Genomic DNA, 57,016 nt, shown 5'->3' with positions numbered 1-57,016 from the left:
GGCGCATCGTCCAGGGGCGACCGGTGTACATCGTCGGGTACACGCCCCGGGTGAACGGGTACGCCCCCGGCTCGCCCAGCTGCTCGGCCGGGTCCCAGCCGGTCAGGGCGTCGGCTCCGTAGACCGGTTCGATGGGCAGCCCGGATTCTCCGAGCCGCGGCCCTCGAGGTGTCGGGGTCATGTGCGTGATTCTTTCCTTCGGTCAGGCAAGGGTCGGAGCGAGCTCGCGGAGCCAGGCGCAGACGCTTTCGCTGTGCTCTCCGAGGCGCGGCGGCGTGAGGTGTCGCTGTCGGTCGCCATCGCCGAGGATCGCGTCCTGTAGGTGTCGTCCGGTCGGCAGCATCGTGATGACGACCTGGGCCTTGGCCACGGCGTCTGCGACGGAGCCGGCGGTGACGACTCCGGCCTGCCGAGCCGCCGCGGCAGCGTCCGAGGAGAGGTCGTGGCCACGAGGTTCGTGGCCGTGGGGCAGCCCATGTTGCCAAGACCGATGAACCCGGCAATGGCCATCCCACTACCTCCTGGTGCCGTGGAGTACGTACGGCGTCCAAGATCCGGCTTGCGTACCTGCTCGGGCAAGAGGCACTTTGACACAGCCACTGTGCAAACATGCACACGTACGGTGGGGCTGGATTTACTAGGACGCCCAACTATATAGTCGCGGCGAAACCCCGCGGCGCAGGGAAGCCGGCGTGATCCGCCGCTGTGACCTGGGAGTAAGCCGTCGAGCAGGACGTCACTGACGAGCAGCCTGTCAAGCGGACGACACTCGCTGACCGAGCGTCAGAATACCGGCCGCGGGATGTTCCATGTTGTCCCCAAGGATGGAGCTGACACGCATGGCGTAGGTGCGCAGTCACAATCCCGTCCGGTCCGCGCGAAGGGCCGTGCTCCACCACGGGGTTCAGCTGCGCTCGGCCGTCGCGTTCTGGCGGCCCTCAGCCATACGCGATCTCGCGCAACCCCGCATCCGTACGCCATGGCGTACGGATGCGGCGGCCCGGCGCGCCGTCCGGACCACCTGACGAGAGCTGGCACCCTCATGATCCATACCCAAGAACGCGCTTCTGTAGGCGAGTTGACCCACTTCTCCGGCGGCAGGCCCACCCCGGGCACCTCCGGTGCCTTTGGCGAGGTCCACGACCCCGACACCGGCGAGGTCCAGACCCGCGTTCCCCTCGCGAGCCGGGCCGAGACCGAGGAAGCGATCAACGATGCCGAGCGGGCACAGCATGAGTGGGGCCAGTGGAACCTTCAGCGCCGCGCCCGGGTACTGCTGCGGTTCCTGCAACTCGCCCAGCAGGAGAAGGACTCGCTTGCCCGGCTGCTGTCCGCCGAGCACAGCAAGACGGTCGCCGACGCGCACGGCGACCTCCAACCCGGTCTGGAAGCAGTCGAGTGTGAAGCAGGCATCCCGCACCTGCTCAAGGGTGAGTTCACCGACAACGCTGGCACCGGCATCGACTTCTGCATGCGAACGAAGACGGTCACCTCGCGTCGGCCCGCCGGCCTGAGGGAAGGCGCGAAGTTCACGATCCCGACGACGGGGTGAGCGCGATGACCTCCACCCTGCTCACCGAGGACCAGCAGGCCCTCGTCGAGACCACTCTCGACTTCGCCCAGGACCACCTCACCCCGCACGCCCTCGACTGGGACCGGGACAAGCACTTCCCCGTCGACGTCCTGCGCAAGGCCGCAGGGCTCGGCCTCGGCGGCATCTACGTCCGCGAGGAATCCGGGGGCTCCGGTCTCACCCGGGCCGACGGCGTCCTCGTCTTCGAAGCTCTCGCCTCGGGTTGTCCGTCCATCGCGGGTTATCTCTCCATCCACAACATGGTCGCCTGGATGATTGACCACTACGGCGACGCCTGCCAGCGCGAGCGTTGGCTGCCCCGCCTGTGTGCCATGGAGGACCTGTCCAGCTACTGCCTGACCGAGCCGGGCGCCGGCTCGGACGCGGCGGCCCTCACCACCCGGGCCACCCGTGATGGCGACCACTGGGTCCTCACCGGCGTCAAGCAGTTCATCTCCGGCGCCGGGACCTCCCAGCTGTACGTGGTGATGGCGCGCACCGGCAACGATGGCGCGGACGGCGTCTCCGCCTTCGTCGTCGACGAGGACGACCCCGGCCTTTCCTTCGGCCCCAACGAGCGGAAGATGGGCTGGAACGCTCAGTCCACCCGGCAGGTCGTGCTGGATGCCGTACGTGTCCCGGCTGATCGGCTGCTTGGCCGGGAGGGCCAGGGCTTCCGGATCGCGATGAACGGGCTCAACGGCGGCCGCCTCGGCATAGCCGCCTGCTCCCTGGGCGGTGCCCGCAGCGCCCTCGACCGCAGCCTCGCCCACCTAGCCGACCGGGAGGCCTTCGGTCAGCGTCTGCTCGACGCCCAGGCACTGCGCTTCGGCCTCGCCGACATGGCGACGGAACTCGCCGCGGCCCGCGCCCTGGTCCAGCAGGCCGCCCAGGCACTGGACCGGGGCCACCCGCAGGCGCCGTACCTGTGCGCCATGGCCAAGAGGTTCGCCACCGACATCGGGTACGCGGTCGCCGACCGGGCGCTCCAACTGCACGGCGGATACGGCTACCTCAACGAGTACGGCATCGAGAAGATCGTCCGCGATCTTCGCGTCCACCGGATCCTGGAAGGAACCAACGAGATCATGCGCGTCATCGTGGCCCGCGGCCTCACGGAGGCGTTCGGATGACCGACAGCGAAGAGGCGGTCCGGCTCCACACCGCTGGACGCGTCGCCCACCTCACCCTCAACCGCCCCCGCGCCCTCAACGCCCTGAACCACGCGATGGTCCGCCAGGTCGACGAAGCCCTCACCGCCTGGGAGCAAGACCCCGCGGTCGAGACGGTCGTCATCACCGGCGCGGGGGAACGCGGCCTGTGCGCGGGCGGCGACATCCGAGCCATCCACGACGACGTCCGGGACGGCGACGGCAGCACCTCAGCCGCGTTCTGGCGCGACGAATATCGCCTTAACGCCCGCATCGCGCGCTACACCAAGCCCTACGTCGCCGTTATGGACGGCATCGTGATGGGCGGCGGAGTCGGTGTCTCCGCACACGGTAGCGTCCGTGTCGTCACTGAACGGTCCCGGATCGCCATGCCCGAGACCGGTATCGGTTTCGTACCGGACGTCGGCGGCACCTATCTGCTCGCCCTCGCGTCGGGGGAACTCGGCACGCATCTCGCCTTGACAGGCGCCGTCATCGGTGCCGGCGACGCCCTGCTCTGCGGCCTCGCCGACCACTTCGTCCCCTCCTTCGCCCTACCGCGCTTTGTCGCCGACCTCGCCGACCTGCCCGTGCGGGACGCCGTGGCCCGCCATGTGCGGCCCGCGCCGCAGGGGGAGCTGGCCGGGCGGCGGGAGTGGATCGACGCCTGCTACTCGGCCGGCTCGCTAGAGGAGATCGTCCAGCGGCTGCTCGCCCACCCCGACCCCGCCGCCAAGGAGGCCGCCGAGAGTCTGCTCGCCAAGTCGCCCACCGCGCTGAAGGTCACCCTGGCCGCCCTGCGCCGCGCCCGTCGGCTCGGCCTACTGGAGCGGGTCCTCGACCAGGAGTATCGGGTCTCCTGTGTCGCCCTGACCGCTCCCGACCTGGTGGAGGGCATCCGCGCCCAGGTCATCGACAAGGACCACAACCCGCGCTGGTCGCCCGCCACCCTCGCAGAGGTCACCGAGGCCGACGTCGAACGCTTCTTCACCCCTCTCGGCGAGCGCGAACTGGGGCTGGCCGCCGGATCCGTCGCGGAAGTGGCCTAGACGGTATGTAGGTGCCGGTCGTGGGCCCGGGCCTCACTCACAAGTTGTCGTGGGTTTCCGGCCGGGCGCAGCCTGGCCGGTAGTGCCTACATTTGCGGGAGGCCCGGTGTTTTCTGAGCGTACGAGCGTCGGGTCGGATGTGCATGCCCGCAGCGTGGTGGCGTGCGCGATCGACACAGTGACCGGGGAGTTGATCTGCTGTCGGCTCACGCCGCAGCATGTTGACGTCCTCGGGTGGATCAGTTGCCTGCCCAGTCCAGTCGCGGTGGCCTACGAAGCCGGGCCGACCAGGTTCGGCCTGGCCGTGGCGCTTTCGGTGGCGGGGATACACTGCGAGGTACTCGCGCCCTCAAGGCTGCAACGTCCGGCCGATGAGCGGGTGAAAACCGATGCGCGCGACGCTCTGCACTTGGCGAAGCTGCTGCGCCTGGGCGAGTTCACCGCGGTGCAGGTGCCGTCGGCGGCCGAAGAAGCCACCCGGGATCTGGTGCGGCGCGCGAGGATGTGCGCGGGGATCTGATGCGTGCCCGCCATCAGGTGAGCAAACTGCTGCTGCGCCAAGGGCTCGTGTGGAGCGGCGGGGTCACGTGGAGGCCGGCTCACCACGCGTGGCTCGGCGCGCAACGCTTCGACGACGTGGCGATGAAGGCCGCCTACGACAGTGCGTACGAGGCGGTGGTCCTGGCCGAAGGGCGTCGGGCCCGTCTCGATAAAGCGATCGCCGCGATGGCCGCCGACTCACCGTGGTCTGCGGTGGTCGCCCGGCTCGGGTGCCTGCGCGGAACCGACGCTCTCGCCGGCTTTGCCCTGGCCGTGGAAATCGGCGACTGGGAGCGGTTCACCGGAGCGAGCATTGGCGCCTACCTCGGGCTGGTACCGAGTGATGAGCTGCCCCGAGTTTCGCGATCCGATCACCGGTTTGATCTATGCCCTGAAGTGGCTCGCCAGGGCTTTCTCAGTCGAGTACTCGGTTATCTTGCGCTGCCGAGGCAACCACGTCCGGGCGTACTCCTCTATCGTCTGCTGCCCCAGTTCCCGTCGCGCCTCCGCCACCGAGGGAGACGTCTTCTTCCGGTCGGCGTACAGCTCCGTCAGCCGTTCGACCGCCGCGTCCTGAGTCCGATACCCGGTCTCCTCTCGCTGTTTTCCCCGCGCGTCGCGAAACCGGATGGTGCAGGCGTGCGGGCAACGGCTGGGCCTGGCGCAGCCACAGGGCTCGAAGAAGGAGCCCATGCCGCGGGCGAGCCGACGAGCCAAGGAGCGACACCTTCCGGAGGACGAGCGGACCAGCGAAGGCCGGCTCTGCTGTCACGTCCCGCGGTCAGCAGGGCGGAGACCTCCGACTCGCCACATGCTGGCTACTTGCTGACCTGGGGCTCAGCAATCATGCCTCTGACCTGCACTGATGCCCATCTTTTAGATCTTCGGAAACAACGTCGAGGACCGCATGGGGCACCTGCGGTACCTGCTGTTCTACCTGGTCTGCGGGTACGCGGCCGCCTACGGCTCCGCGCTGCTCAACTCCGGCTCCGGGGCCCCGCTGATCGGCGCCTCCGGAGCGATCGCCGGGGTGCTGGGCGCGTATCTGGTGCTGTATCCGAGGGCCCGGATCTGGGTCCTCGTCCCCTTCCTGATCTTCCTGCCGCTGCGGCTGCCGGCCTGGATCGTGCTCGGCATGTGGTTCGTGCTGCAGGCGGTCTACTCGTCCGGCGCGGGCGTCACCGGCGCCGGAACCGTGGCGTACGCGGCCCACGTGGTCGGCTTCGTCGTGGGCATGCTGATCGCCTGGCCCCTCAAGCCGGGCACTCCCCCACCGTCCGAACCGGGCCGCGTCCGCTTCGGACGGCAGGCGCGACGGGGCTGGTAGGGCCACGCGCCGGCGCAGCCGGACAGCTTGAGCTCCTCGCGCTCGGTCGAGGTCAGCTCGCTCGGCCGGCCTTGCCCGCAGTCGGCCTTCGCCTGCTTCGCCCAGTCCCGCAGGTCCTCAGGCCCTCAGGGCTGACCCCGGGGTCCCGGGCGACCTCGGTGACCGTCTTGCCGGAGGCCGGCGCCAACTCGACCGCGTCACGCTTGAACTCGTCCGCGTACCGCTTGCTGTGGTTGCTCTTGCTCAACCTGAGCTAATTCCCCTGGAACCGCTCCGCCCCGGTGTCCACGTGTCCAGGTCAACGGGAACCTCAAGGAAAACTCGGGGAACCTCGGAAGGGCTCATCCGCAATGTGGCCGACAGGGCTGAGGCCCTGCCGATGCAATGGACGGCACGTGCTTTCAGAAAGGAAAGGTTCGCTTCGTGTCACGGGTGGTGACCCATTGCAGCTCGGTGAAGTCCTCCACCATGAACCCGACGCCGAAACGTCCCCAACCGCTGTCCTTGGTTCCGCCGAAGGGCATCTGGGGCTCGTCGTTCACGGGCTGGTCATTGACGTGGACGATACCGGCGTTGATCCTGCGGGCGACCTCAAGGCCCTGGACGGAATCAGCAGCGAGGACGGCCGCGGTGAGTCCGAAGCCGGAAGCGTTGGCGCGCTCGACGGCCTCGTCGCGGTCCTCGACCACGGTGAGGGCCACAAGGGGACCGAAGGTCTCGTCGAAGGCCAGCTCGATGTCGTCGGGTACGTCGGTCAGCACGGTCGCTGGATAGCAAGGCGGCTGGGCCGTTCCCCCGGCGAGGACGCGGGCACCCGCTGCCACGGCTTCTTCGACCCTGCGGCTGAGCGTCGACAGGGCCCACTGGTTGATCACCGGGCCGATCACGGTCCGTGGATCGAGAGGATCACCGAGAGGCAGGCTCGCGACCTTGGCGGCGAAGCGCTCGCTGAAGTCGTCGGCGATCGAGCGCTCGACATAGATCCGTCGCGCACACATGCAGACCTGGCCCTGGTGGACGAACGCGCCGAACGCGGCGGCATCGACCGCGTAGTCGAGGTCCACCCCGTCGAGAACGATCAGGGGATTCTGTCCCCCGAGCTGGAGAAGGACACGCTTGAGGTGTCTGCCCGCCGCTTCCGCCAGCCGCCTGCCCGTCGCGGTCGAGCCCGTGAAACTCAGCCTTCGCACCAGCGGGTTCGCGATCAGCTCGTCGCCGACCAGTGAGGCCTCCCCGGGGGCGTGCGTCACGACGTTGAGCACCCCCGGCGGCAACCCGGCCTCGGTGAAGATCTCCGCCCACAGGGCACCGCACGCGGGCGCCTCCTGCGACGGCTTGAGCACGACGGTGTTACCCAGTGCCAGGGGACCGGCGATCGCGCGGCCGGTCAGCGCCAGGGCCGCGTTCCACGGGGCGATGGCACCGACGACACCTACGGGACGCCGAACCGCCATCGCATGGGTACCCGGCTGGTCCGACGGCAGGACTTGTCCGACAGAGGCGTACGGCAGAGCGGCGGACTGCCTCAACAGGGAGAGCGTGAAGTCCAGTTGGATGTCGCCGAAGTAGCGGCTGCAGCCCGTTTCCCGCGCGAGCAGCGCCATGATCTCGGCGCGTCGGCGTTCCACGATGTCCGCCGCCCTGAGGAAGACTGACTGACGCTCGTGGGGCAACGACTGTGACCACGCGGCGAACGACTGATGGGCCGACTCGATCGCAGCACGTGCGTCGTCCTGGTCGCCGGCGGCGACGACGGCCACCACCTCGCCGGACCAGGGATTTCGGCTTTCGTATGTGCGCCCGTTGCGCGAGTCGACCCACTCACCGGCAATGTGCTGGCGAACAACTGGGGCCGCCGCGGTCTTCACTGATGCTCCTCGTCCGAGGTCCGGTCGCGCAGGTCGTGGCCGCAGGGCTGGGAGGCCACGGCACGTGTGCACCTTACGCGTTCCACTTGCAGGAATCGTATTCCGGGAGGTGGAACGTCCGTCATTCCAGGCAGCCCATGCGACGTGAGATGTCCTGAGCGGCGTGGCGAAGCGGCGCTTCCAGACGTGCCACGACCGCCTCGGCCGTGGCGTTCCAGGCGCTCAAGTGGACGGCGACCCCGAGTGCCGCGCAGACGTTGCCGCGGTGATCCCGCACCGGGACGGCGATCGACCGCAGCCCGGCGGTGAGTTCCTGGTCGTTGACGGCGAGGCCACTGTCGGCGATCTCCGCCAGTTCCAGGAGCAGTTGCTCCCGGGCGGTGATGGTCTTCGGTCCACGCCGCGCGAGGTCGGTCCGGTCCAGGATCGCGCGCACGGACACCGGGTCCCGGTGGGCGAGCAGCACCTTGCCCATCGAGGTGCAGTACGCGGGCAGCCGGGTCCCGATCTGGATGTTGAGCTCGATCCGGAAGCCGGCCCGGACCGGACGACGGCGGTCGACATAGACGATGTCCGCGCCGTCGAGGACAGTCAGGCTGACCGTGTGGTTGGTCTCGTCGGCCAGGGCCTGGATGCTTCCGGCGGCGACGCGCGCGACGTCCAGCGTCCCCACGGCCGCGATGCCGAGGTGCATCGCCGCAGGCCCCAGGAGGTACTTGCGGCTGCCTTCCTCCTGCTCGAGGTAGCGCAGGGCGACGAGGCTCGCGACGTAGCGGTGGCACGTGCTCTTGCTCAACCCGGTCGCCCTGGCCAGCTCGACGAGTCCGAGAGGCCGACGGCCGTCGGAGAGCGCGGTCAGGATCGCGAGGCCCCGTTCGAGCGCCTGCGCGCCCGTGCCTGGTGAGTCGGTCGACCGCGGGTCCGGAGTCATGCGCGGAGCATAGTTGGAACGCAGTTCCCCTGAATGGAACTTCGCGTTGACGTATGTCACACCTCACAGCACGATGCGCCGCAAAGTGATGCCCGTCATATTCGTGGCGGCACGAACTTCCTCAGCCAGGAGGACTCGTCGTGACCAACTTCCCGACCAGCGGCGTCAGCAGACGCAGTCTGCTCAAGGGCGCCGGATACGGTGCCGCGGCTCTCGGTGCGGTACCGCTGCTCAGCGCATGCGGAGGACTGAAGGGCTCGAGTTCGTCCTCCTCGGACGCGCTGCGTATCGGCTACGTGAGCCCGCAGACGGGGCCTCTCGCCAGTTTCGCGTCGGCCGACAACTTCGTCGTCTCCCAGGTCCAGGCCGCGGTGGCCAAGGGGATGAAGATCGGCGGAAAGAAGCGGCGGCTGGAGATCGTCGTCAAGGACACCCAGTCGAACTCCAACCGGGCCACCGAGGTCACCCGGCAGCTGATCAACGAGGGCGTCGACCTGATCGTCGGCTCCTCGACGCCCGACACGACCAACCCCGTCGCCGACCAGTGCGAGGCCAACGGCGTTCCGAACGTGACGACCATCGCGCCGTGGGAGGCATGGTTCCACGGCCGCAAGGGCAAGTCGGGCGAGGGCTTCAAGTACACGACGCTCTTCTTCTTCGGCATGCAGCAGTTCGCGGACTGCTTCATGCCGATGTGGGACAGGGCGGGTGTCTCCAGCAAGGACGTCGCGGCTCTGTGGCCGAACGACACCGACGCCAACGCCTTCCGCAACGGCCTGAGCCCGATGATGAGGAAGAAGGGCTGGACCCCCGTCGACGGCGGCGCCTACGAGGACGGTGCGACCGACTTCACGGCGCAGATCACCAAGTTCAAGAAGTCCGGCGCCGAACTCTTCACGTGCACGCCGATCCCCCCGGACTTCCAGACCTTCTGGAAGCAGGCACAGCAGCAGGGCTTCCATCCGAAGCTCGCCACCGTGGCCAAGGTGATGCTCTTCCCCACCGAGGCGGAGGCGCTGGGCCGCCTGAGCAAGAACATCGCCACCGACATCTGGTGGAGCCCGTTCCACCCGTACGCGTCGGCCCTCGACGGCACCACCGCCAAGCAGCTCGCGGACCGCTACGCCGCCAAGACCGGCAAGCAGTGGACGCAGGCCCTGGGCTCGATCTACTCCCTGTTCGAGGTCGCCATCCAGGCGTTCAAGGACGCCGACGACCCGAAGGACAAGGACGAGGTCGCGAAGAACCTCCGCGAGATGAAGATCCGCTGCATGAGCGGCGACCTCGACTTCACCACCGGTCCCGAGCCCGGCATCGCTCTTCAGCACCCCGTCGGCGGTCAGTGGCGGCCCGGGAAGGACTTCCCCTGGGACGTCGTCATCGTGGACAACACCCCCAACCAGGCGGTTCCGCTCGGGGGCGACCTGGAGCCGACCCGCCCGTGAGCCCACAGGACGAGCTGCTCTCCCTGCGAGGGATCAGCAAGAAGTTCGGCCAGGTCGTCGTCGCCACGGACCTTGCTCTGAGCGTCCGTGGCGACGAGGCCCTCGGCATCGTCGGCCCCAACGGAGCCGGTAAGTCGTCACTGTTCTCCATGATCTCGGGCGACCTGCGGCCCGACCACGGATCGGTGTGGTTCGACGGCAAGGACGTGACCGCGCAGTCGGCGTACCGACGGACCCGCACCGGCATCGGACGCACCTACCAGGTCCCCCGCCCGTTCGAGCACCTCACGGTCTTCGAGAACGTCCTGGTCTCCGCCCACCAGGGTGGGGGACGGCGCGGACGGGACGCCTACGACCATGCGGCATCGGTGCTCGAGCTCACGGGTCTGGCCGCCGAGGCGAACACCCCGGCCGGCCGGCTCGGTCTGCTCCAGCGCAAGCGTCTGGAGCTGTCCCGCTCCCTGGGAACCGACCCCACGCTGCTGCTGCTCGACGAGGTCGCCGGTGGACTGACCGATCCCGAGGTCACGGAACTCGTCGACGTGGTGCGTCGGATCCGGGCCGCGGGGCTTGCGGTCGTGTGGATCGAGCACGTCGTGCACGCCCTGGTGAAGTCGGTGGACCGCATGATCTGCCTCGCGGGCGGACGCGTGGTCGCCGATGGCGCCCCTCTCGACGTCCTCGCGCACCCAGACGTTCGGGAGCTGTATCTCGGTGGCGGTCCCGAGAGCGCTGATGCCACCGCCGACGAGGAGAAAGCCTCACCATGACCCTGCTCAACGTCCACGGCCTGGACGTCCACCACGGACAGCTCCAGGCGATCCGTTCCCTGGACCTCACTCTTGAAGAAGGGGAGGTACTTGCCGTCATCGGCGCGAACGGCGCCGGCAAGTCCACCCTCCTTCGCGCTCTCGCGGGCGGCAACACGCCGACCGCCGGCCGCATCGTCTTCGGCGGAAGCGATGTCACCCGTCTGCCCGCCCACCGCCGTGTGGCAGCCGGGATCGCGCTGGTGCCCGAGGGCCGGAGGCTCTTCCGCTCACTCACGGTGGAGGAGAACCTGCTCACCGGCAGCTACCGAGGTCGCCCCGGGCCGTGGACGCTCCAGCGCGTCTACGAGTTGTTCCCGTGGATGGCCGACCGCCGTCGGCAGAACTCGGCCAACCTCTCGGGCGGAGAACAGCAGTCGGTCGCGATCGGGCGGGCGCTCATGTCCAACCCGAAGCTGATCCTGATCGACGAGCTCTCCCTCGGACTGGCGCCCATCATCGTCCGGCGCATCTACGACGTCCTGCCCACCATCGTCGAGAACGGCACCTCCGCACTGATCGTCGAGCAGGACGTCTCCCAGGCACTGCGGGTGTCCGACAAGGTGCAGTGCCTCCTCGAAGGCAGGTCCGTTCTCAGCGGCTCCCCCGACGAGCTCACCCCGAGCGCCATCGAGCAGGCCTACTTCGGCCTCACGACCTCCGCCGCCTCCGATGCGGCCCACGACTGAAAGGAACTGAAGTGGACTGGTTCAACGCAGTCGTTCAGGGTGTGCTGCTCGGCGGACTGTACGCACTGTTCGCGACCGGCCTGTCCGTGATGTTCGGCGTGATGCGGGTCGTCAACCTCGGACACGGAGATCTCGCTGTCGTCGCCTCGTTCATGGCGCTCGCCATGGTGAACGGCACCGGCCTTCCGCTGTGGGTCGCCATCGCCGTGATGGCACCGCTGTTCGCCGTGCTCGGCTACGTGACCCAGCGTGTGCTGCTGCGACGCAGCCTCCGGGCCGGGCCGATGTCGACACTGGTGGTCACGTTCGGGTTGTCGATCATTCTCCAGAACGTTCTCCTCGAGATCTTCTCGGCCGACACCCGCACGCTCGGCGGTGGCGCCTTCGCCACGGGATCGTTCCGCCTCACACAGGACATCTCGATCCCGTACCTTTCGCTCGCCACCTTTGTGCTGGCGGTGATCGTCATCATCGCGATCCAGATGTTCCTGTCCCGGACCGGTCTCGGGCGCATGCTCCGCGCGAGCTCGGACGATCCCGACACGGCGACTCTGGTCGGCGCCGACAGCCGCCACGTGTACGGCATCGCGACCGCCATCGCGTTCGGGACCGTCGCGCTCGCCGGCGTGATGATGGCAATGCGCTCGTCCTTCGACCCTTCCACAGGACCTTCGCGCCTGCTGTTCGCCTTCGAGGCGGTCGTGATCGGCGGCCTCGGTTCCCTGTGGGGCACGTTGCTCGGCGGCATGGTGCTGGGCCTGACCCAGTCGCTGGGCTCCCAGATCGACCCCGCACTCACCATCCTCGGCGGACACATCGTCTTCCTCGCGGTGCTGGCCCTCCGCCCGCAGGGCCTTCTTCAGGGACGGACCGTATGAGCATCACCGACGCCTTCCTTGCGCACGCCACCCATCGTGCATCCGTACGCCGGTCCAGCCGCTCCGCCTGGTTCGGTTCCGGTCTGATGGGCGTAGCGGTGCTCGTACTCGCCGTCCTGCCGTTCGCGGTGATGACCAGCGTCACCGACTCCCTCGTCAACCTGTTCGTCCTCATCGCGCTCGCGAGCATGTGGAACCTCCTCGCCGGCTTCGGCGGGCTCGTCTCGGTCGGGCAACAGGCCTACTTCGGCCTCGGCGCGTACGCCGTTCTGATGCTTGCCGAGCACGGGGTCCAGGCCTACCTCGCCATTCCGTTGGCGGCGGCGGTCGCGGCGGTCATCGCGATCCCGACCTCCTGGCTGGCGTTCCGGCTTCGCGGCGACTACTTCGCCATCGGCACCTGGGTGATCGCCGAGGTGTTCAGGCTGGTGACGACACGCATCGACGCACTCGGCGGGGCGAGCGGCAAGTCGCTCTCCACTCTGTCCGGCATCGACCCGGTCACGCGTGGGGCGATCACCTACTGGGTGGCTCTCGGCCTGGCGGTAGCGGCTGCCGTCGGCTGCTACCTCCTCCTTCGGAGCCGCCTCGGGCTCTCGCTCATGGCCGTGCGCGACGAGGAGACCGCCGCCAACGCGGTCGGCATCAACGTCCCGCGGGCCAAGCGCTGGGTCTATCTGATCTCGGCTGCCGGCTGTGGTGCCGCAGGCGGCGTCCTGCTCGTGGCATCGCTCAGTGTGAACCCCGATGCCGTCTACAACGTGCAGTGGTCCGCCTACATGATCTTCATCGTCGTCATCGGCGGCATCGGCTACATCGAGGGCCCGATCATCGGGGCGATCATCTTCTTCGCGCTCCAGCAGTCCCTGTCGGACTACGGGAGCTGGTACCTCATCATCCTCGGCGTGTGCGGCACGCTCATGGCCATCTGGGCGCCACGTGGTCTGTGGGGCCTGATCACGGCCCGGGCGCGGATCAGCTTCTTCCCGGTCGGGTACCACCTCGACCGCCGGCCCGGCGCGGGTGCGCCTCAGGAAGCCGGTGGCCGCCGTGACTGATCTGGAGCAGCTCGGTCTCGTCGAAGCGGCGGAGGCTGTCCGGAAGCGTGAGATCTCGCCGGTCGAGCTCACCGAGCACTGTCTCGCCAGGATCGAGGAGACCGAGCCGTATGTGCACGCCTATGTGACCGTGGACGCCCGACGGGCCATCGAGGAGGCTCGCGCCGCAGAGGCGGCTGTCCTGCGGGGCGCCGGGTCGGGCGCCTTGCACGGCATCCCTCTCGGGGTCAAGGACATGTTCGACACCGCCGGTCTTCGCACCACCTACGGTTCCCCGACGGCAGCGCATCACGTGCCGTCGCGTGACGCCACCGCCGTCGCGCGGCTGCGTGACGCCGGCGCGATCGTTCTCGGCAAGCACGCCACCCATGAACTCGCCTGGGGCGGCCGGACCGACAGCGCCTACTTCGGCCCGACGCACAATCCGCGCCGGCGGGGCCACATCCCGGGGGGCTCGTCGGGCGGTTCGGCGGCCTCCGTGGCCGTCGGAAGCAGCCTCGGTTCGATCGGCACCGATACCGCGGGCAGCGTGCGCATCCCAGCGGCGCTGAGTGGATGCGTGGGGTTCAAGCCGACGCGCGGCCGGGTGAGTCTGGCCGGCGTCATGCCGTTGGCGCCTTCCCTCGACCACGTCGGTGTGCTGGCGCGCACCGTGCTCGATGCCGTCGCGCTCCTCGATGTGATCTCGGGCCTGGACACCGCCGATCCGAGCACGCGTGAGCTGGTCGCCGAACGTGAGGACACCGACGTGACGGCGCTGGACGTGGCGTTCTTGTCCGGTTGGCCGGCAGAAATCGTGGATCCAGGCGTGGCGTCCGTGCTCGACGAGGTCCGGGAGGACCTGAGCGGTCGAGGCATCGCGGTCAGCACGGCCACGGCAGGCGGCGAAGCTCCGGCCTCAGCCGTCCTGACGCAGATCCTGGCCGAGGCCGGAACTCGCCATCGCCCCGCATTCGAACGTCGCCCGACCTCGTTCGGGCCCGACATCGCGGAGCTGCTCCGACTTCCGCCACCCACTCCTCGCGACCTCGCCCGCGCTCAGGCGACGGTCTCTCGAGCGGCGGCGGCGCTGCTCGAGCTGCTCCTCGAGCACGACGTACTCGTGCTTCCGACCGTCCCGGTCACCGCCCCGCGCATAGGCGAGTCCTTCGTCGATGTCGGTGACACGCGGGCCGTGCCCATCGAGCTCGTTCTGACCCGGTTGACCAGCATCTTCAACGTCGCGGGGCTTCCCGCTGTCAGCGTTCCGGCCGGCGAGCGCGATGCGCTGCCGGTCGGAGTCCAGATCGTCGGACGCCCCGGAGCCGACCACACCGCCACGGCCGTCGCCGCGTTGATCCAGAACACGACTTCAGTAAGGACCTCTTGACATGAAGGTGACCGCCGCCGTCGTCGAGGAACTCGGCGCCCCCTTCACTCTCGTTGAGCTCGAGCTGGACGAACCCGGGCCGGGTGAAGCGCTGGTCCGGATCGTTGCAACCGGCATATGCCACACCGACGAGATCACCAGGCATGGTGACCTGCCGATGCCCTTTCCCGGCGTCCTGGGTCACGAGGGCGCGGGCGTCGTCGAGGCCGTCGGGCCCGGCGTCACCCACACAGCCGTCGGAGATCACGTCGTCATCGGATGGCCGTCCTGTGGTACGTGCTCGAACTGCCGTAGTGGGCAGCCCCGTTACTGCGCGCGTCTCGGTGAGGCACTCTGCGGTGGAGGCCGACTGCTCGGACCTCATGCGGGCCGGAGCGCTCTGCATCGCGCGAACGGAGGCGGGGTGGTGCACAGCCACTTCTTCGGCCAGTCGTCGTTCGCCACGCATGCACTCACCTGGGCCGAGGCACTGGTGGTGGTTCCTGACACGGCTCCGTTGGAGAAGCTCGGCCCCTTGGCCTGCGGCATCGCGACCGGAGCGGGAGCCGTCTTCAACACGCTGCAGCCCCGTCCCGGGAGCTCGCTCGTCGTGTACGGCGTGGGAGCGGTCGGACTCTCCGCCGTGATGGCGGCACGACTGAGCCCGGCGACCCGCATCATCGCGATCGATCGGCACGCCAACCGACTCGAGCTCGCGCGCCGTTTCGGTGCGACCGACGTCATCGATGCGACGCACACCGATCCGGTCGAGGCCGTGCACGACATCTGTGGTGGGCCGGCCGACTACTCGATCGAGTGCACCGGCGTCATCTCGGTCGTCCGTCAAGCCGCCGACAGCATCGGGATGCTCGGGACCTGCGTGCTCATCGGCGGTGCACCCGCCGGTGCCGAGTTGAGCCTCGACCATCTCACCACGCTCTGGGGCAAGCAGGTCGTGGGCGTCCTGGGTGGCGGAGGTCGTAGCGAGGAGCTCATCGGCACACTGGTCGAGCTGAACGCTCAAGGCCGTTTCCCGTTCGATGAACTCGTGGAGTTCTACGACCTCGCGGACATCGAACGAGGTATGAACGACGCCCTCGCAGGCCGCGTACTGAAGCCGGTCCTGCGCATGCCGTCGCACCCCTGACCGCGACTCGCGCGTCCTCGGACGTGAACCCGTCTACTGAAGGAATCGTTTTGGCACTTTTGGACTCTGTCGACTGGCAGGGCAAGATCTTCAAGAACGGCGCCTGGCTGGCAGGCCACGGTGGTGACTACTCCGTCGTCGAACCCGCGACCGGAGCGGAGCTGGCTCGCATGGGAGCAGCCGGCCCGGAGGATGTGGCCGAGGCCGCCGCCTCAGCGGCCGCGGCGCAACAGGCCTGGGCAGCCGTTCCGTTCACCGAGCGAGCGGCAGTGCTCCGCAGAGCCGGTGATCTGTGGAAGCAGCACGCAAAGGAGGTCGCCGAGTGGAACATCCGTGAGGTCGGCGCCGTCCCGGGCATGGCCCAGTTCGCACTCCACACCGCTGCCGAGGAGTGCTACGAAGCCGCCTCACTGCCCGGCCGCCCGATGGGTGAGTTGCTGCCGAGTGAGCAGCCGCGGCTGTCCATGGCACGCCGCGTCCCCGCCGGCGTCGTGACGGTGATCGCGCCCTTCAACGTGCCGATCATTCTGGCGATCCGCTCCGTCGCTCCCGCCCTGGCTCTCGGCAACTCGGTCCTGCTCAAGCCGGACCCCCGCACCGCGGTCACCGGTGGCACGCTGTTGGCTCGTGTATTCGAGGAGGCAGGCCTGCCTGCCGGCGTGCTGCAGATGCTTCCGGGCGGTGCGGACGTCGGCGAGGCGTTGGTCGTCGACCCGCATGTCCGTGTGATCTCGTTCACCGGCTCCACGGCCGTCGGCCGCCACATCGGCAAGCTCGCCGGCCAGCACCTGAAGCGCGCTCACCTCGAGCTCGGCGGCAACTCCGCACTGCTCGTCCTCGATGACGCCGACGTGGAGGACGCGGTCAATCTGGCCGCGTGGGGCTCGTTCTTCAACCAGGGTCAGATCTGCATGACCACCGGAAGGCACCTCGTGTCGAGTGCGGTCTACGACGATTTCGTCGCCGCGCTCGCCGAGAAGGCACAGAGCCTGCCGGTCGGAGATCCGGCCGGTGGAACCGTCGCTCTCGGACCGGTCATCGACGCCGGGCAGCGTGACAAGATCCACCGCCTGGTCACCGAGAGTGCCGCCCAGGGGGCGAAGGTCGCGGCGGGAGGCACCTACGAGGAGCTCTTCTACCGTCCTACGGTTCTCACGGACATGTCACTCATGGCACCGGCGTTCGCGGAAGAGGTCTTCGGCCCGGTGGCCCCGGTCACCCGCGTCGAGTCCGTGGAGGACGCGGTTCGGATCGCCGGGGACAGCGAGTACGGGCTTTCCCTCGGCATCGTCACCAAGGACGTCATGCACGGCCTGGCCGTGGCCGAGAAGATCCCCACCGGGATCGTGCACATCAACGACCAGACGGTGAACGACGAAGCGGTGGCACCGTTCGGAGGGGTGAAGGCCTCGGGCACGGGATCCCGCTTCGGCGGGGCCGCCGCGAACATCGAGGCCTTCACCGAGACTCGCTGGATCACCATGCGTGGCACCGCTGCGCGCTACCCCTTCTGATCGATATGCCTTGGTCCGGCTGGGGACGCCGCGTCCAGCGGCCCCGGCCGGACCATGCGTCGTCGGCTCCGGCGGACGCCGTCAGCGTTGCGGGAGCCGTCGTGCACGGACTCGCCACCGTCGACGCCCAGCACCCCTCCATGACGAAGCCGGCACGTCGTGAAGCCGGGAACAGCATGGCCTCAGCCTTCTGCGACCCGGCCGAGTGCCATGTCGGTACCGACGGGTCCGAGCCGGTCGTCGGCCCGGCCGTGCTGTTACGCGTTCACCCCCGCTCGGTCCTCTACCGTCAGGCGCGTGCCCACCTACGCGTAGACGCGTTCCCGAGCGGGGAAGTCCCCGGGTGGCGCCTACCACTTGATCCCGTTGTCGCACGGGAGCGGCGCGGCGGAGTGGATGGCCGACCGGCTTCGCCCCGTTCGTGCCGGACTTGCGTGGCCCGGGCGACCCGAACGAGGTCCGCGGGCACCTTGCCGCGTGGCCGACCCGACCGTGCTTCTGCACCGTTTCCGCCCCCTGCCGATCCAGCGGGAGGTCCCCGACCACGTCCATGGGCCCTACCCAGCCTGGGATGCGACTGATCTGCTGGAGGCGGCGCACGTCATTGAGCCTTTCCCAGCAATGGATCATGACGGTGTGTGATCGTTCGGATGGTCCGGTCGTGCTCGAGCTGGAGCAGGACCGGGGCCGTGGCCGCAATCCGGGTGATCCGGCCGGGGTCGAGGCTGACTCGTCGCAGGGCCTTGAAGGTGGTTTTGAGAGGGAGTTGGCTCGTTCGCACACGCCATGGATACATCGGATGACCTTGTTGCAGGTCTGCTGGGCCTCGGCCGGCGTGCCTCCCGTGGGCTTCTTGCCCGAGTGGCGGAAGCCGTCTCCCGCGTTTTCGTACCCGAGATCGACCAGGGGTGGCACGCCCAGCTGGGCTGCGACACGGTTGAGCGCGTCGGTCAGGCCGTGCCGGCGGGCGCAGGTGATGTCGTGCTCGCGACCCGGGCGGACCGGCGAGACCCAGATCGACCAGCCGTCCGGAGCGGAGATGACCTGTACGTTCCCGCCGTGATGCCGGTGCTTGCCCGACTACCACAGGTCCACGCCGTGGGGGCCGGGGGCCGCGCCCCGGTCGGTGCGGACCTGTGGTTCCGTCCAGGTGCAGATACGTCAGCCCCGCCGCCTTCGCTCCCTGAAGCGCGGTGTGCGGATCCGGCGGCCAGGAGGGTCAGACCTTCGTGCGGGTACCGATAGGCGGTGGAGGACGACAGGCTATTGTCCCGGGCGAGTCGGGTCAGGCGGGTGCCGTCGATGAACCAGCGCAAGATGAGCACGGCCTGCCGGAAGCAGCCCAGTCCGCGTCGCCCTCTGCGGGTGCCGATCGCCGTACGATGGTCACGCAGCAGCCGGGCCAGGTGCTCGACGGTGGACCGGCGGACCTCAAGCACGGCGGTGTATGTGGCACTGATCGGCACGTGAGGCCCCTCGGTCGAATCTTTCTGTCACAAGATCGTTCCTACCAGCGGCCTTACGGCTGTACGGACTTGGGGACGGCAGGGGCGCAGGACAGCCCAACGATCACAACGAGCAACGACCAGTTACCGGGAAAGGCTCAGTGACCGAACCTGAGTAATGCGGCGCTCCGCAGATCCCTCTGCGGAGCGCCGCATCCGCTTACAGCCTTCAACAACTGGTGAAGGCCTGCCCACCCCGCAGACCCGCACGGGAGACACTCATGCTGTTCGTCATCGCCATCATCGGAATCTCCACACTCGGCTTCACCCTGTGGTACTCGGTGCGCGTCGCCAAAATGCGCGGCCTGCCCGCGTGGCGCAGGTTCTTCCCCCTCAGCCTTCTTGTGCTGTCCATCGCAGCCAGCCTGCTGCGAGCCGCCGACATCCCCCAGGTCGCGAACGCTGTCGCTTTCCCCCTGCTCCTGGCCGCGATCGCGGTGTCCCTGAGGGAAGTACGGGCCGAGAGCAACCGGCGCACATCAACGGCGACGCAGTAGAAAACCCACACCCGAAACGCTTCGGGCACGGGAGGGTGTGTCAACTTAACGGCTCTGTCTCCTATCCGGTGGTGACAGAAAGTGAGAATTGGGCATCTCCGCCTTGCGGAGAGTGCGGCTGGTGCTCCGACCTCCATGCTTCGAAGCGGATGGCAGCGCATCGGGGTCGCTGAGCTTGTCGCGCCGGACTCTCACGGACAGGCACCGGGCCGATCGGCCGACTCCGGGGAACGACCGCTGTGGTGCGCGGACCTGCGGGTTCATGATCGACGGCATCTTTGTCGCCGTCCTCACGGAATGACGATGGGAAGCGGAAGTACGGCCACACGCAGTGGGAGATGACCTCCACCGGGTACCGATGCCCTCTGTACGACGGCGACGCGTCCCTCACGGGCACCTCCTCCACCATGATCAATCCGAAGATCATCCCACCCGGTCAGCCAACATGACAGTGCTCCCCAGAGTCATGGGCATCAGTGTGCCGGTTCGGTCAGGTCGCCTCGAACCGAGAGGTCGCAACATGGGCGTGTGTGCGGCAGCGGCGAGCTCTGGAACTGACGACGCCGAGAGCACATCACACGACATGTCACCGCGCCTTCCCCGCGTGCCTGCGGACGGATACCGTCCGCCCTCTGGCGGACGCGCGTAGACATCCGCCATGATCTGCGTGCACCACCTGCACAGCCGCCCCCAAGGAAACCTGGCCCCCAGCAGGAAGGGTTCGCACATGAAGGCCGTGAAGGCTCTGAGGTTCCTGAGGATCCGCTCGGTCCTGACCGCTCTCGCTCTGGTCATCGCCCCCGGCGCCGCCGTCATCGGCACGGCGGGCGAGGCGTCCGCCGCCACGAAGATCAGCCACGCCACCGCGACCTCGATGTTCCGCGAGGTGGGCCTCACCTGGTCGTCCTCCGGCAACTGCTCGAACCGCAACACCTCGACATGCACGTCGTTCGAACAGCTCAACCTCGCCAGCGCCCAGGGCGCCCAGACCCTCAAGCGGGCCAGCGGCTGCGCACTGAACATCACCGGCGGCACCGAGACGGGCCATGCCTCCGGGACGTACTCGCACTGGAACGGCTACAAGCTCGACTACAGCAAGTACACGTGCCTCGGGAACTACATCAAGAACAACTTCGCCTACATCGGGGTGCGCGGCGACGGCGCCCAGCAGTGGCGTTCCGGTTCCGGCAACATCTACGCCGAAGAGGGCAACCACTGGGACGTCACGTACTACAACTGCGGCGGCTGCTGAGCCGTACCCCGCACACCCCGCAGCCACCGTTCGGCCCGTTGCGGGCGGGCCGAACGGTGAGCCCGGGTCACACTGACCGTACGGCTCGTCTCCCGGCCGCCCGCGGCTGTCCCGCTCGGACATACGATTCTGGGTTTGTCCTGCAGCTTCTCCGTGTGGGGCAACGGCCTCCGCGGCGCCTGGGATGATCCTCCGATGCCGCTGTCGATCGTCACCGCGCTGGTCCGGAATCTGGCCAAGGTGCCCGCTGTCGTGCTGCGCAGCCGGGTGGCCAAGGACGCGGAGGTGCTGGCGCTGCGGCACGGCTCCGCCTGAGCAGGCCGCGGTGCCGGCGCGAGATCGTCTCCGGGCGGACCAGCAGCAGGAGATGCCGCAACTGCTCCCTCGGCAGGCGGCGGAGCAGACCGGCCAGGACCACCCGGTCGGTGCCGGCGAACGTCGGCTTGCCGACCCGGCGTTGCAGGACCGGCAGTCGGCGTTGCAGGGCGAGGATCTCGATGTCCTTGTCCCGGTCGCTCATCGCCGGCAGACGGAGCAGGGCGAGGGCGTTGGTGGCGGCGAGGCAGGCCAGGCGCAGCAGCACAAGAGATCATGATGCCGTCCGCATGGGTCCGCGGGAAGACAATCAAAGGCCGGCGTGCGCGGCCCGCCGCCGGGCAATCAAGACCGTGACCTGCGTGGATGATGTACCGGCACCCGCACTTCCGCTCCGCTGGTGGAGCGCAGCGGTTTCTGTCCGCGTTCAGCGGCATCTCGCTCCACTTCCGACCCCGCCGCCATCTGATGACCGCACTCGACCACCGAGCCGAGATGACCGTCCGCTTCGCGATCTGGGACCAGATCACCAGCGCTGCCGGCCGCCCCACCACGGCCTGAACGCAGGCCCGGACCGCGGGCCCACCATGCCCGACACACTGACAGGCACCTGCAAACCCAACAACGTGACAGCACCTCGGCTTCGCTGACGCAGAAGCAAGAAGCGAGAAGCGAGGACCGCGGGGTCCGGGCGCGGGGTCCGGGATTCTGTGCGTCCCGCGTCGACGGCGGCCGTGTCCTCGGCGACCGTGTCCTCGGTGGCCGACGACGCCTCGTAACTTCCTGGACCCGGGGGTGGTCTCCTGCCGTTCGGCACCGTCGGCCGGCAGGAGACCACCAGCGGGTCAGCCGGCGGGGACGAGTCGCACGGGCAGAGAGACCCAGGAACGCAGGGTGTTGTTGGGGTGGCGGCAGGGTATGCCGGCCGGTTCGATCCGACGGACGCGGCGGGCCAGAGCGGTCAGCAGCGTTTCCGCTTCGAGACGCGCCACATGCTGCCCGACGCACTGGTGGATGCCCATGCCGAAACCGACGTGGCCGGAAGGATCACGGGTGAGATCGAAGCGGTCCGGGGCGTTCCAGCGGGCCGGATCGCGGTTGGCGGCCCCGAGGAACATGAGAATCTTCGTCCCCTCGGGGACGACGGTGCCGGCGACGCGGACATCGGTGGTGGCGGTGCGGAAGAACGTCTGCACCGGGGACTGCCAGCGGACCGCCTCGTCGAAGGCGATGCGCGCCGCCTCGGGACGCTCCCGCAGGAGTTGCCACTGCTCGGGATGGGTGGTGAAGGCGTACAGGGCGGCCGCCAGACCGTGCACGGTGGTGTCGACCCCCGCCGTGAGCAGCGAACGCACCACCAGCGGCGCCTGCTCGTGCGTGAGGTCCCCGCGGTCGGCGGCGGCCCAGATCCGGGCCCCGAACCCGTCCTCGCTCAGTGCCTCACGCGCACACTGGGCGTTCACCCAGGCCGACAACTCGGCCACGCGGTGCGCGTCGGCCGTGACCAGGTCGTTGACCGGTCCGAAGGCGTTGAAGGCCATGTTGCCGTAGGGCAGCAGATTCTCCCGTCCGTCGGGCCCGAGGCCGACCGCGTCGGGGAACACCCGCAACGGGAAGGCCTTCGCCAGGGCTGCGAAGGCATCCACCTCCGGCCCCTCGGCAAGCACTCGGTCGACCAATTCCTCGGCCGTCGCGAGCCAGGACTCGCGCAGACGGCGCAGCGCGGGCGGCGCCAGGATCTCCCGCAGCACCCGGCGCGGGGCGTCGTGCGCGGGCGGATCGGCCTCCAGCAACAGGCTCGGCGGCCGCCACGGCTTCTCGTGGCGGAAGTTGGTCAGCCCGACGCCCGCTCCGGACTCGAAACGTTGCCAGTCCACCAGGGCGGCGTGCACCTGCTCGTAGCGGGCCAGGGCGTGGACGTCGTAGCGCGACAGACGCACCACCGGTCCGGCCTCGCGCAGCAGGTGATGCATCGGTTCCGGTTCGAGCAGGACATCGGGGGAGAACGGGTCCAAGTCGCTGAAGGGCGGCAGGACAGCGCGTTCGAGTGCCTCGGTCATGGCGGCTCCACAGGACGCAGGGGACGTGTTCGACGTGCTCGTCGTGTTCACAGGTCGAGCACCAGACGGTCGTCGCAGGATCGGGACACGCACGGGAACATGCAGTCGTTCGCGGCGCGTTCATGGTCGGCGAGGATCGCGTCCCGGTGGTCGGGGCGCCCATCGAGGACCGGCGTCAGACAGGTGCCGCAGGTGCCCTGCTCGCAGGACGAGAGCACGTCCGCACCGGCGCCGCGCACCGCCTCCAGCACGGACACGTCGGGCGTGACCGTGACGGTGCGTCGGGAGCGCCGCAGTTCGACCTCGAACGCGGTGTCGCGGACCGCGGTCTGACGCTCGACGGTGGTGAACCGCTCGGTGCGCAGGGCGTGGGGCGGCCAGGGGGAACACGCGGCTTCCACCGCGTTCAGCAGGGGGCCGGGACCGCAGCAGTACACCTTCGTGTCCGGCCGCGGCGTGCCGAGCCACGCGTCGAGGTCGAGCAGTCCCCGCTCGTCCTGCGGCGCGACGTGGACCCGGTCGCCGTACAGCGCGACGATTTCGTCACGAAACGCCATGGACGCCCGGGTGCGGCCCCCGTACAGCAACTGCCAGTCCGCTCCGGTCATCTCTGCCTGACGGACCATCGGCAGCAGCGGTGTGATCCCGATGCCGCCCGCGATGAACAGGTAACTGCGTGAGGGCACCAGCGGAAAGTGGTTGCGCGGCCCGCCCACCCCGACCCGGTCACCCGCCCGCAGGCGGTCGTGCACGAAGGCGGATCCGCCCCGGCCCCCGGGTTCCCGCAGTACCGCGATCCGGTAGGTGTGGGCGTCCCACCGGTCACCGCACAGCGAGTACTGCCGGGTCGTTCCGTTCGGCAGGACCAGATCGATGTGCGAGCCCGGCGTCCAGTCCGGGAGGCGTGCTCCCCCCGGATGCGCGAGAGTGAGGGCGACGACTCCGTCGCTCACCGGCTCCTTGGCCGTGACCTTCAAAGTCACCGCGCTCCCCGCACCGCCCGGCGCCGGCTGTGCCCCGGCGGCATGTCGCGTGCCATGAGAAACCACGCTGCTTTTGACCACGTTGTCGCCTCCCGTCTCTGGGTTGCAGGCAGGATGCTCGGCAGGGCGCGACCGCGGCGACGGCATTCTCATCCAGTGAGAGGCGGGCTTCCCGCACCCGTCACCGGGACGTCCGGCGCCCGTCACCGCAGCGCCTCGCAGGGGACACGATGCCCCTCCCCGGCCCCGGGACCGGTCGCGCGGGGTGCCGGCACCGCAGGTGACCGGCCGCCCGCCGGGCCGGGCCGGGCCACCGAATTCCCTGCCACTCCTCGACGTATCGCTCGACTTCTCCGACACTCGGGCAGAGCCGTAATCCGCCGGGACCCGCCATGGGCGCGATCCGGCGGTGGAGAGAAAGGTGGGTGAGCGTGACAGCGCAGGCGATGGCGGACGCGAAGACCGCTGACGACCGGACCGGGGCGCGCTGCGCCGGGACCGGAACCGGCCCGGTGCTGGCCCGGGCGTTCCGCATCCTCGGCGCGTTCGGCGCCGACCATCCGGCGATGACGCTGAGCGAGCTGGCACGACGCTCGGACCTGCCCACGTCGACCGTGCACCGGATGCTCGGCGAACTGATCGGCTGGGGTGCGCTGGAACGCGGGGAGGACGGCCGATACCGCATCGGGCTGCGGCTGTGGGAGGTGGGAGCGCTGGCACCGCGCGGGCAGGGACTGCGGGAGAGTGCCCTGCCGTTCATGGAGGACATGTCGCAGATCACCCGCGAGAACGTGCAGCTCGCGGTGCGCGAGGGCGATGAGCTGGTGTTCGTGGAGCGGATCGCCGGCACCGGGGCGGTACCGGTACTCACCCGGGTGGGCGGGCGGTTCGCGCTGACCGTCACAGGAGGCGGACTGGTCCTGCTGGCCCACGCACCGCTCGACGTGCAGGAGAAGGTACTGGCCGGCCCGCTCCCCCCGTTCACACGGCGGACCGTGACCGACGCGCACACGCTGCGCCGGATGCTCGCCGATGTCCGCCGCAACGGTTACTCCGTGAGTGACCGTCAGGTCACCATGGACGCCTTGTCGGTGGCCGCGCCGGTGTACGGCCCGGGGGGCGAGGTGGCCGCGGCCGTGTCGCTGGTCGTGCGGCACGGCAGCCGCTCGGCGCACGAGATCGCGCCACTGGTGTGCGCCAGCGCCCGGGCGATCTCACGGGCGCTCACCCAGCCGGGCCGAGCGGCCCCCTGACCTCGCGCGGTCCCGCCGCCACCGGGCGGGGGCGGAATTGTTTCCCGGCATCCGGGAAAGGCCCTGACCGGACGGGGGGCCCGCGCCGAGGATGACCGCACCAGCCGCCCCCGCCCACCGGGAGCAGACCGAGCCGCGTCCTCCGACCGGCGGGGCGGTCCGCGTCCCAGCAGTCGACAACGGAGTGCTGCCATGCCCTTTCCCCCCAGCCGTTCACGTGCCGGAGCCGCGCGATGAACCGCCCGCTGCGCGAAGCCCTCGACGAGGGGGTGATGAGCCGCTTCCAGTGGCGCGTGATCGTGGTCTGTGTCTTGCTCAACATCCTCGACGGCTTCGACGTGCTGGTGATGGCCTTTAGCGGCAAGAGCGTCTCCGCCGAATGGGACCTGTCGTCCGCCCAGCTCGGCCTGCTGCTCAGCGCTGGACTCGTCGGCATGGCGCTCGGAGCGCTCGGCATCGCGCCGTGGGCCGACCGCGTGGGCCGTCGGCCGGTCGTGCTCGGCTGCCTCACCGTCGCCGCCGTCGGCATGCTGCTCTCGGCCGCCGCCCAGTCCGCCACGCAGCTCGGCGCGCTCCGCGTACTGACCGGTGTCGGCATAGGTGGCGTCCTGGCCTGCAGTAACGTCCTGTCCGGCGAGTACGCCTCGCGCCGCTGGCGGGGACTGGCCGTCAGCCTGAACTCCACCGGCTACGCCATCGGCGCCACCCTCGGCGGGCTGCTCGCCGTCGGCATGGTCGACCGCTTCGGCTGGCGGTCGGTGTTCCTGGCGGGCGGTGTCGCCACCGCCGCAGTCGTGCCACTGGCCTGGGCCACCCTGCCCGAATCGCTGGACTTCCTGCTGACCCGCAGGCCCAAGGGCGCGCTGGAGCGGGTCAACACGCTGGCCCGCCGTATGGGGCTGCCCCCGCAGTCCGCACTGCCCGAGACCAGCGACCGGTCCTCCGCCTCGGTCACCGCGGGCTTCCGGAAGCTGCTCGCCGGCCCGCTGCGCCGCTCCACGGTGCTGCTGTGGTCCGCGTTCTTCCTGGTCATGTCCGGCTTCTACTTCGTCACCAGCTGGACACCGACCCTGCTGATCGAAGCAGGGCTCTCCAGCACCCAGGGCCTGACCGGCGGCACCCTGCTCAACCTCGGCGGCATCTTCGGCGCGGCGGCGCTCGGTGCCCTCGCCACCCGCTTCCAGCTCCGTCACGTGCTGACCGCCTATCTGATCCTCACCGCCGTCCTGCTGTCCTGCTTCATCCTCTCCACCTCCGCCCTGTGGGCGGCCCTCACGCTCGGCGCCCTCGTCGGCGTGTTCGCCAACGGCTGTGTGGCCGGCCTGTACGCCATGAACCCCGTCGTCTACGACGCGTCCGTGCGCGCCACCGGCATCGGCTGCGCGCTCGCCGTGGGCCGCATCGGATCGATCGTGGCGCCCACCGCCGCGGGCGCCTTGCTGGACACCGGCTGGAGCCCGCAGAGCCTCTACCTCGCCGTGGGCGCGATCTTCGTGGCCGCCGGCGCCATCGTCCTCGCCCTGCGCCCGTCCCGCGCGGCAGGAGCCCACCCGGCCGCCCCCGCCGTCGCCGTCGCCCCCTGACCCCACCCGGCCACCGCGCCCCTAAGGAGTAACACCGTGACCGCTTTCGTCCGCAATCAGTGGTACGTGGCCGCCTACGCCCACGAGGTGGGCCGCGAACTTCTCGGCCGCACCATCCTGGACGAGCCGATCCTGCTCTACCGCACCGAGGACGGCCGGGCGGTCGCCATGGCAGATCGCTGCGTGCACCGCCGCTTCCCGCTCTCGCAAAAGCCGAGCCGACTCGACGGCGACCGCGTGGTCTGCGGCTACCACGGTTTCACCTACGGCACCGACGGCGTGTGCGTATCCGTACCCGGTCAGCAGCGGATCCCCCGCACGGCCCGTCTGGCCACCTACCCAGTCCTCGAACAGGACGCCTTCGTGTGGGTGTGGATCGGCGACCGCGAGCCCGGCGGCACCCTGCCACCGCGCGCCCCGTGGATGGACTCGCCGGACTACACCGTCGTGTCCGGCATGGAGACCATCGACAGCGGCTACGGGCTGCTGGTCGACAACCTGCTGGACCTGTCCCACGAGACGTATCTGCACGGTGGGTACATCGGCACCCCGGAGGTCGCCGAGACGCCCATCACCACCGAGGTGGACGACCGGGCCGGCATCGTCTACGTCAGCCGGCACATGGACGACGCCGAATGCCCCCCGTTCTACGCCACGTCCACCGGCATCACCGGACGCATCACCCGATGGCAGGACATCGAGTACCACGCCCCCTGTCTCTACCTCCTGCACTCCAGGATCGCCCCCGCCGGCGCCCCGGCGCCCGGCCCGAACGGCAGCGACCCGCACGCCTTCCACGTCGAGGTCGTCTACGCCATCACCCCGTCCACCGAGAAGACCACCTACGACTTCTGGGCGGTGGCCCGAGACTTCGCACTGGGGGACCAGGGGGTCTCCGACTTCCTGCGGGAGAACAACCGCACCGTGGTCCTGCAGGACGTGGTCGCTCTCAACGTGCTGCAGCAGGCCCTCGACACCGAGCAGGACGGCTACCAGGAGCTGTCCATCAACATCGACACCGGCGGCCTCGCAGCGCGCCGCATCCTCGCCCGTCTGGCCGCTGAGGGAGCGGAACAGGGGCGTCCGGCGGCGGCCCGATGAGCCCGCTGCATCCCCCCGCGCTGACCGGCGGCGACGTCTACCGCATCCACTGGCTCCTCGGCACCGACCGGCTGCTCGCCGTCTGCCACTGCGGTGCCGAGCGCGAGTTCGAGGACCCGGTGGAACTGTGGGACTGGTTGCTCGCCCACCCCGAGGGGCACCGCCCGCCCGCCGCGGCAGCGCCCCTGCCCGCCGGGACGCCCGAGCCCGCGCTCGCCTGACGAAGGAAGCACCGTGACCACCGTGATCCCCACGCGCACCCAGGAGAGCGGCACCAAGACCGACCTCGACCTGATCGTCGAGGCCAAGGACGCCGTCGCCCGGGGCGTCGTCCGCCTGACCCTCGTCCGTCCCGACGGCGACGAACTGCCGCCCTGGCGCCCCGGAGCCCACATCGACCTCCGGCTCACCCCGGAACTCACCCGCCAATACTCGCTGTGCTCCGACCCCGCCGACCGCACCCGTTGGCAGGTGGCCGTGCTCCGCGAGCCGGAGGGCCGGGGAGGCTCCGCCCACGTGCACGACCGTCTGGCCCCCGGCGACCCGGTACGGGTGCGCGGCCCGCGCAACCACTTCGCACTCCGTCCCTCACCCCGCTACCTGTTCCTGGCAGGCGGCATCGGCATCACACCGCTCCTGCCGATGCTCGCCGAAGCCGAACGTAGTGGTGCCCGCTGGGAGCTGGTGTACGGCGGACGCAGCCTCGCGTCCATGGCCTTCCACGCCGAGTTGCTCGCCACCTACGGCGTGCGCATCCGCCTGGTTCCGCAGGACGAACTCGGCCTGCCGGACCTGGACCGTCTGCTCGCCTGCGCAGGGGAGGACACCTCGGTCTACTGCTGCGGGCCCGAGGGTCTGCTGCGGGCGGTGGAGGAACGCTGCGCCGCCAGGCCCCATGTCGCCCTGCACACCGAGCGGTTCGCCCCCAAGGACCCGCAACCCGATGGCACGGACGAGGAGTTCGAGGTCGAACTGGCCGACAGCGGCCGCACCGTCACCGTGCCGCCCGGTGTCTCGGTACTGGACGCCGTCGAGCAGGCGGGCGTGCAGGTACTGTCCTCGTGCCGCGAGGGCACCTGCGGCACGTGCGAGACGCCGGTGCTCGGCGGAACGGTGGACCACCGCGACTCCCTCCTCACCCCCGAGGAGCAGGCCGCGAACGACACCATGATGATCTGCGTCTCCCGGGCCGCCGGCCCCCGCCTCGTCCTCGACCTGTGAGCGCGGCGGGGCCCGGCGAGTCGGTCCTGACACGGGCGGTGCGCATCCTGGAGGCGTTCAGCCAGGACGAACCCGCGCTGCCCGTCTCCGAGATCGCGCGCCGGGCGGGACTGCACGTGGCGACCGCCTCCCGTCTGATCGCCGAACTCGTCGCGCACGGGCTGCTGGTGCGCGACGAACAGCGGTTGGTACGGGTCGGGGTGCGACTGTGGGAGCTGGCCTCGCGCGCCTCGCCCGCCCTCACACTGCGGGAGCGGGCCATGCCGTTCCTGGAGGGTGTGCACGATGTCGTCGGCCACCACGTGCAGCTCGCCGTGCGCGACGGCGAGGAAGTGCTGTTCGTGGAGCGGCTGTCCACGCCCGGCTCCGTCGTCAACTACACGCGGATCGCGGGCCGGCTGCCGCTGCACGCCTCCTCCAGCGGTCTCGTCCTGCTCGCCCACGCCCCCGCCATGCTGCGTGAACAGGTCGTGGAGGCGGGACCGTTGCATGCCTACACCACCGCCACCCCTGCCGTCCCGGGCAGGCTGCGGGCCCAGCTCGCCGCCATACGCCGGGACGGCTACGCGTACTGCCCCGGCTTCGTGCACGAGGACGCCCTCGGCATCGCGGCCCCCGTGCGTGACGGCACCGGCGACGTCGTCGCGGCCGTCGGCGTGGTCGTGCCCAACGACGCCGCCGCCCGGACCCACCTCCCCGTGGTGCGCACGGCCGCGCGCGGTATCTCCCGCGCCCTCGGCGCCAGACCGGCGGACGCGCAGGGGCGCGGAGGATGACCCGGTCCCGGCCGCCGGGCCACCGCGTCACCGCGTCACCGCGTCACCGCGTCACCGGAACGGATTGTGGCCTCGCCGGACGTGCGGGCCGCCCGCGTTCCCGGCCCCTGCGGTACCTGTTGCCAATGCCGTTGCTCTTGCGGGGTTCGGGCGGTTGGAGCGGTGTGTTGATATCGCGACTGGAGCGACCGGGGTTGGGGGGTCCTGACCCGGTCGTGTCCGCCTGAGCTGGTGGACCGGCTGGTGGGTGAGGCGCCGTGTCCGACTCCGCCGGCAACGACGACGCCTTCGGCAAGTCCGGCTCCCAGCGCAGTCCCATGGGCTATCCGCAGGCCAGAGTGGTCGCGGTGGCCGAGTGTTCCTCTCACGCCGCCCTGGACGCCGCGATCGGCGGGTTCAAGAATTCCGAGCGCATCGTCTCCGATGCCCTGGACCCTCATGGCGGGATCGGCACGCTGTTACTGGCTGACCGGGGATTGTGGGGTCTGGCCCTCTGGCACCGGCTCCGGGCCCAGGGCACGCACCTGCTGCGGCGAATCGAGCGACGCAAGGCCCGCCGGTCCAGGACGTCCTGCCGCTGCGGCTGCCGGCCTGGATCGTGCTCGGCATGTGGTTCGTGCTGCAGGCGGTCTACTCGTCCGGCGCGGGCGTCACCGCCGCCGGGACGGTGGCGTACGCGGCCCACGTGGTCGGCTTCGTCGTGGGCATGCTGCTCGCCTGGCCGCTGCGCCCCGGTACTCCCCCGCCCCCGGAGCCGCGCGGCCTGCTGTTCGGCAGGCGGGCACGGCCCCGGCGCCCGTGGTGAGCAGTGGTGCGTACCCCCGCGCGGTCAGCGGGCGGTGGCGGTGTGGACGTGGTCGACGAGGCGGGTCAGCGCGTCGGCGTCGGTGTTCGGCATGACGCCGTGGCCGAGGTTGAAGATGTGGCCCTCGAGGCCCTCGGCTGCGGCCAGCACCTCGCGGGTCTTCGCCTCCACCGCCTGCGTGCCGGCGAACAGCACGGTCGGGTCGAGGTTGCCCTGGAGCGCCTTGCCGGGGCCGACGCGGCGGGCGGCCTCGTCCAGCGGGACGCGCCAGTCGACGCCGACGACGTCCGCGCCGGCCTCGCCCATCAGACCGAGGAGTTCGCCGGTGCCGACGCCGAAGTGGATACGGGGGACGCCGTGATCGGCCACCGTGTCGAGGACCTTGGCCGAGGCGGGCAGCACCGAGCGCCGGTAGTCGGCCGGGGCGAGCGCGCCGGCCCAGGAGTCGAACAGCTGGACCGCGGAGGCGCCGGCCTCGATCTGCACGGTGAGGAACGCGGCGGTGATGTCCGCGAGGCGGTCGAGGAGGTCGGCCCACAGCTCCGGGTCGCCGTACATCATCGCCTTGGCGTTCTCGTAGGTGCGGGACGGGCCGCCCTCGATGAGGTAGCTGGCGAGGGTGAACGGGGCGCCCGCGAAGCCGATCAGCGGGGTGGACCCGAGCTCTGCGGTCAGCAGGCCGTACGCCTCGGTGACGTAGGAGACGTCCTCCGGGGTGAGGTCGCGCAGCCGGGCCAGGTCGGCCCGGGTGCGGAAGGGCTGCTCGACGACGGGACCGATACCGGGCTTGATGTCGAGGTCGATACCGATGGCCTTGAGGGGGACGACGATGTCGCTGAAGTAGATCGCCGCGTCGACGTGGTGCCGGCGTACCGGCTGGAGCGTGATCTCGGCGACGAGGTCGGGGCGCATGCAGGAGTCGAGCATCGCGATGCCCTCGCGCACCTTGCGGTACTCCGGCAAGGAGCGGCCCGCCTGCCGCATGAACCACACCGGAGTGTGCGGCACCGGCTCACGCCGGCACGCCTTGAGGAAGGCACTGTCGTACGTCTGGGTCGGCTGCTTGCCCCGCGGGCTGACATTGGCACTCACCCGGCCAGTCTCGCATGGCCCGCCGGCCGCCCCGCACCGCACCGCAGGCCACGCCGTGCACCGCGACCCGCGCCACGCCGGTGCGACACGATCCGGACACCGTTTCCCGCCGTGGGTGTCCCTCCCCACGCCGGGGCCCGCTTCGGCTTAACCTTCCCCGCATGGCTGCGGCTCAGGGACGACTGTCGGACGGCACGGGCGGAATGGACGAAGCGAAGGACACCGATGCGGAACTCGGGATCGGGGGAACGGCGCTCCCGTTGCCCTTCCGGACCGCCGTCGACGCGTTGCGGGGCGCGCTGCTCCGACCGCAGATCGAAGTGGAGACCACCCCGGCGCCCAAACGGCTCGCCCCGTACGCGTACGCGCTGGAGGCTGCGGTCGTGGACGGCGACCAGGACCTGGCCGACGGCCGGCTGGTATTGCTGCACGACCCGGCCGGGCACGATGCCTGGCGGGGAACCTTCCGGCTGGTGACGCTGGTGCGCGCGGAACTGGAGCCGGAGATGGCGGCGGATCCGCTGCTTCCGGAGGTGTGCTGGTCCTGGCTGACCGGTGCGCTCGCGGCACGCGGTCTGACGTACGGCGAGCCGAGCGGCACGGTCACGCGGGCGAGTTCGCACTACTTCGGCGGCCTGTCCGAGCGCCCTGCCGCCTCGCAGATCGAGATCCGTGCCTCGTGGACGCCGCGGGAGGGCCAGGACGGGGTGCCGGACACGGCCACGCATCTGGTGTCCTGGTGCGATCTGCTGGCGCAGGTGGCCGGGCTGCCGCCGGCCGCTCCGGGGGACACGTCGGTGGTGACGCTGCCGCAGCGGAGGGGGCCGCAGGCACGCTGAACCCGCCGCGCCGCTGAACCCGCCCCGCCGCCGGGTCCACCGCGGGCGCTGAACCTGCGGCCCTCGCCGTGTCGAGCCCTCGTGGGGCTCCCGGCGATCCTCCAGACCGGTCTTCGGGCCGGTCTCTTTGTCGTTCCCGGGCCGGTCTCTTTGTCGTTCCCGGGCCGGTCTCTTTGTCGTTCCCGGGCCGGTCTCCTTGCCGTTCCCGGGCCGGTCGTCGGAGCACGCGCGGGCCGGTCTCTTTGTCGATCTCCTCGGTCTCCCCGTTGTTGATCTCCTCGGGGATCTCTTTGACGACCTTTTTGGGGATCTCTTTGTCGATACGGCCACTTTCGGAAGTGTTGCGACGCGGACCGTAACCGTTCGATCTTCGAATGATCGATCGCGTGTCCGAATTGCACAGATTGTTACTCACTGGATCGTGATCATTCTCTAAAGGAGACCGCGTTTGCTGCCGAAGACGACTGTGACCTTGAAAGCACGGTTGAGCCCGGCTCCACCCCACGAGCCGGCCCCGTCCCGCCGCCACCCCAGGAGGCCTGGTGTCCGTTCTCCTCGAGCAGCCCGCAAGCCTGGTCGCCTACCGCCCGAACAAGCCGACCGCCATGGTGGTCGTGGCCGACCCCCGCGTCCGTTCCACCGTCACCCGCCATCTGTGGGCGCTCGGTGTACGCGACGTGATCGAGGCCTCGTCCGTCGCGGAGGCTCGTCCCCGCATCGGCAACCCCCGCGACATCTGCGTCGCCGACGTCCATCTGCCGGACGGTTCCGGCCTCACCCTCCTCTCGGAGACCCGGGCCGCGGGCTGGCCCAACGGCCTCGCCCTGTCCGCCGCCGACGACATCGGCGCCGTGCGCAACGCCCTCGCCGGCGGAGTGAAGGGCTACGTCGTCACCGGCACCCGCACCAACCTCGGGCTTCCCTCCCGCCCCGGCGCCGCCCCCATCGGCGGCGCCCGTCTGCACCGCCGCCCTCCGGGTGCCCCGAGCCACCCGGGCGGCTACCGCGAACTGTCCGGCCGTGAGGTCGAGGTGCTGCGGCTGGTTGCGGAGGGGCAGTCGAACAAGGCCATCGGCGTCTCGATGGGCCTGTCCGCGCTGACCGTCAAGAGCCACCTCGCCCGCATCGCCCGCAAGCTCGGCACGGGCGACCGCGCCGGGATGGTCGCGGTCGCCCTGCGCACCGGCATCATCCACTGACCTCCCCGGCCGTGCCGCCCTCTTCCCCTGCCCTCTCTCCCTCCCTCTCGCCTCCGGTCGGCTTCCCCTCGGCCGGGCATGCACCGGCCTGACTTGTTTACGACCCCCTGGGGCCCGCCGCCAAAACGTTCCGTCGGCGGGCCCCTTCACGGCATGGATACTCTTGACAGGTGACCGACGCCCACGACACCGCAGCAGACAATGCCCTGCGAACCACCGGAGGCGCCCCTCCGGACGACAACGGATCTTCTGCTACGGAGGCGCCGATCCCCTTGCTCGAACCGCGCGAGGGCATTCCGCCCGTGATCACGGACGACGCCGCGCTCGCCGGGGTGATCGCCGCCTTCGCCGCGGGCACCGGCCCCGTCGCCGTCGACGCCGAGCGGGCCTCCGGCTACCGATACGGCCAGCGCGCCTACCTCGTCCAGCTGCGCCGCGAGGGCGCCGGGTCCGCGCTGATCGACCCCGTCGCCTGCCCCGACCTGTCGGGCCTGGGCGAGGCGTTGTCCGGCGTCGAGTGGGTGCTGCACGCCGCCACGCAGGACCTGCCCTGCCTGCGTGAGATAGGGATGCTGCCCACCCGCCTCTTCGACACCGAGCTGGCCGGCCGTCTCGCCGGTTTCCCCCGTGTCGGGCTCGGCGCGATGGTCGAGAACGTGCTCGGCTTCGTCCTGGAGAAGGGCCACTCCGCCGTCGACTGGTCCACCCGCCCGCTGCCCGAACCCTGGCTGCGGTACGCCGCCCTCGACGTCGAGCTCCTGGTCGACCTGCGGGACGCCCTGGAGAAGGAACTGGACCGGCAGGGCAAGCTGGAGTGGGCGTGGCAGGAGTTCGACGCGATCGCGTCCGCGCCGCCGCCGGAGCCACGCAAGGACCCCTGGCGGCGCACTTCCGGCATGCACAAGGTGCGCCGGCGCCGGCAGATGGCCGTCGTACGGGAGCTGTGGCAGACCCGGGACCGGATCGCGCAGCGCCGGGACGTCTCCCCGGGCAAGGTGCTCTCCGACGCGGCCATCGTCGAGGCCGCTCTCGCCCTGCCGGCCAACGCGCACGCCCTGGCCGCGCTGAACGGGTTCGGGTCGCGGGTGGGACGGCGTCAGCTGGAGCAGTGGCAGGCGGCCGTGGACCGGGCGCGGGCGCTGAGCGAGGCGCAGTTGCCGCAGCCCGGCCAGCCGGTGACCGGTCCCCCGCCGCCGCGCGCCTGGGCGGACAAGGACCCGGAGGCCGCCGCCCGGCTGTCCGCGGCCCGTGCGGGGGTGAGCGCGCTCGCCGAGCGGCTGAACATGCCGCAGGAGAACCTGATCACCCCGGACACGGTACGGAGGGTGTGCTGGGAACCGCCGCAGCCCGCCGGCCCGGAGTCCGTCGCGGCTGCGCTGGCGGGGTACGGGGCGCGGCAGTGGCAGGTGGAGCAGGTGACGCCGGTCCTCGTCACCGCGCTGGCCTCCGATGCTTCCGGGGTGGTCTGAGCGCCGTTGGCGGTGCGGGTTGTGGGTGGGCGCGGGTGCGTTGTGGCTGGTCGCGCCCACGCGGCGGGGCCGCAAGTCGTTACAGCCCCGCGCCCCTTGTCGGCACCGCCGTGTCGGCACCGCCGTTCTGGCCGCCTGCGGCGGCCCCCCCTACTTCGTCGCCCCCCTCATGAAACCGTTGTAGATGAAGCGTTGGAGGGTCAGGAAGACGACCAGGGTGGGGAGGATGACCAGGATCGCGCCTGCCGAGATGGTTTCCCAGTGGGCTCCGAAGGGGCCCTTGAAGCGGAACAGGGACGTCGAGATCACGCCAAGATCCTCGGAGGGCATGTAGAGGAAGGGGATGTAGAAGTCGTTGTAGACGTTGATCCCCTTCACGATCACCACCGTCGCGATCGCCGGTTTGAGGAGCGGGAGGATCACCTTCCGGTAGACCGTGAACGCGTTGGCGCCGTCCAGGCGTGCCGCCTCGTCGAGGGAGACGGGGATGGAGCGGATGAACTGCAGGAAGATGTAGATCGACACGATGTCCGTGCCCATGTAGAGCGCGATCGGCGCCCACAGGCTGTCGAACATGCCGAAGCTGTCGACGATCTGGAAGGTCGCCACCTGGGTGGTCACGCCGGGGACGAGCGCGGCGAGCAGGAACAGGGCGACGACCAGGGTGCGGAACCGGAAGACGAAGCGGTCGATCGCGTACGCCGTCATCGAGCCGATGAGGATGGTGCCGCCGACGGCGGCGACCAGGATGACCGCCGTGTTGCCGAAGGCGGAGAGCATCCGGCCGTCCTGGAACGCGGTGACGTAGTTGCCGAGGTTCAGTGGGTTGTCGGGCAGGGCGAGGGCTCCGCTGCCGCCCGCCATCTCCTCCGAGGTCTTCAACGAGGTCAGGAGAACCACGGCGAGTGGCAGCAGGACGACCAGCGTGGCGAGGACGAGGGTCAGGTACATGAGCGACCGGGCCACTGTGCGGCGGGTCATACCAGGTCCACCTTGTCGTCGGGGACGATCCGGCGCTGCACCCAGGTGACCGCCAGGACGATCAGGAGCAGGACGACGGCGGCGGCCGAGGCGAGCCCCGTCTTGTTGAACTGGAACGCGAGCTTCACCGTCTGGATGACGAAGGTCTCGGTGCCGGTGGCGCCGCCGGTCATGATGTACGGGATCTCGAAGACCGACAGGGAACCGGAGACGGAGAGGATCACGCTCAGGCCCAGAATGGGCCTGATGCCGGGCGCGATGATGTGCCGGAACTGCTGCAGGCGGGTCGCGCCGTCGATCTCGGCCGCCTCGTACAGCTCACCGGGGATGGACTGGATCGCGCCGAGGAACAGCACGAAGTTCAGGCCCAGATAGCGCCAGACGGACACACCGGCCAGCGAGGTGTTCGCCGAGAACGGGGTGCCCAGCCAGGCGTGGCCGGTGTCGATGCCGAACAGACCGAGCACGGAGTCGAGGGTGCCGCCGTCCTGGAAGAAGTAGAGGAAGACGAAGCCGATCGCCACCCCGTTGATCAGGTACGGGAAGAACAGCACGCCTTTGAAGAAGTTCCGGAAGCGGACGTGGAAGCTGAGGATCGTGGCGAAGTAGAGGGCGACGGCGATCTGCACCACGGAGGCGACGAGGTAGTAGCCGCTGACGAAGAACACCTCGAACAGTTCGGGCCGGGTGAGGAGTTCGGTGTAGTTCTCGGTGCCCGTCCAGTTCAGCTCGGGGCTCACGCCGTCCCAGTCGGTGAAGCTGTAGGCGACCATGTTGGCGAGCGGCGCGTAGGTGAAGGTGAGCAGCAGGGCGAGCGGCGCGGTCAGGAACAGCCAGGGTGTGACGCGCCGCCACAGCCGGGCGCCGCGCGGGGCGGGCACCGCAGCCGGCCCGGCGGGCGCGTCCGGGGGAACCGGCCGCGCCGCCTTGTCTGCGGTGTCCGCCATCAGGACCCCAGGGACGTACGTGCCTCGGCCCAGCGTGCGCCGAGGTCGCCGAGGAAGTCGTCCAGGCTTCCCTTGCGCGCTCCGCGGGCCAGGTCGACGAGGTCCTGACGGTAGTCGGGCTTGTAGATGCCGACCTCGGAGCTGTTGTCGATGGACTTGACCTGGGCGCCCTTGGTGTCGTCGAGGTCGATCAGCCGGACGCCCGCGTCCTGGTAGGGCCGGAGGATCTCGGGCAGGGGGTCGTCCTTCAGCGGGGACAGGGCGAGATTGGCCTGCGCGTAGCCGGACTTGTCGGTGAACCAGTCGATCCAGGCGCGGGCGGCGGCCTTGTGGTCGGAGTGGACGTTGACGGCCTGCTGGTAGTCGGGCGAGGTCACCGCGCAGAAGGCGCCGTCCTGTTGGGCGGGGAAGGGCATGAAGCCGATGTCGTCGGGGTCGGTGCCGGCCTGCTTCGCGGCGTCCTGCATCTGGACGACGGCCCAGGAGCCGAGCCACATGGTGGCGATCTCGCCCCTGGCCAGCTTCGGCTTGGATGCCTCCCAGTTGGTGGTGGTCGGGTCCTTCTCGGCGAGGCCGCCGCGCACGATGTCGTGGAGCAGGGTGTCGGCGACGCGCAGGTCGGCGCCGTCGGCCCACGGGTCCTCCTCGGCGAGCTTCGTGGTGGCGCCGGTGTCGCAGCTGACCGAGCCGTTGACGTTGGTCCACTGGGTGAGCGGCCACATGTCCTTGAAGTTGGTGTAGTACGGGACGGCGTCGGTCCGGGACTTGACGGCCTTCAGGTCGTCGAGGAACCGGGCGGGGGTGGTGGGCCAGTCGGTGACGCCGGCCTGCTCCCAGACCTTCTTGTTGTAGAGGAAGCCGGGGACCACGCCGATCGGGCTCTGGCCGTAGACCTTGCCGTCGACGGTGGAGTAGTCGGTGAAGCGGTACTTCTCGCTCAGTTCGGCCTGACTGCCCAGTGCGGCGAAGAACTTCGGGTAGTCCTTCTTCTCGATGACGGCGGGGATCATGAGGACGTCGCCGTAGTTCTCGGTGTTCATACGGATCTTGACCTCGCCCTCGTAGTCGGTGAGGGCGTCGAACTCCACCTTCACCCCGGGGTGGGTCTTGTTGAACTCGGCGGCGTAGGCCTCCATCGTGCCGTCCTGCACCAGGTCGGTCCGGTGGGTGAGGACGGTGATGGACCCCTTGGCCTCGGACGGGTCGTCGGGCGCCTCGGCGTCCGCCCCCTGAGAGCTGCCCCCGGTGCCGGTGCAGGCGGAGGCCAGGAGGGCGAGGGCGGCGATCGATCCGGTGAGCACAGTGCGGCGGTTCATGAGGACCAGCTCCGTTCGAGGACACGGGACCCGACATGAGTCAGTTGGCTGGTTCGGCACTCTGACAGCCGGTACTAAACCGGTAAAGTCATAATTGCGCCAAGGATGCAGGAGCACCTATGGGTTCCTGGGTCAACCGGTCTAGAAGCCCTGCGACCGATGGAGCCGGCGGAGGGCACGGGGGCGCGTCCTGCCGCGACGCCGGGCCGTGCGCCCGCCGTCCCCCGGCCACCGGACCGGCTCCGGATTCGCCTCACCGCTTCACCGGCGCGCGGAGGCGGCGCGGGCATCAGGCATCAAGCACCAAGCACCAAGCACCAAGCACCAAGCGGGGACACTCCCCACCGGGACCCGGGTTCGCCTCCCGCACCGACCCCGATCCGTACCGGCCTCGCCCCGCCCCCGGCCCGCACCGCGCGACGGTTCCCCCAGGAGTGTGACCTTCGCCGCTCGGGGGTGTAGGACTGGGCAGCTACATTACCCACAAGTAGCATAGGCTCTGAGCGCGCGCTCAGCGCAACGCAGCAGTGCCATCCCGCACCCTGGAGGAGAGCCATCGTGCCTCGTACCGTCAGGGATGTCGTCTTCGTCGACGGCGTCCGCACCCCGTTCGGCAAGGCGGGCCCGAAGGGCATCTACCACGAGACCCGCGCCGACGACCTCGTCGTGAAGGCGATCCGGGAGCTGCTGCGCCGCAACCCCGGACTCGACCCGAAGAAGATCGACGAGGTCGCGGTCGCCGCGACCACGCAGATCGGCGACCAGGGCCTGACCATCGGCCGCACCGCCGGCATCCTGGCGGGCCTGCCCACCTCGGTCCCGGGCTACTCCATCGACCGCATGTGCGCGGGCGCCCTGACCGCCGTGACCGCGGTGGCCGGCTCCGTCGCCTTCGGCGCGTACGACGTCGCCATCGCGGGCGGTGTCGAGCACATGGGCCGCCACCCGATGGGCGAGGGCGTGGACCCCAACCCGCGCTTCGTCTCGGAGAAGCTGGTCGACGAGTCCGCCCTGTTCATGGGCATGACGGCGGAGAACCTGCACGACCGCTACCCGACGATCACCAAGCAGCGCGCCGACGAGTACGCGGTCCGCTCGCAGGAGAAGGCCGCCAAGGCATACGCCGACGGCAAGATCCAGGCCGACCTGGTACCGGTCTCGGTCCGCCGCACCAACGCCGAGGCCGGTGAGACGGGCTGGGGCCTGGTCACCGCCGACGAGCCGATGCGTCCGGGCACCACCCTGGAGAACCTGGCCGGTCTGAAGACGCCGTTCCGCGTCCACGGCCGGGTCACCGCCGGTAACGCGGCCGGTCTGAACGACGGCGCCACCGCCTCGGTCATCGCCTCCGAGGACTTCGCCCGTGAGAACGGGCTGCCGGTCAAGATGCGCCTGGTCTCCTACTCCTTCGTGGGTGTGGAGCCCGAGGTCATGGGCTACGGCCCGATTCCGGCGACGGAGAAGGCGCTGGCCCAGGCGGGACTGTCCATCTCCGACATCGGCCTGTTCGAGATCAACGAGGCCTTCGCCGTCCAGGTGCTGGCCTTCCTGGAGCACTACGGCATCGCCGACGACGACGCGCGCGTCAACCAGTACGGCGGCGCCATCGCCTTCGGCCACCCGCTGGCCTCCTCCGGCGTCCGCCTGATGACGCAGCTGGCCCGCCAGTTCGAGGAACAGCCGCACGTCCGCTACGGCCTGACCACCATGTGCGTCGGCTTCGGCATGGGCGCGACGGTCATCTGGGAGAACCCGCACTTCGAGGGGGACAAGTGAGCACCACCGCCGAACTGTTGAAGGGCGCGGCCGCGCTCTTCCCGGACGAGGTCGTCACGACGGCCCACGTCCGCCACTTCGAACTGCCCCTGGGCGCGGGGCGCTTCGCGCTCATCACCCTGGACAACGGTCTTGACCACACCAAGCCGACCACTTTCGGCCCGCAGTCGCTGGCGAACCTGGACGCCGCCCTCGACCAGGTCGAGAAGGAGGCCGCGGACGGCGCGGTCGTCGGCGTCGGCATCACCGGCAAGCCGTTCATCTTCGCCGTCGGCGCCGACCTCAAGGGCGTCGAGCAGCTGAAGGAGTGGGACCACGCCCACGCCATCGGCAAGGGCGGCCACGACGTCTTCAAGCGGCTCTCGAAGCTCGCCGTCCCGACCTTCGCGTACTACAACGGCGCGGCCATGGGCGGCGGCGTCGAGGTCGGCCTGCACTGCGCCTACCGCACGGTGTCGTCGGCCATCCCGGCGTTCTCCCTGCCCGAGGTCTTCCTCGGCCTGGTCCCCGGCTGGGGCGGCTGCGCCCTGCTGCCGAACCTGATCGGCGCCGAGAAGGCCGTCTCGGTGATCATCGAGAACAGCCTCAACCAGAACAAGCAGCTCAAGGGCAAGCAGGTCTACGAGCTCGGCATCGCGGACGCGCTCTTCGAGGGCGCGGACTTCCTGGAGCAGTCGCTGATCTGGACGGCGGCCGTCCTCAAGGGCGAGATCGTCGTCGAGCGTCCGGTGATCGACCGCGGCGAGGCCTGGGACCAGGCCGTCGCCAAGGGTCGGTTCATCGCCGACTCCAAGGTGCACGGCGCCGCCCCGGCCGCCTACCGGGCGCTGGACATCATCGCCGCCGCCAAGAACGGCGACCTCCAGCAGGGTTACGACGCCGAGGACAAGGCGCTCGCCGACCTGATCATGGGCGGTGAACTGCGCTCCGGTCTCTACGCGTTCAACCTGGTGCAGAAGCGCGCCAAGCGCCCCGCCGGTGCCCCGGACAAGAACCTGGCCCGTCCGGTCACCAAGGTCGGCGTCGTCGGCGCCGGTCTGATGGCCTCGCAGCTCGCGCTGCTGTTCCTGCGCCGCCTCGAGGTGCCGGTCGTCCTGACCGACATCGACCAGGAGCGCATCGACAAGGGCGTGGGCTACGTCCACGCCGAGATCGACAGGCTGCTCGGCAAGGGCCGGATCAACCAGGATAAGGCCAATCGCCTCAAGGCGCTGGTCACCGGTGTGCTGGACAAGGCCGAGGGCTTCGCGGACGCGGACTTCGTCATCGAGGCCGTGTTCGAGGAGATGGGCGTCAAGCAGCAGGTGTTCGCCGAGGTCGAGGCGGTCGCCCCGGCGCACGCCATCCTCGCCACCAACACCTCCTCGCTGTCGGTGTCGGAGATGGCGTCGAAGCTGAAGAACCCCGAGCGGGTCGTCGGCTTCCACTTCTTCAACCCGGTCGCGATCCTGCCGCTCCTCGAGATCGTCCGCGGCGAGCAGACCGACGACGCCTCGCTGGCGACGGCGTTCGGTGTCGCCAGGAAGCTGAAGAAGACCGCGGTGCTGGTCAAGGACGCCCCGGCGTTCGTCGTCAACCGCATCCTGACCCGCTTCATGGGCGAGATCCAGAACGTCATCGACGAGGGCACCCCGGTCGAGACCGCCGAGAAGGCCGTCGAGCCGCTCGGCCTGCCGATGTCCCCGCTGGTCCTCCTCGAGCTGGTCGGCCCGGCGATCGGTCTGCACGTCTCCGAGACGCTCAACCGGTCCTTCCCGGACCGCTTCACCGTCTCGCCGAACCTCAAGGCGGTCGTGGAGGCCGGCAAGCGCGGCTTCTACGTCTACGACAGCGGCAGGCCGGAGCTGGACCCGGAGGTCGCCGCGCTGCTCGAGCAGGGCGACACCGTCCTCACGGAGGAGCAGGTGCGGGCCCGGGTGCTCGACGCGGTGGCGCAGGAGATCGGGCTGATGCTCGACGAGGGTGTCGTCGCCGAGGCCCAGGACATCGACCTGTGCCTGATCACCGGCGCCGGCTGGCCCTTCCACCTGGGCGGCATCACGCCGTACCTGGACCGCGAGGGCGTCTCCGAGCGCGTCAACGGCAAGCGGTTCCTGGAGCCCGGAGTGGCTTCGGTTCCGGCGTAGCCGTCGCCGTCGCCGTCGTACGGATTTGAGGAGGGCCCCCGCCCGTGGCGGGGGCCCTCCTTCGCGCGTGGTGCCGTCCCGTCGCACGCGAGCCGTGTCCTCGGCTCGCCCCGTCGCCGTCCACGGTCCGCCCTGTGCGGACCCGGGGGCGGCCTGAAAAGCGACAGCCTGACGGGTGACGGTCAGGCATCCGCCGGCGCCGACGACCCCGATCGTGGCGCGGCCCAGGGCGTCGAAGGCGGTGGCGGGGCGCAGCCAGGCGCCGTTCACCCTGGGCAGGCGGTTTCCCGGACGACGGTCCGGACCGCTGTTCACCGGATGTTCCGTGGGACCCTGACGGGATGAACGAGACCGTCGCCCCCCTCGTGATCGTCGACGCCGCGAACGTCGTCGGATCGGTGCCCGACGGCTGGTGGCGGGACCGGCGCGGCGCCACCGAGCGCCTGCGGGACCGCCTGGCGTCGGACGGTCTGCCGGGCCGGCCCGGGCCGGTGGAGGTCGTCCTGGTCGTCGAGGGAGCGGCCTGCGGGGTGGAGTCGGTGCCGGGCGTCCGGGTGGAGTCCGCCCCGGGCAGCGGCGACGACCACATGGTCGCCCTGGTGGCCGACGCCGGCGACCGCCCCGTCCTGGTCGTCACGGCTGACCGCGAACTGCGCCGCAGGGTGACGGCCCTGGGAGCGGACGTCACCGGCCCGCGGTCCGTGCCCCGCTGAGGCCCGCGGTCCGGCCCGCCGGCCCGGCTCTCGGGTGGTGACGGTGGTCGGTGGACACCGCGGTCCGGCCGTCCCAGCCATCCCCGCGGTTCCAGCGGTTCCAGCGGTTCCAGCGCGCCGGCCGGTCGCCGGTGTGCGCCTGCCCGCCCCCGCTGCGCCGGGGTCCCCGGCGCAGCGGGGGCGGCGGCCTCCGTCTACTCCTGCTCGCCGGTACCCAGTCCCAGTCTCTGGTGGACCAGGCGGGCGAAATGGGTCAGGGTGCGTCCGGTGGCCAGGTCGGCCGGTCCGAGACGGATGTCGAAGAGATCCCTCGCCCGCACCAGGAACTGCATCCCCAGCAGCGAGTCCAGCCCGAAGTCGGTGACATTGAGCGTGGGGTCCAGGTCGGCCGGATCGGTCTGCAGGACACCCGCGAGGAGCTGCGCGACCGTCTCGGTGATCTTGTGCATCGCCTCTTCCGCCGAGAGGTCCGCCAGCGTGCCCAGGAGCTCGTTGCGGGCGTCCGGGGAGATCGCGGAGGACTCCGGGGCCAGTGGGGCGAACCGGGGGGTGGCCAGGGCGGGCAGCAGATGGCGTACGGCTCCCCAGCGGTAGCGGCCCGCTCCGGCGACATCGGCGCCGGCGGCCAGCAGCCGGTCGGCGGTGGTCAGGACCTCGGCGGGGGTGAGCAGTTCGAGGCCTCGTCCGGTCATGGCGGGGCCCGTGCCGCTGCGGGCCACATAACCGGTTTCGCCGATCGGTCCCCAGGCCAGTGCCGTACCTGTCCGGCCGGCGTCGCGCCGGGCCCGGATGAGGGCTTCCAGGTAGGCGTTGGCCGCTGCGTAGGCGGCCTGCCCCGGGTTGCCGATGCCGGCGGAGACGGACGAGTAGGTGAGGAACAGGTCCAGGTCGCGGTCTGCGGTGAGGCGGTCCAGCAGGGCCGCTCCCGCCGCCTTGGGTGCCAGTACGGCGGCGAACCGGTCGTCGGTGAGGTCGGCCAGCACCGCGTCGTCCATGTGCATGGCCGCGTGCACCACTCCGCGCAGGGGGTGTTCGGTGGCGTCCACTGCCTCGACGACCCGGCGCAGCGCGGCTTCGTCGGTGACGTCGGCGGCGTGGGCGGTGGCGTGCACTCCGCGGTCGGCGAGTTCCCGGAGCAGGGCGGGCGCCTCGGGGGCGTCGGGTCCGCCGCGGGAGAGCAGGGCCAGGTGCCGGGCCCCGCGGCCGGCCAGCAGGCGGGCGGTGGCGGCGCCGAGTCCGCTCAGTCCGCCGGTGATCAGGTAAGTACCGTCGCCGTCGAGGCGCAGGGTCTCGGGTGCGGGCTCCACGGGGACGGGTTCGTCCAGGGGGTCGAAGGTGACGACGACCTTGCCGGTGTGCCGGGAGTGCTGCAGGAGGTGGAATGCCTCCTCGACCCGGGCGGCGGGGTGGACCGTGTGGGGCAGCGGCCGGTAGGTGCCGGAGGCGGCCTCCGCCTCGAAGTCCGCGAGGAGACGGGAGCCCCGTTCCGGGCAGTCGACGACGGCGTCGAGGTTGAAGCCGATGAAGGTGAGGCTGCGGTCGAACGGGCGCAGCGTGATCGGGTTGTTGAGGAAGATGTCCCTCTTGCCGAGCTCGATGAAGCGGCCGTTGGGGCGCAGCAGGTCGAGGCCCTGGGCGATGGCCTCACCGCTGAGGGAGTTCACCAGGACGTCCACTCCCCGGCCGCCGGTCAGCTCCCGGATCCGGGGGACGAAGTCCAGGCCGCGGGAGTCGAGTACGTGCTCGGCGCCGAGCGTGCGCAGCAGGTCCCGTTTGGTCTCCGTGCCGGCGGTGGCGATGACGCGGGCGCCCTGATGGCGGGCGCACTGCAGGACGGCCAGGCCCACCGCCCCGGCTCCACCGTGCACGAGCACGGTCTCCCCGGGGCCGAGGCGGGCCTGGTTGACCAGGGTCTGGTGGACGGTCAGGAAGGCGACGGGGAAGGTCGCCGCTTCCGTGAAGCCCAGCCCGTCGGGGATGCGGACGACGGCGGAGGCGGAGGTCGTCGCGTGGGACGCGAGGGCGGCGGGCACCAGACCGCACACCCGGTCGCCGGGCTTCAGGTCCCGTACACCCGGCCCCACGGCGCGCACGATGCCGGCGCCGTCGGTTCCCAGTCCGCGGCCGAGCGGGCTGTTCTCCACCGCCTCGGGCGGCAGCAGGCCGTTGGCCCGCATGGGGTCACGGTAGTTCAGGGCCACGGCCCGCATCTCGAGGGCCACCTCTCCCGGCCCGGGTTCGCGCAGGTCCGTCTGCCGCCAGATCAGCCTCCGGCGCAGGCCGGGGTCGCGGGCTTCCAGGATGTACGGCGTGCCGGCGGGGACGGCGGGTGGTTCGTCCGCCGGGTGTTGGAGGTGCCGGGGGACGAACCGGCCCCGGGCGGTCAGGACGATCTCGTCCTCCTGGGCGTTCGGGTCGTCGTCGGGGGTGAGGAGCTCTCCGGCCAGCCGGCGGGCGTCGGTGCCGGCGTCTGTGGTGCGGTGGCACGACAGACGCCGTAGACGCAGGTCGGGACGCTCGTTGGCGAGGGTGCGGCAGGCCGCCCAGACGGCCGCGTCGACCGGGTGGGACGGCTGCTCCGGGGCGGGGAAGAGGCCGGTCGGGCGGGTGACGAGCCATACCCGAGGGCTCGTGCCGCCCTCCAGGCCGTCGCAGGCGGCGGCGAGGGAGCGCAGGAGGGCCGCCCGGCGGGTGGTCCGCGTGACGGTGTCGTGCGGGCCGGGTTCGGCGAGCAGCAGGACGACGTGCGGATCGGAGTCCGTGGGCAGTGTCCCGCGCCAGGCGGTGGCCTCGTCGGGCGCGGTGACGACGGTGGCCTTCCCGAGGTGGGCGGCCAGTGCCCGTGCTGTCGCCGTCTCGGTGTCGTCCTCGACGGCGATCACCCAGGCGGCGCCGGGAACCGTCCGCGGGGGTTCGGCGTCCGGCCCGGGGTCGTGGTCCGCGGCGGCGAGGAGGACGGAGCGGTCCTCGGGCCCGGTCTGCGCCACGCCGGAGAAGCCGCACTGCCGCAGCAGCGGCGCCCACCGGTCGCGGGGGAGGATGCGGGACGTCGGGCGCAGGCTGTGGTCGCCGCGCTCCCAGAAGTCGTTCAGCGTGCCGGACAGCAGGGCCTGGAGCCCGGCGTGGTGCGGTTCGGTGGCCAGCAGGTGTCCGCCGGGGGCCAGCACCGTGTGCAGTCGGCGCAGGGTGGCGGCCAGGTCGGTGGTGGCGTGCAGGGCGTCGCCCGCGAGGACGAGGTCGAAGCCGCCTCGGGGCAGGCCCTGGCCGATCAGGTCGGCGTCCGGGTCGAGGGTGCGGTGGTCGACGAAGTCGTAGGCGGCGAAGCGGTGTTCGGCGCGGGTGAGACCGCCGCCGGTGGTGGTGGTGCAGGTGTAGCGGGTCCGGTCCGCCGGCAGTACGGGCAGGGCCGCGGCCGTCAGGGCGGTGGTGGTCGCGCCGAATTCCAGGACGCGCAGCGGACGGTCGGCGGGCCAGCGGGCGACGATGTCGCCGAGCAGTGCCCGCACGGTGCGGTGGGCGAAGCGGTGGGCCGGGCCGGTCTCGTGGAGTTGCTCGTAGGCGCTGTCCCCGGCCGGCAGGAGTTCGCGTGCGTCGGCGCGTCCTCGCACCACGTCGGGCAGCCGGCACAGGTGCCGGTTGAGGAGCAGCGTCTCGGCGCCGTACGCGGGATGGTCCTCCACCAGGGCGCGCAGGCGCGCCTCGGCGCGGATGCCGGCGTCGGTCAGCAGCCAGGTCTCCCCGGCCGGCCGGGCGAGGCCGTGCTCGGTCAGCAGGGGCAGCATCAGCCGTGCGAGCCGCCGGTGCCGGGGCTGCAGGCCCCCGGCCACCAGGTCGCTCATCGAGAACGGGGCCGCGGGGTCGGTGAGGAGACCTCGCAGCGTCTCGGCCCAGCGGTGGGCTCCGGCCTGTTCGGCGGCGGCGGTGAACCGGCGGTGGCCGCCGTCGTCCAGGGTGGCGCGTGCGGCGGCGATCCGCGGCTCGGCCGCGCGCGCGATCTCGGTGGGCGCGGGAAGCGGAGAGGACGGGGCGGGGGCCGTCCGGTGGGGAGCGGCCCGGAGCACGGTGCGCTGGACGGTCAGCGGGGTGCGCCGGCTCATGTGGCCGCGGCGGGTGCGGCAGCCGTCGATCTCGACGGTGACCGTGCCGTCCGTGTCGGCGTAGGTGATGTCCCAGCACATCTCGTGGGCGCTGCGGCTGCGCCGGCGCAGGTGCACGACTCCCGTGGGCGCGGGGGTGCGCCATACGCGTACGGCCCCGAACACGGTCGGCAGGAACGCGGCGGATTCCGCCTCCGCCCCGGCGAGGGCCACGGTGGCCTGCAGCGGCGCGTCGAGGAGGACCGGGTGGGCGGTGTAGGAGCCGGCGGGGTGCTGGAGCCGGTAGGAGACCAGCACCTCCTGGTCGCCGGCGTCGATGCGGTCGATGAGCTGGAAGTCCGGCCCGCAGTTCAGGCCGATGCCGTGGCACGTCCGGTAGAAGTCCGGGCCGTCGATGCTCCGGTCGCAGCGGGCCCGGAGCGCGTCGACGTCGAGCGGGTCCGGTGCCGTGCCGAGCAGGGTGCGGACCTGGGCGCGTACGACGGGCCGGCACTCCCCGCCGTGTTCCTCGCGGACGCTGATGGTCAGGGCGCCGTCGTCGGGGGTGACCGCGGTCTGCAGGGCGACCGGCGTCGGGTCCGGCCACGGCACGGACAGCGGGCGGCCGATCTCCAGGTGCCGTACTTCGACCGGTCGGTCCATGGCCCGCCGGCCGGCGCTCAGTGCCATCTCCACGTAGGCGGCGGCCGGCATGAGAACGTCGTCGCCGATCCTGTGGTCGCCCAGCCAGGGCACCAGTTGCGGTTCGACGGTGCCGTGCCACACGGGGTGCGGGGCGGGCATCCGCTCGCCCACCAGGGGGTGGTCCAGCAGGCCGCTGCCGCTGGTGTGCGCGACCAGGTCCTGCGCGGTGCCGTGCCAGTGCCGTTCGCGCTGCCACGGGTAGGCGGGCAGATCGACCACCCGGCCCGGCCGGGGGAAGTGGTGCCGCCAGTCGGTCGCGGTGTCGGCGGCGAGTACGGCGGCGACGGCCGCCGCGGTCTCGCGGGGGCCGTCCCCGTCGCGGTGCAGGGTGGCGACGCAGGTGGCTTTGGTGCGCCGCAGATAGGGGCGCAGCACCGGGTGCGGTCCGATCTCGACCAGGACGCCGGCGTGCTCGGCGGCTAGGCGGGCGGCGGCCTCGGCGAACCGGACGGGTTCGCGGACGTTGCGCCACCAGTACTCGGCGTCGAGTTCCGGCCCGTTCAGCGGGGTGCCGGTGACGGTGGAGACGAACGGGATCCGGGCCGGGGCGGGTTCGAGCCCGTCGAGTGCGGCGAGCAGCGGCTCCCTGATGGGGTCCATGGCCCGGCTGTGGAAGGCGTAGTCCAGGTCCAGTTCGCGGAAGAAGACGCCGCGGCCGGTCAGTTCGGTGCCCCAGGCCGCCAGCGCGTCGGCGTCACCGGCGACGGTCACGTCGCTCTCGCTGTTGATCCCCGCGATCTCCAGTGCCCCGTCGTGGCGGAGCAGTTCCTCGCGCGCCCGGTCCTCGGGCAGGCCGACGGCGGCCATGCGGCCCCGGCCCGCCATGGCGCCCTGGGTGCGGCTGCGCTCGGCGATCACCAGCGCCGCCTGTTCCAGGGTCAGGGCCCCGGCGGCGTGGGCGGCGGCGACCTCTCCGACGCTGTGCCCGGTCACCGCGTCCGGCCGTACCCCGTACGAGGCCAGCAGTGCGGTCAGCCCCACCTGGACGGCGAACAGGGCCGGCTGGGCCACCTCGGTGCGCTGCCACTTCCGGAGGGACGGGCGGGCCAGTTCCTTGGCCACCGACCAGCCCAGGTGGGGTGCCAGGGCCGCGTCGGCCTCCTCGACGGCCCGGCGGAAGGCCGGTTCGCCCGACAGCAGGTCGGCGGCCATGCCCGGCCACTGGGAGGCGTTGCCGGAGAACACGAAAGCGGTCCCGTCCCGCCCGCCGGTGCGCACCGTGGCCCCTCGGGCGGGCTCCCCGGCCGTCAGCCGGTCCAGCTGCCGGGCGGCGTCCTGCGGGTCGGCGGCCAGTACGGCGGCCCGGTGCGGGTGCGCGGTGCGCCGCACGGTGCTGGTGTGGGCCAGGTCGTAGAACTCGTCGGGTTGCGTGTCCCGCAGCCGCTGCGCCATGCGGGCGGTCATCTGCTTCAGCGCCTTGGCGGACCGCGCGGAGACGACCAGGGGCAGCGAGCGCCCGTCCGGCACCGGCCTCGGCTCGGGCTGCCGGGGGGCGGGGGGCGGGGTGACGACGGCGTGGGCGTTGGCTCCGCCGAAGCCGAAGGCGCTCACTCCCACGGCGGCCCGCTCCCCCGGGTCCAGCGGGACGGGGTCGACGGCGGGGGCCAGTCCCAGGCCGGCGAAGTCGATCCGGGGGTTGAGGGGAAGGGCGTGCAGGGACGCCGGGACCAGCCGATGGCGCAGCACCAGGATGGCCTTGAGCAGGCCGGCCATTCCGGAGGCGGGCTCCAGGTGGCCGAGGTTCGACTTCACCGAGCCGATCGGCAGCGGGGCGCCGCGGCGGCGCCGGCCCAGCGCCCGGCCGATGGCCTCGGCCTCCGCCGGGTCCCCGACCTGGGTGCCGGTACCGTGGGCCTCGACGTAGACCAGGTCGTCCGCGTCGATCCCGGCCTCCGCGTAGACCGTGTGCAGCAGCGCCTCCTGGGTCTCGGCGCTGGGCACGATCATGCCGGTGCTGCGGCCGTCGGTGTTGTTGCCGGTGGCGGCCAGCACGGCGTGGATGCGGTCGCCGTCCGCCACCGCGTCCGCGAGGCGCTTGAGGACGAGCACCGCGCCGCCCTCGGCGCGGACGAAGCCGTCGGCGTCGGCGGAGAACGCCGCGCAGCGCCCGCGCCGGGACAGCATGCCCGCGTAGGAGAAGCCGGCGAAGGAGTAGGGGTTGGACAGCACGTTGATGCCGCCGACCAGGGCGACGCGGCCGACGCCCTCGCGCAGCGTGCGGCAGGCCCGGTCCAGGGCGACCAGGGCGGAGGAGCAGGCCGTGTCGACGGCCATGCTCGGTCCGCGCAGGTCGAAGGCGTACGACATCCGGTTCGCCGTGATGGACAGGGTGGCGCCGGGCATGGTGTGCGGGCTCGTGTGGTCCTGCATCATCGACAGGTTCACGCCGTAGCCGGGGTCGGAGACGCCCACGTACACGCAGGTGTCCGACCCGGCCAGCGACTCGGCGGGAAGGGCGGCGTCGTCCAGTGCCTCGGCGGCCATCTCCAGCAGCAGCCGCTGCTGCGGGTCGATGTGCCGGGCCTCCGCCGGTGACATGCCGAAGTAGGCGGCGTCGAACGAGGCGACGTCCTGGAGGAAACCGCCGGCGGCGGTGTAGCTGCGGCCGGGCCGTACGGTCCCCGGATCGACCGTCCGGTCCCGGGGCAGCCGGTCGGCGGGCATCTCGCCGACCATGTCCTGTCCGTCGCGCAGCACGGACCACAGTCCGTCCAGATCCGTGATGCCCCCGGGGAGCCGGCAGCCCACGCCCACCACCGCCACGGCCCGTTCAAACTGCTGCATCGTCAAGTCCCCCGTTTTTCAAGCCGGTTGCAGGTCTTCACTGTGGACTGAAAAGGGTCAAGAGATGAAAAGGCCAATGAGAATCACTCGTTGGGGTGGAGACCATCGCACAAACGGCATTCCCGCCCGGCGGCGGCCGCGCCGCCGCTACGGTGACGCGGTGCCCGAAGCCCTCCGTGCCCGTATCGCCGCCGTTTCCACTCATCTGCCGTCCCGTTACCGGACCTTGGACGAGATCCGCGCCAAGATCACCGAGACCGGTGGGTACGCCCCGCCGCCCGGTCTGCTGGAGGACCTCACCGGTGTGCGCGGGGTCCATGTGCACGAGGACGGCGAGAACGCCTCCGACCTCGCCGTGGCGGCCGCCCGCAGCGCGCTCGGCGAAGCCGGCCTGGAGATCGGCGACATCGATCTGCTGCTGTTCGCCTCGACCTCGCAGGACCTGGTCGAACCCGCCACGGCCCATCTCGTGGCCACCAAACTGGGCGCCTCCTGCCCGGTGTTCGATGTCAAGAACGCCTGCAACAGCTTCCTCAACGCCATGGAGGTGGCCGCGTCGTTCATCGAGACCGGCCGCTACCGCACGGTTCTCATCGCCTGCGGTGAACCCTCCACCCTGGCCACCCGCTGGCACGCCCCCGGCCGGGAGGATCTGCTGCGGGCCCTGCCCGGCTACACCGCCTCCGACGCCGGTGCCGCGATGGCGCTCACCGCCGGTCCCGCGGGTGAGGACGATCCGGGCATCCTGGCCCTGCGGTTCGTCAGCAACTCCGCCGCCTGGGAAGCCTGCACCGTGGCCGGCGGAGGCAGTATGCACCACCTCTCCGTCCACGACGACCACACCACCCTGCGTCTGAACGGGGACCTGCGTCAGGGTGCCCTCGACGTACTCCCCCGGATTCTGGACACCGCCGGGGAGGAACTCGCAGCGGCACGCGCCGGCGCCTTCTCCTTCATCGCCTTCCACCAGATCGCCATGCCGCAGTACCGCGAGGTGATCGACACCTTCTCCCTCCCCGAGGACCGGTGCATGCCCGCGGTGGCCGAGCACGGGAACTGCGCGGCGGCCTCCCTCCCCCTGCAACTGGTCAAGGCGCGGGAGGCCGACCGCATCGAGAGCGGGGACCTGGTGGCGATGATCGGCCTGGCCAGTGGTTTCAGCTTCGGCCTGGCTCTCCTCCGGTGGTGACCGCACGGGCCGGCCACGCCCCGGCAGTGGATTCCGCCGCACTGGAACGGCTGATGCCGGGCTACCCCGCGCCCCGGCACTGGCGGCGTGTGCCGGTCACCGGACAGCACTACCTCGATCTCGGCTCCGGGCAGCCGGTGCTGTTCCTGCACGGCAACCCGTCGTGGAGCTACGTCTGGCGCAAGCTGCTGCACCGGCTCTCCCCGCACGCCCGCTGCCTGGCACCCGACCTGCCGGGCTTCGGGCTGTCCCGGCACCTGCGGCCGGCGGACGGGGTCCCCGACCCCTACGAGGCCCAACTGGAGAACCTGGACATCCTCCACTGCCACCTGGTGCGGGACAAGGGCCTGCCCGAGCGGGGCTGGACGTTCGTCCTGCACGACTGGGGCGGTCCGCTCGGCACCGCCTGGGCCCTGCGGAACCCGGGCGTGGTGGCCCGGCTGGTCGTCTGCAACACCGTGGCCTTCCCCTTTCCCGACGGCTTCCGGCTGCCGTTCCACCTGCGCTGGATCCGCGACCACCGGCCGGCCGCCGCGTTCGTCCACGCCACCAACGCGTTCGCCCGTACCGCCGTGCGCGCCGGAGTCCACCGCCCGCTGCTCCCGGCCGAGCGCCGGGCCCTTCTCCGGCCGACCGCCCGCCGCGCCGAGCGCCGGGCGGTCACCGACGCCGTCCGCGCGATCCCCCGCGGTCCCGCGGACCCCGCGTGGCGGCTGCTCGAACCTCCCGGCGGCGGCGCCGGCCTGTCGGAACTGCCCCTGCTCATCGGCTGGGGCATGCGCGATCCCGTCTTCACTCCGGTCCTGCTGGAGGAATGGGCGCGCCGGCACCCCCATGCCGACATCCACCGCTTCCCCGACGCCGGGCACTTCGTGATGGAGGACGCCGCGGCCGAACTGGGCGACCTTGTCCGTGACTTCCTCCAGGAAACACCGTGACCGTGACCGTTCCGGGCATCGCCGCGCGCCTGGCCGACCGGCCCGACGCGATCGCCCTCGTCGAAAGCCGTAAGGGAACCTCCCGGACGACACGTCGCGGCGAACTGGTGCGACGCTGCCACCACATCGCGCAGGCCCTGTACGACGCCGGTGTCCGGCCCGGCCACAAAGCCGTCGTGATGACCCGCGACGCCCACGACCTCACCGTCGTCTCGTACGCCCTCGGCGTCCTCGGTGCCGTCCCCGTCCTGATCGAACCGCGCGCCGAGGTGGGTCGCTGTCTGGAGGACATCGCCCCGGACGTCTTCGTCGGCGAGCCCCTGGCCCACCTCGGGCGCCGGGCCCTGGGATGGGGCCGCCCGCACGTGCGGGTCCCCCTGGTCACCGGTACCGCGCCGCTCCTGCCGGGACGGCGGCTTGCCACCCGGGTACCGGTCGGCGCCGCCCCGCTCCCCCGGGTGCGGGAGCCCGACGGCGACGAGCCGGCCCTGATCGCCTTCACGTCCGGCTCGACCGGACGGCCCAAGGGCGCGGAGTACCGTCATGCCACCCTGGCCGGACAGCTCGACGCGCTGACGACGCTGATGGGCCCCCGGCCCGACGACGTACTCCTCGCGGGATTCCTGCCGGTCGCGCTGCTCGGCCCACTCCTGGGCGTGGCCACCGTCGTCCCGGCCGTGAACCACCTGGCCCCGGCCCGCACACCGCCGGAGGAACTCGTCGGGCCGGTCCTGAAGCACCGGGCCACCATCGTCCTGGCGTCGCCCGCGGTCCTCACCCTGATCGCCGGCCACTGCGCCCGCCGTGGCATCTCGCTGCCCTCGGTCCGGCAGGTGCTGTCCTTCGGTGCCCCGCTGCGCGTCCGCCTCGCCGACGCCCTGCGCGACGTCGTGCCGGAGGACGCCGAGATCCTCAGTGTCTACGGCGCCACGGAATGCCTGCCCGTCTCCGCGATCGGCGACCACGACCTGCGGGCCTCACGCGTCCGGCCGCCCGCCGGGCACGCCGGCACCTGCCTGGGCCGGCCGCTGCCCGGCATCCACGCCCGGATCCTGGACGCCGACGCCACCGGATGCGGTGAGATCGCCGTCACCGGCCCCACCGTCAGCCCCGCCTACCACGCGCGCCCCGACGCCGACGCCGCCACCAAGAGCGTCACCGGACGTGGCGTGCTGCACCGCACCGGAGATCTCGGCCGGCTCGACGACCAGGGCCGGCTGTGGTTCCTCGGCCGCAAGGCCCACCTGGTCACCGGTCCCGGCTTCACCCTGACCACCGAGGACATCGAGGCCGCAGCGGACACCGCCCCCGGCGTCCGGCGCACCGCCCTGGTCGGGGCCGGCACGGCTGTGTGCCGGCTGCCGGCCCTGTGCGTGGAACTCCTGCCCTCCGCCTCCCGCACCACCGCCCTGGCAGCCGTCCGCGCCATCGTGAAGGAACATCCGGAAGGGCACCGCGTCGGCGCCCTGCTGCTTCATCCCCGTTTTCCCACCGACCCCCGGCACAACTCCAAGATCGACCGCCCCCGCCTGGCCGGCTGGGCCGCCGAGCGCCTGCGCGGGAGGCTCCGATGAAGGTACTGGTCACCGGGGGAAGCGGCTTCCTCGGCCAGGAGATCTGCCGCCGGCTGAGCGCACGCGGCGTCGTCACCTCCTCCTTGGGCCGCCGCCCCAGCACCACGCTGGAACGGATGGGTGTCCGGCAGCACCTGGGCGATCTCGCCGACACCGCCGCGGTCTCCCGTGCCGTCGCCGGCTGCGACGCCGTCGTCCACAACGCCGCCCTGGCCGGTGTCAGCGGCCCACCGCGGCCCTACTGGGCCACCAACGTCGTCGGCACCCGCCATGTGATCGAGCAGTGCCGCGCCCACGGGGTACGCACCCTCGTCCACACCTCGACCGCCAGTGTCGTCTTCCGGCCCGGCGGCCTGGAGGGCGTCACCGAGGACCTTCCCTTCGCCCTCCACCACCTGGCCGCCTACCCCGCCACCAAGGCCCGCGCCGAGGCTCTGGTCCTGGCGGCCCACGGCCCGGAGCTGGCCACCGTGTCCCTGCGTCCGCACATCATCTGGGGGCCGGGCGACCCGCATTTCGTCCCCGCCCTCGCACACGCCGTGCGGGCCGGCCGTCTGCTGATGCCCGGCGACGGCGACAACCTCGTCGACACCACCCACGTCCGTACCGCCGCCCACGCCCACCTGCTCGCCCTGGACCGCCTGCGGCAGTCACCGGCGGTGGGCGGCCGCGCCTACTTCATCGGCCAGGGCGACCCACGTCCCCTGCGCGAGATCACCCGGCGCTTTCTGCGGGCCGCCGGCATCGGCGCCCGCTGGTGCGCCGTCCCGCCCCGGCTGGCCACCGCCGCGGCCACCGTCAGCGACACCTTCCTGCGCGTGGCCGGCAGCCCCCGCACCCATGCCCTGAGCCGCTTCCTCGTCGCGGAACTGCTGCATCCGCACTACTTCGACCTCACCGCGGCACGCCGCGACCTGGGTTTCGAGCCACCGATCGGATTCGAGGCCGGTCTCGCGGAACTCACCCCGCTCGCCCTGCCCACCCCGGACCACAGCAAGGACACCCCGTGCCGGAAACCTACGAAGCCGTCCGCTCCCTCCTGACCAGTGCCTTCCGCGTCCCCGAGGACGAGATCCGGCCCGAGCTCACGCTGGGGCAGCTGGATCTGGACTCGCTGGCCCTGACGGAACTGCTGCTCCTCCTCCACGAACGCTTCGGGGTGAGGGTCAGCGCCGAGCACGCCTCCCGCGATACGACCGTCGCCCAGGTCGTCGACCACCTCGACGCGCTGCGCGCGGGCGGCACGGAGGCGGTGACCTCCTCGTGACGGAGCCCGTCGCCGTCACCGGCCTCGGTCTGGTCACCCCCGCCGGAGAAGGTGCCGACGCCACCTGGGAGGCGGTCTGCCGTGGCGTGGGCACGGCGGCCCACGATCCGGCGCTGGCCGCCCTGCCCGTGGATTTCTCCTGCCGCGTCCCCCTGGCGCGCGAGGCCCTGGACCGGCGGGTCGGACGCACCGCCTGGCGCATGTCGCGCAGCGCCGTACTGGCGGTGCTCGCCGCCCGTGAGGCGGTCCATGACGCCGGCCTCGACCCCGGGACGTGGAACGGCGACCGGGTCGCCGTCGTCATCGGCTGCGGGATGGGGGCAGACGCGGCACGCGAGGAACAGGCCCGGCGTCTGGCGGAACAGGGTGCCGGCACGGTCTCCGCGCTCACCGTCCCGCTGATCATCCCGAACATGGCGGCCGGCGAGGTCACCATCGACCTCGGGGCCCGCGGCCCCAGCCTCGCCCCGGCCACCGCCTGCGCCTCCGGCGCCACCGCCGTCGCCGTGGCCCGCGACCTGCTCGTCACCGGCCAGTGCGACGTCGCGGTGACCGGGGCCACCGAAACCGCCGTCACCCCGCTGGTGGCCGCCGGTTTCTGGCGTGCGGGCACCCTGTCCCGGCGCACCGACGCGGTCGCCGGCGCGTCCCGGCCCTTCGCCGCCGACCGTGACGGCTTCGTCCTGGCGGAAGGGGCCGGTGTCCTCGTCCTGGAGCGGGCCGGGGACGCGGCCGCCCGTGGCGCGCGCGCCCGCGCCCTGCTCGTGGGCTGCGGCAGTACCTCGGACGCCCACCACCCCACCGCACCCGCCCCGGACGCCCGGGGCGCGGAGAGGGCCCTGCGCACCGCCCTGGCGGACGCGGGCCTGGCCCCGCGCGACGTCGACCACGTCAACGCCCACGGCACCTCCACACCGCTCAACGACGCCGGCGAGGCGGCCCTGATCGCCCGCGTGCTGCCGCACCGCCCCAGCGTCACCGCGCCCAAGGGCGTGCTCGGTCACAGCCTGGGGGCGGCGGGCGCGGTCGAGGCGGCACTGACCGTGCTCACCCTCCAGCACCGCACGGTGCCGCCGATCGCGAACCTGCGGGCCCCGGCGCCCGGGTTCGACATCGACTGCGTCACCGGGGAGCCCCGTCGGCAGGACGTCCACGTCGCCGTCAGCCACTCCTTCGGCTTCGGCGGCCACAACGTCGTCCTCGCTCTGACCGGGGCCTCCTGACCGGCTCGGCGTCCGGACAGGGACGCCGGCGGTGCTCCGTGCTCACCCGTGCGGGGCCCCTGTGGCGAAGCGCTGCCGAGGTCTCCCGTGCGCATCACACCGGGTGCCCGGCCCGTGGACCCGC

General features: G+C 71.1%; 45 protein-coding genes and 5 pseudogenes. 36 read left to right on the top strand and 14 right to left on the bottom strand.

Annotated features, from left to right (window positions below; genetic code table 11):
- Positions 1-181, bottom strand: a 181-nt coding sequence (locus ACFP2V_RS00980) for a methylmalonyl-CoA mutase family protein (protein ID WP_381204351.1), incomplete at its 3' end; no start/stop codon positions are given.
- Between the two features lie 21 nt (positions 182-202).
- On the bottom strand, positions 203-472 hold the full coding sequence (locus ACFP2V_RS00975; RefSeq protein WP_248844260.1) for an NAD(P)-binding domain-containing protein: 270 nt from the start codon (positions 470-472) through the stop codon (positions 203-205).
- A 570-nt stretch (positions 473-1,042) separates the two neighbouring features.
- Between ACFP2V_RS00975 and ACFP2V_RS00970 the strand changes: the two are divergent.
- The 4 genes and pseudogenes from ACFP2V_RS00970 to ACFP2V_RS00955 form a co-directional block, all read left to right on the top strand.
- A pseudogene (locus ACFP2V_RS00970) lies at positions 1,043-1,522 on the top strand (aldehyde dehydrogenase family protein); the annotation flags it as partial.
- A gap of 35 nt (positions 1,523-1,557) precedes the next feature.
- A complete protein-coding gene (locus tag ACFP2V_RS00965) occupies positions 1,558-2,706 on the top strand; it encodes an acyl-CoA dehydrogenase family protein (RefSeq protein WP_055629859.1) in 1,149 nt (382 codons plus the stop codon).
- Positions 2,703-3,773: an enoyl-CoA hydratase/isomerase family protein gene (locus ACFP2V_RS00960; protein WP_055629858.1), complete on the top strand. Its 1,071-nt coding sequence runs from the start codon at positions 2,703-2,705 to the stop codon at positions 3,771-3,773. The genes ACFP2V_RS00965 and ACFP2V_RS00960 overlap by 4 nt, the downstream gene beginning before the upstream one ends.
- Positions 3,774-3,879: 106 nt before the next feature.
- Entirely contained in the window at positions 3,880-4,293 is a 414-nt protein-coding gene (locus ACFP2V_RS00955; protein ID WP_055630739.1) for an IS110 family transposase, read from the top strand.
- Positions 4,294-4,697: 404 nt separating this feature from the next.
- Here the strand turns inward: ACFP2V_RS00955 and ACFP2V_RS00950 are convergent, their stop codons facing one another.
- Entirely contained in the window at positions 4,698-5,030 is a 333-nt protein-coding gene (locus ACFP2V_RS00950) for a hypothetical protein (RefSeq protein ID WP_381204350.1), read from the bottom strand.
- 163 nt (positions 5,031-5,193) lie between these two features.
- Here ACFP2V_RS00950 and ACFP2V_RS00945 point away from each other — a divergent pair.
- Positions 5,194-5,640, top strand: a pseudogene (locus ACFP2V_RS00945) (rhomboid family intramembrane serine protease); the annotation flags it as partial.
- Positions 5,641-5,692: 52 nt separating this feature from the next.
- On the opposite strand, the gene ACFP2V_RS00940 reads toward ACFP2V_RS00945, so the two are convergent.
- The 3 genes from ACFP2V_RS00940 to ACFP2V_RS00930 all read right to left on the bottom strand — a co-directional run bounded on the left by ACFP2V_RS00940 (position 5,693) and on the right by ACFP2V_RS00930 (position 8,439).
- On the bottom strand, positions 5,693-5,887 hold the full coding sequence (locus ACFP2V_RS00940) for a transposase (protein WP_381204349.1): 195 nt from the start codon (positions 5,885-5,887) through the stop codon (positions 5,693-5,695).
- Between the two features lie 154 nt (positions 5,888-6,041).
- Positions 6,042-7,508 (bottom strand): aldehyde dehydrogenase family protein, encoded by a 1,467-nt coding sequence (locus tag ACFP2V_RS00935; protein WP_381204348.1) that lies wholly within the window; start codon positions 7,506-7,508, stop codon positions 6,042-6,044.
- A gap of 121 nt (positions 7,509-7,629) precedes the next feature.
- Positions 7,630-8,439 carry an IclR family transcriptional regulator gene (locus ACFP2V_RS00930; protein ID WP_381204347.1) on the bottom strand — a complete coding sequence of 270 codons (810 nt, stop codon included), beginning with the start codon at positions 8,437-8,439 and terminating at the stop codon, positions 7,630-7,632.
- A 140-nt stretch (positions 8,440-8,579) separates the two neighbouring features.
- Between ACFP2V_RS00930 and ACFP2V_RS00925 the strand changes: the two genes are divergently transcribed.
- Genes ACFP2V_RS00925 through ACFP2V_RS00890 form a run of 8 tightly spaced genes read left to right on the top strand, consistent with a single transcriptional unit; the run spans position 8,580 to position 17,327 of the window.
- A complete protein-coding gene (locus ACFP2V_RS00925) occupies positions 8,580-9,884 on the top strand; it encodes an ABC transporter substrate-binding protein (RefSeq protein WP_381204346.1) in 1,305 nt (434 codons plus the stop codon).
- A complete protein-coding gene (locus tag ACFP2V_RS00920; protein WP_381204345.1) occupies positions 9,881-10,654 on the top strand; it encodes an ABC transporter ATP-binding protein in 774 nt (257 codons plus the stop codon). Before ACFP2V_RS00925 ends, ACFP2V_RS00920 begins: the two co-directional genes overlap by 4 nt.
- The gene (locus ACFP2V_RS00915; protein ID WP_381204344.1) at positions 10,651-11,382 is read left to right on the top strand and encodes an ABC transporter ATP-binding protein; all 732 of its coding nucleotides are present in this window, start codon (positions 10,651-10,653) and stop codon (positions 11,380-11,382) included. The genes ACFP2V_RS00920 and ACFP2V_RS00915 overlap by 4 nt, the downstream gene beginning before the upstream one ends.
- An 11-nt stretch (positions 11,383-11,393) precedes the next feature.
- Entirely contained in the window at positions 11,394-12,260 is an 867-nt protein-coding gene (locus tag ACFP2V_RS00910; protein ID WP_381204343.1) for a branched-chain amino acid ABC transporter permease, read from the top strand.
- Positions 12,257-13,318, top strand: coding sequence for a branched-chain amino acid ABC transporter permease (locus ACFP2V_RS00905; RefSeq protein ID WP_381204342.1), 1,062 nt, complete (start codon positions 12,257-12,259; stop codon positions 13,316-13,318). The genes ACFP2V_RS00910 and ACFP2V_RS00905 overlap by 4 nt, the downstream gene beginning before the upstream one ends.
- Positions 13,302-14,687, top strand: coding sequence for an amidase (locus tag ACFP2V_RS00900; protein WP_381204341.1), 1,386 nt, complete (start codon positions 13,302-13,304; stop codon positions 14,685-14,687). Before ACFP2V_RS00905 ends, ACFP2V_RS00900 begins: the two co-directional genes overlap by 17 nt.
- A gap of 1 nt (position 14,688) precedes the next feature.
- Positions 14,689-15,813 carry an NAD(P)-dependent alcohol dehydrogenase gene (locus tag ACFP2V_RS00895; RefSeq protein ID WP_381204340.1) on the top strand — a complete coding sequence of 375 codons (1,125 nt, stop codon included), beginning with the start codon at positions 14,689-14,691 and terminating at the stop codon, positions 15,811-15,813.
- 50 nt (positions 15,814-15,863) lie between these two features.
- The gene (locus ACFP2V_RS00890) at positions 15,864-17,327 is read left to right on the top strand and encodes a benzaldehyde dehydrogenase (RefSeq protein ID WP_381204339.1); all 1,464 of its coding nucleotides are present in this window, start codon (positions 15,864-15,866) and stop codon (positions 17,325-17,327) included.
- Positions 17,328-17,928: 601 nt separating this feature from the next.
- On the opposite strand, the pseudogene ACFP2V_RS00885 reads toward ACFP2V_RS00890, so the two are convergent.
- A pseudogene (locus ACFP2V_RS00885) lies at positions 17,929-18,793 on the bottom strand (transposase family protein).
- Between the two features lie 260 nt (positions 18,794-19,053).
- Here ACFP2V_RS00885 and ACFP2V_RS00880 point away from each other — a divergent pair.
- From ACFP2V_RS00880 to ACFP2V_RS00860, 4 genes and pseudogenes are all read left to right on the top strand, one after another.
- On the top strand, positions 19,054-19,329 hold the full coding sequence (locus tag ACFP2V_RS00880; RefSeq protein ID WP_381204338.1) for a hypothetical protein: 276 nt from the start codon (positions 19,054-19,056) through the stop codon (positions 19,327-19,329).
- A gap of 727 nt (positions 19,330-20,056) precedes the next feature.
- Positions 20,057-20,581 (top strand): hypothetical protein, encoded by a 525-nt coding sequence (locus ACFP2V_RS00870; protein ID WP_381204354.1) that lies wholly within the window; start codon positions 20,057-20,059, stop codon positions 20,579-20,581.
- A 367-nt stretch (positions 20,582-20,948) separates the two neighbouring features.
- The gene (locus ACFP2V_RS00865) at positions 20,949-21,176 is read left to right on the top strand and encodes a hypothetical protein (protein WP_381204337.1); all 228 of its coding nucleotides are present in this window, start codon (positions 20,949-20,951) and stop codon (positions 21,174-21,176) included.
- A 107-nt stretch (positions 21,177-21,283) separates the two neighbouring features.
- Positions 21,284-21,457, top strand: a pseudogene (locus ACFP2V_RS00860) (IS6 family transposase); the annotation flags it as partial.
- 284 nt (positions 21,458-21,741) lie between these two features.
- Here ACFP2V_RS00860 and ACFP2V_RS00855 read toward each other — a convergent pair.
- Complete coding sequence (locus ACFP2V_RS00855; RefSeq protein ID WP_381204336.1) at positions 21,742-22,956, bottom strand: cytochrome P450; 1,215 nt, start codon at positions 22,954-22,956, stop codon at positions 21,742-21,744.
- Between the two features lie 47 nt (positions 22,957-23,003).
- Positions 23,004-23,939, bottom strand: coding sequence for a PDR/VanB family oxidoreductase (locus ACFP2V_RS00850; RefSeq protein WP_381204335.1), 936 nt, complete (start codon positions 23,937-23,939; stop codon positions 23,004-23,006).
- A 431-nt stretch (positions 23,940-24,370) separates the two neighbouring features.
- On the opposite strand from ACFP2V_RS00850, the gene ACFP2V_RS00845 reads away from it, so the two are divergent.
- The 7 genes and pseudogenes from ACFP2V_RS00845 to ACFP2V_RS00815 form a co-directional block, all read left to right on the top strand.
- Positions 24,371-25,192, top strand: a complete 822-nt coding sequence (locus ACFP2V_RS00845) for an IclR family transcriptional regulator (RefSeq protein ID WP_381204334.1) — start codon at positions 24,371-24,373, stop codon at positions 25,190-25,192.
- Between the two features lie 233 nt (positions 25,193-25,425).
- Complete coding sequence (locus ACFP2V_RS00840; protein WP_381204333.1) at positions 25,426-26,775, top strand: MFS transporter; 1,350 nt, start codon at positions 25,426-25,428, stop codon at positions 26,773-26,775.
- A gap of 36 nt (positions 26,776-26,811) precedes the next feature.
- A complete protein-coding gene (locus ACFP2V_RS00835) occupies positions 26,812-27,876 on the top strand; it encodes a Rieske 2Fe-2S domain-containing protein (RefSeq protein ID WP_381204332.1) in 1,065 nt (354 codons plus the stop codon).
- Positions 27,873-28,097, top strand: a complete 225-nt coding sequence (locus ACFP2V_RS00830; RefSeq protein ID WP_381204331.1) for a hypothetical protein — start codon at positions 27,873-27,875, stop codon at positions 28,095-28,097. The genes ACFP2V_RS00835 and ACFP2V_RS00830 overlap by 4 nt, the downstream gene beginning before the upstream one ends.
- A 13-nt stretch (positions 28,098-28,110) precedes the next feature.
- Positions 28,111-29,097, top strand: a complete 987-nt coding sequence (locus ACFP2V_RS00825) for a PDR/VanB family oxidoreductase (protein WP_381204330.1) — start codon at positions 28,111-28,113, stop codon at positions 29,095-29,097.
- Positions 29,094-29,873 (top strand): IclR family transcriptional regulator, encoded by a 780-nt coding sequence (locus ACFP2V_RS00820; RefSeq protein ID WP_381204329.1) that lies wholly within the window; start codon positions 29,094-29,096, stop codon positions 29,871-29,873. The genes ACFP2V_RS00825 and ACFP2V_RS00820 overlap by 4 nt, the downstream gene beginning before the upstream one ends.
- Before the next feature lie 571 nt (positions 29,874-30,444).
- Positions 30,445-30,678 (top strand): annotated as a pseudogene (locus ACFP2V_RS00815) (rhomboid family intramembrane serine protease); the annotation flags it as partial.
- Between the two features lie 24 nt (positions 30,679-30,702).
- Here the strand turns inward: ACFP2V_RS00815 and hemE are convergent.
- Entirely contained in the window at positions 30,703-31,770 is a 1,068-nt protein-coding gene (hemE, locus tag ACFP2V_RS00810; protein WP_381204328.1) for a uroporphyrinogen decarboxylase, read from the bottom strand.
- Between the two features lie 161 nt (positions 31,771-31,931).
- Here hemE and ACFP2V_RS00805 point away from each other — a divergent pair, with 161 nt between their 5' ends.
- From ACFP2V_RS00805 to ACFP2V_RS00795, 3 genes are all read left to right on the top strand, one after another.
- Positions 31,932-32,609 carry a DUF3000 domain-containing protein gene (locus tag ACFP2V_RS00805; RefSeq protein WP_381204327.1) on the top strand — a complete coding sequence of 226 codons (678 nt, stop codon included), beginning with the start codon at positions 31,932-31,934 and terminating at the stop codon, positions 32,607-32,609.
- 542 nt (positions 32,610-33,151) lie between these two features.
- Positions 33,152-33,808 (top strand): response regulator transcription factor, encoded by a 657-nt coding sequence (locus ACFP2V_RS00800; RefSeq protein WP_042164084.1) that lies wholly within the window; start codon positions 33,152-33,154, stop codon positions 33,806-33,808.
- Between the two features lie 170 nt (positions 33,809-33,978).
- The gene (locus tag ACFP2V_RS00795; protein WP_381204326.1) at positions 33,979-35,277 is read left to right on the top strand and encodes a ribonuclease D; all 1,299 of its coding nucleotides are present in this window, start codon (positions 33,979-33,981) and stop codon (positions 35,275-35,277) included.
- Positions 35,278-35,427: 150 nt separating this feature from the next.
- Here ACFP2V_RS00795 and ACFP2V_RS00790 read toward each other — a convergent pair whose 3' ends face one another.
- From ACFP2V_RS00790 to ACFP2V_RS00780, 3 genes are read right to left on the bottom strand one after another with little or no spacing between them, the layout of a single operon-like run.
- On the bottom strand, positions 35,428-36,258 hold the full coding sequence (locus ACFP2V_RS00790; protein WP_381204325.1) for a carbohydrate ABC transporter permease: 831 nt from the start codon (positions 36,256-36,258) through the stop codon (positions 35,428-35,430).
- Complete coding sequence (locus tag ACFP2V_RS00785) at positions 36,255-37,205, bottom strand: carbohydrate ABC transporter permease (RefSeq protein WP_381204324.1); 951 nt, start codon at positions 37,203-37,205, stop codon at positions 36,255-36,257. The genes ACFP2V_RS00790 and ACFP2V_RS00785 overlap by 4 nt, the downstream gene beginning before the upstream one ends.
- On the bottom strand, positions 37,205-38,521 hold the full coding sequence (locus ACFP2V_RS00780) for an ABC transporter substrate-binding protein (RefSeq protein WP_381204323.1): 1,317 nt from the start codon (positions 38,519-38,521) through the stop codon (positions 37,205-37,207). The genes ACFP2V_RS00785 and ACFP2V_RS00780 overlap by 1 nt, the downstream gene beginning before the upstream one ends.
- Positions 38,522-39,079: 558 nt before the next feature.
- Here ACFP2V_RS00780 and ACFP2V_RS00775 point away from each other — a divergent pair.
- The 3 genes from ACFP2V_RS00775 to ACFP2V_RS00765 all read left to right on the top strand — a co-directional run bounded on the left by ACFP2V_RS00775 (position 39,080) and on the right by ACFP2V_RS00765 (position 43,136).
- Positions 39,080-40,297 carry a thiolase family protein gene (locus ACFP2V_RS00775; protein ID WP_381204322.1) on the top strand — a complete coding sequence of 406 codons (1,218 nt, stop codon included), beginning with the start codon at positions 39,080-39,082 and terminating at the stop codon, positions 40,295-40,297.
- Positions 40,294-42,423 carry a 3-hydroxyacyl-CoA dehydrogenase NAD-binding domain-containing protein gene (locus ACFP2V_RS00770; RefSeq protein ID WP_381204321.1) on the top strand — a complete coding sequence of 710 codons (2,130 nt, stop codon included), beginning with the start codon at positions 40,294-40,296 and terminating at the stop codon, positions 42,421-42,423. Before ACFP2V_RS00775 ends, ACFP2V_RS00770 begins: the two co-directional genes overlap by 4 nt.
- Positions 42,424-42,764: 341 nt before the next feature.
- On the top strand, positions 42,765-43,136 hold the full coding sequence (locus tag ACFP2V_RS00765; protein ID WP_381204320.1) for a PIN domain-containing protein: 372 nt from the start codon (positions 42,765-42,767) through the stop codon (positions 43,134-43,136).
- A gap of 194 nt (positions 43,137-43,330) precedes the next feature.
- On the opposite strand, the gene ACFP2V_RS00760 is transcribed toward ACFP2V_RS00765, so the two are convergent.
- Positions 43,331-50,701: an SDR family NAD(P)-dependent oxidoreductase gene (locus ACFP2V_RS00760; RefSeq protein WP_381204319.1), complete on the bottom strand. Its 7,371-nt coding sequence runs from the start codon at positions 50,699-50,701 to the stop codon at positions 43,331-43,333.
- Positions 50,702-50,861: 160 nt separating this feature from the next.
- Between ACFP2V_RS00760 and ACFP2V_RS00755 the strand changes: the two genes are divergently transcribed.
- The 6 genes from ACFP2V_RS00755 to ACFP2V_RS00730 are packed head-to-tail and all read left to right on the top strand — an operon-like array spanning position 50,862 to position 56,892.
- Complete coding sequence (locus ACFP2V_RS00755) at positions 50,862-51,890, top strand: 3-oxoacyl-ACP synthase III family protein (protein ID WP_381204318.1); 1,029 nt, start codon at positions 50,862-50,864, stop codon at positions 51,888-51,890.
- On the top strand, positions 51,887-52,828 hold the full coding sequence (locus ACFP2V_RS00750; RefSeq protein ID WP_381204317.1) for an alpha/beta fold hydrolase: 942 nt from the start codon (positions 51,887-51,889) through the stop codon (positions 52,826-52,828). Before ACFP2V_RS00755 ends, ACFP2V_RS00750 begins: the two co-directional genes overlap by 4 nt.
- Positions 52,825-54,402 carry an AMP-binding protein gene (locus tag ACFP2V_RS00745; RefSeq protein ID WP_381204316.1) on the top strand — a complete coding sequence of 526 codons (1,578 nt, stop codon included), beginning with the start codon at positions 52,825-52,827 and terminating at the stop codon, positions 54,400-54,402. The genes ACFP2V_RS00750 and ACFP2V_RS00745 overlap by 4 nt, the downstream gene beginning before the upstream one ends.
- Positions 54,399-55,445, top strand: a complete 1,047-nt coding sequence (locus ACFP2V_RS00740; RefSeq protein ID WP_381204315.1) for an NAD-dependent epimerase/dehydratase family protein — start codon at positions 54,399-54,401, stop codon at positions 55,443-55,445. Before ACFP2V_RS00745 ends, ACFP2V_RS00740 begins: the two co-directional genes overlap by 4 nt.
- Positions 55,409-55,669: an acyl carrier protein gene (locus tag ACFP2V_RS00735; RefSeq protein ID WP_381204314.1), complete on the top strand. Its 261-nt coding sequence runs from the start codon at positions 55,409-55,411 to the stop codon at positions 55,667-55,669. The genes ACFP2V_RS00740 and ACFP2V_RS00735 overlap by 37 nt, the downstream gene beginning before the upstream one ends.
- The gene (locus ACFP2V_RS00730; RefSeq protein ID WP_381204313.1) at positions 55,666-56,892 is read left to right on the top strand and encodes a beta-ketoacyl-[acyl-carrier-protein] synthase family protein; all 1,227 of its coding nucleotides are present in this window, start codon (positions 55,666-55,668) and stop codon (positions 56,890-56,892) included. The genes ACFP2V_RS00735 and ACFP2V_RS00730 overlap by 4 nt, the downstream gene beginning before the upstream one ends.
- Positions 56,893-57,016 lie beyond the last annotated feature (124 nt).

Origin of the sequence: Streptomyces incanus (assembly GCF_042656345.1) — a bacterium.
GTDB lineage: Bacteria > Actinomycetota > Actinomycetes > Streptomycetales > Streptomycetaceae > Streptomyces > Streptomyces incanus.
This window is presented reverse-complemented; position numbering and strand designations above follow the sequence as displayed.

What these genes read in the sequence shown, in the direction of transcription:
- ACFP2V_RS00965 (WP_055629859.1), top strand. Translation starts at nt 1,558, where the DNA reads ATGACCTCCACCCTGCTCACCGAGGACCAGCAGGCCCTCGTCGAGACC.
- ACFP2V_RS00895 (WP_381204340.1), top strand. Translation starts at nt 14,689, where the DNA reads ATGAAGGTGACCGCCGCCGTCGTCGAGGAACTCGGCGCCCCCTTCACT.
- ACFP2V_RS00960 (WP_055629858.1), top strand. Translation starts at nt 2,703, where the DNA reads ATGACCGACAGCGAAGAGGCGGTCCGGCTCCACACCGCTGGACGCGTC.
- ACFP2V_RS00740 (WP_381204315.1), top strand. Translation starts at nt 54,399, where the DNA reads ATGAAGGTACTGGTCACCGGGGGAAGCGGCTTCCTCGGCCAGGAGATC.
- ACFP2V_RS00905 (WP_381204342.1), top strand. Translation starts at nt 12,257, where the DNA reads ATGAGCATCACCGACGCCTTCCTTGCGCACGCCACCCATCGTGCATCC.
- ACFP2V_RS00790 (WP_381204325.1), bottom strand. Translation starts at nt 36,258, where the DNA reads ATGACCCGCCGCACAGTGGCCCGGTCGCTCATGTACCTGACCCTCGTC.
- ACFP2V_RS00765 (WP_381204320.1), top strand. Translation starts at nt 42,765, where the DNA reads ATGAACGAGACCGTCGCCCCCCTCGTGATCGTCGACGCCGCGAACGTC.
- ACFP2V_RS00870 (WP_381204354.1), top strand. Translation starts at nt 20,057, where the DNA reads ATGAAGGCCGTGAAGGCTCTGAGGTTCCTGAGGATCCGCTCGGTCCTG.
- ACFP2V_RS00930 (WP_381204347.1), bottom strand. Translation starts at nt 8,439, where the DNA reads ATGACTCCGGACCCGCGGTCGACCGACTCACCAGGCACGGGCGCGCAG.
- ACFP2V_RS00760 (WP_381204319.1), bottom strand. Translation starts at nt 50,701, where the DNA reads ATGCAGCAGTTTGAACGGGCCGTGGCGGTGGTGGGCGTGGGCTGCCGG.
- ACFP2V_RS00785 (WP_381204324.1), bottom strand. Translation starts at nt 37,205, where the DNA reads ATGGCGGACACCGCAGACAAGGCGGCGCGGCCGGTTCCCCCGGACGCG.
- ACFP2V_RS00840 (WP_381204333.1), top strand. Translation starts at nt 25,426, where the DNA reads ATGAACCGCCCGCTGCGCGAAGCCCTCGACGAGGGGGTGATGAGCCGC.
- ACFP2V_RS00780 (WP_381204323.1), bottom strand. Translation starts at nt 38,521, where the DNA reads ATGAACCGCCGCACTGTGCTCACCGGATCGATCGCCGCCCTCGCCCTC.
- ACFP2V_RS00865 (WP_381204337.1), top strand. Translation starts at nt 20,949, where the DNA reads ATGCCGCAACTGCTCCCTCGGCAGGCGGCGGAGCAGACCGGCCAGGAC.
- ACFP2V_RS00830 (WP_381204331.1), top strand. Translation starts at nt 27,873, where the DNA reads ATGAGCCCGCTGCATCCCCCCGCGCTGACCGGCGGCGACGTCTACCGC.
- ACFP2V_RS00915 (WP_381204344.1), top strand. Translation starts at nt 10,651, where the DNA reads ATGACCCTGCTCAACGTCCACGGCCTGGACGTCCACCACGGACAGCTC.
- ACFP2V_RS00855 (WP_381204336.1), bottom strand. Translation starts at nt 22,956, where the DNA reads ATGACCGAGGCACTCGAACGCGCTGTCCTGCCGCCCTTCAGCGACTTG.
- ACFP2V_RS00805 (WP_381204327.1), top strand. Translation starts at nt 31,932, where the DNA reads ATGGCTGCGGCTCAGGGACGACTGTCGGACGGCACGGGCGGAATGGAC.
- ACFP2V_RS00880 (WP_381204338.1), top strand. Translation starts at nt 19,054, where the DNA reads ATGCTGTTCGTCATCGCCATCATCGGAATCTCCACACTCGGCTTCACC.